49 protein-coding genes, 1 tRNA gene and 1 pseudogene (1 of these 51 running past the window's edge) are annotated in these 51441 nt (G+C 60.3%); 18 read left to right on the plus strand and 33 right to left on the minus strand.

The features are described from left to right. On the minus strand, positions 1-1324 hold the 5' portion of the coding sequence (locus Q1A44_RS15975; RefSeq protein ID WP_299627280.1) for a Hint domain-containing protein. Its footprint begins 1208 nt before the window's first position; only the first 1324 of its 2532 coding nucleotides appear in the window; the start codon lies at positions 1322-1324; the stop codon falls past the left edge of the window. A gap of 345 nt (positions 1325-1669) precedes the next feature. Between Q1A44_RS15975 and ctaD the strand changes: the two are divergent. Then, positions 1670-3340 (plus strand): annotated as a pseudogene (ctaD, locus tag Q1A44_RS15980) (cytochrome c oxidase subunit I); the annotation flags it as partial. Between the two features lie 222 nt (positions 3341-3562). Then, the gene (locus tag Q1A44_RS15985) at positions 3563-4063 is read left to right on the plus strand and encodes a DUF2244 domain-containing protein (RefSeq protein WP_299627281.1); all 501 of its coding nucleotides are present in this window, start codon (positions 3563-3565) and stop codon (positions 4061-4063) included. 286 nt (positions 4064-4349) lie between these two features. Here Q1A44_RS15985 and Q1A44_RS15990 read toward each other — a convergent pair whose 3' ends face one another. Beyond that, on the minus strand, positions 4350-4811 hold the full coding sequence (locus tag Q1A44_RS15990; RefSeq protein WP_299627282.1) for a GatB/YqeY domain-containing protein: 462 nt from the start codon (positions 4809-4811) through the stop codon (positions 4350-4352). 221 nt (positions 4812-5032) lie between these two features. Here Q1A44_RS15990 and carA point away from each other — a divergent pair, with 221 nt between their 5' ends. Further along, positions 5033-6190 carry a glutamine-hydrolyzing carbamoyl-phosphate synthase small subunit gene (gene carA / locus Q1A44_RS15995; RefSeq protein ID WP_299627283.1) on the plus strand — a complete coding sequence of 386 codons (1158 nt, stop codon included), beginning with the start codon at positions 5033-5035 and terminating at the stop codon, positions 6188-6190. A 69-nt stretch (positions 6191-6259) separates the two neighbouring features. Continuing rightward, entirely contained in the window at positions 6260-8173 is a 1914-nt protein-coding gene (locus Q1A44_RS16000; RefSeq protein ID WP_299627284.1) for a glycosyltransferase family 2 protein, read from the plus strand. Here the strand turns inward: Q1A44_RS16000 and Q1A44_RS16005 are convergent. Next, complete coding sequence (locus Q1A44_RS16005; RefSeq protein WP_299627285.1) at positions 8124-8777, minus strand: GntR family transcriptional regulator; 654 nt, start codon at positions 8775-8777, stop codon at positions 8124-8126. The two genes, Q1A44_RS16000 and Q1A44_RS16005, sit on opposite strands and share 50 nt — an antisense overlap. Positions 8778-8882: 105 nt before the next feature. Here Q1A44_RS16005 and Q1A44_RS16010 point away from each other — a divergent pair, with 105 nt between their 5' ends. Then, complete coding sequence (locus Q1A44_RS16010; RefSeq protein WP_299627288.1) at positions 8883-9530, plus strand: pyrimidine 5'-nucleotidase; 648 nt, start codon at positions 8883-8885, stop codon at positions 9528-9530. A 64-nt stretch (positions 9531-9594) separates the two neighbouring features. Then, positions 9595-10806 carry a UbiH/UbiF family hydroxylase gene (locus Q1A44_RS16015; protein ID WP_299627290.1) on the plus strand — a complete coding sequence of 404 codons (1212 nt, stop codon included), beginning with the start codon at positions 9595-9597 and terminating at the stop codon, positions 10804-10806. Positions 10807-10935: 129 nt separating this feature from the next. Here the strand turns inward: Q1A44_RS16015 and Q1A44_RS16020 are convergent, their stop codons facing one another. The 3 genes from Q1A44_RS16020 to Q1A44_RS16030 all read right to left on the minus strand — a co-directional run bounded on the left by Q1A44_RS16020 (position 10936) and on the right by Q1A44_RS16030 (position 13103). Continuing rightward, positions 10936-12063: an aminotransferase class V-fold PLP-dependent enzyme gene (locus Q1A44_RS16020; RefSeq protein WP_299627292.1), complete on the minus strand. Its 1128-nt coding sequence runs from the start codon at positions 12061-12063 to the stop codon at positions 10936-10938. A gap of 117 nt (positions 12064-12180) precedes the next feature. Continuing rightward, positions 12181-12651: an Lrp/AsnC family transcriptional regulator gene (locus Q1A44_RS16025; RefSeq protein WP_299627294.1), complete on the minus strand. Its 471-nt coding sequence runs from the start codon at positions 12649-12651 to the stop codon at positions 12181-12183. After that, positions 12648-13103 (minus strand): Lrp/AsnC family transcriptional regulator, encoded by a 456-nt coding sequence (locus tag Q1A44_RS16030; RefSeq protein WP_299627296.1) that lies wholly within the window; start codon positions 13101-13103, stop codon positions 12648-12650. Before Q1A44_RS16030 ends, Q1A44_RS16025 begins: the two co-directional genes overlap by 4 nt. A gap of 132 nt (positions 13104-13235) precedes the next feature. On the opposite strand from Q1A44_RS16030, the gene ilvC reads away from it, so the two are divergent. Then, positions 13236-14258: a ketol-acid reductoisomerase gene (gene ilvC, locus Q1A44_RS16035; protein WP_299627298.1), complete on the plus strand. Its 1023-nt coding sequence runs from the start codon at positions 13236-13238 to the stop codon at positions 14256-14258. Between the two features lie 10 nt (positions 14259-14268). Here the strand turns inward: ilvC and Q1A44_RS16040 are convergent, their stop codons facing one another. Further along, complete coding sequence (locus Q1A44_RS16040) at positions 14269-14952, minus strand: winged helix-turn-helix domain-containing protein (RefSeq protein ID WP_299627300.1); 684 nt, start codon at positions 14950-14952, stop codon at positions 14269-14271. A 71-nt stretch (positions 14953-15023) separates the two neighbouring features. On the opposite strand from Q1A44_RS16040, the gene Q1A44_RS16045 reads away from it, so the two are divergent. Genes Q1A44_RS16045 through Q1A44_RS16055 form a run of 3 tightly spaced genes read left to right on the plus strand, consistent with a single transcriptional unit; the run spans position 15024 to position 16601 of the window. Further along, on the plus strand, positions 15024-15347 hold the full coding sequence (locus tag Q1A44_RS16045; protein ID WP_299627302.1) for an NIPSNAP family protein: 324 nt from the start codon (positions 15024-15026) through the stop codon (positions 15345-15347). Further along, positions 15344-15691 carry an antibiotic biosynthesis monooxygenase gene (locus tag Q1A44_RS16050; protein ID WP_299627372.1) on the plus strand — a complete coding sequence of 116 codons (348 nt, stop codon included), beginning with the start codon at positions 15344-15346 and terminating at the stop codon, positions 15689-15691. The genes Q1A44_RS16045 and Q1A44_RS16050 overlap by 4 nt, the downstream gene beginning before the upstream one ends. Then, positions 15681-16601: a DMT family transporter gene (locus tag Q1A44_RS16055; RefSeq protein ID WP_299627304.1), complete on the plus strand. Its 921-nt coding sequence runs from the start codon at positions 15681-15683 to the stop codon at positions 16599-16601. Before Q1A44_RS16050 ends, Q1A44_RS16055 begins: the two co-directional genes overlap by 11 nt. Here Q1A44_RS16055 and glmM read toward each other — a convergent pair. From glmM to Q1A44_RS16100, 9 genes are all read right to left on the minus strand, one after another. Next, on the minus strand, positions 16598-17944 hold the full coding sequence (gene glmM / locus Q1A44_RS16060) for a phosphoglucosamine mutase (protein WP_299627306.1): 1347 nt from the start codon (positions 17942-17944) through the stop codon (positions 16598-16600). The two genes, Q1A44_RS16055 and glmM, sit on opposite strands and share 4 nt — an antisense overlap. Position 17945: 1 nt before the next feature. Continuing rightward, positions 17946-18926, minus strand: coding sequence for a dihydropteroate synthase (gene folP / locus Q1A44_RS16065; RefSeq protein WP_299627308.1), 981 nt, complete (start codon positions 18924-18926; stop codon positions 17946-17948). After that, positions 18926-19849 carry a dihydroneopterin aldolase gene (locus Q1A44_RS16070; protein ID WP_299627310.1) on the minus strand — a complete coding sequence of 308 codons (924 nt, stop codon included), beginning with the start codon at positions 19847-19849 and terminating at the stop codon, positions 18926-18928. The genes folP and Q1A44_RS16070 overlap by 1 nt, the downstream gene beginning before the upstream one ends. 109 nt (positions 19850-19958) lie before the next feature. Continuing rightward, entirely contained in the window at positions 19959-20588 is a 630-nt protein-coding gene (locus tag Q1A44_RS16075; protein WP_299627312.1) for a cell wall hydrolase, read from the minus strand. Positions 20589-20737: 149 nt separating this feature from the next. Further along, positions 20738-23272, minus strand: a complete 2535-nt coding sequence (locus Q1A44_RS16080) for a putative PEP-binding protein (protein ID WP_299627314.1) — start codon at positions 23270-23272, stop codon at positions 20738-20740. A 228-nt stretch (positions 23273-23500) separates the two neighbouring features. Continuing rightward, a complete protein-coding gene (glyS, locus tag Q1A44_RS16085; protein ID WP_299627316.1) occupies positions 23501-25780 on the minus strand; it encodes a glycine--tRNA ligase subunit beta in 2280 nt (759 codons plus the stop codon). Further along, entirely contained in the window at positions 25780-26295 is a 516-nt protein-coding gene (locus tag Q1A44_RS16090) for a DUF6446 family protein (protein ID WP_299627318.1), read from the minus strand. Before Q1A44_RS16090 ends, glyS begins: the two co-directional genes overlap by 1 nt. Then, positions 26292-26654 carry a glyoxalase superfamily protein gene (locus Q1A44_RS16095; protein ID WP_299627320.1) on the minus strand — a complete coding sequence of 121 codons (363 nt, stop codon included), beginning with the start codon at positions 26652-26654 and terminating at the stop codon, positions 26292-26294. Before Q1A44_RS16095 ends, Q1A44_RS16090 begins: the two co-directional genes overlap by 4 nt. Next, positions 26651-27592, minus strand: a complete 942-nt coding sequence (locus tag Q1A44_RS16100) for a glycine--tRNA ligase subunit alpha (RefSeq protein WP_299627322.1) — start codon at positions 27590-27592, stop codon at positions 26651-26653. Before Q1A44_RS16100 ends, Q1A44_RS16095 begins: the two co-directional genes overlap by 4 nt. Positions 27593-27752: 160 nt before the next feature. Between Q1A44_RS16100 and Q1A44_RS16105 the strand changes: the two genes are divergently transcribed. Continuing rightward, entirely contained in the window at positions 27753-29501 is a 1749-nt protein-coding gene (locus Q1A44_RS16105) for a serine protease (protein ID WP_299627324.1), read from the plus strand. Positions 29502-29618: 117 nt separating this feature from the next. Then, complete coding sequence (locus tag Q1A44_RS16110) at positions 29619-29885, plus strand: hypothetical protein (RefSeq protein WP_299627326.1); 267 nt, start codon at positions 29619-29621, stop codon at positions 29883-29885. 91 nt (positions 29886-29976) lie between these two features. On the opposite strand, the gene Q1A44_RS16115 is transcribed toward Q1A44_RS16110, so the two are convergent. The 5 genes from Q1A44_RS16115 to Q1A44_RS16135 form a co-directional block, all read right to left on the minus strand. Continuing rightward, positions 29977-31638: a thiamine pyrophosphate-binding protein gene (locus Q1A44_RS16115; protein WP_299627328.1), complete on the minus strand. Its 1662-nt coding sequence runs from the start codon at positions 31636-31638 to the stop codon at positions 29977-29979. Then, a complete protein-coding gene (locus Q1A44_RS16120) occupies positions 31638-33086 on the minus strand; it encodes a TrkH family potassium uptake protein (protein WP_299627330.1) in 1449 nt (482 codons plus the stop codon). The genes Q1A44_RS16115 and Q1A44_RS16120 overlap by 1 nt, the downstream gene beginning before the upstream one ends. Positions 33087-33178: 92 nt before the next feature. Continuing rightward, positions 33179-33406: a hypothetical protein gene (locus Q1A44_RS16125; protein ID WP_299627332.1), complete on the minus strand. Its 228-nt coding sequence runs from the start codon at positions 33404-33406 to the stop codon at positions 33179-33181. Positions 33407-33685: 279 nt separating this feature from the next. After that, positions 33686-34483 carry a crotonase/enoyl-CoA hydratase family protein gene (locus tag Q1A44_RS16130; protein WP_299627334.1) on the minus strand — a complete coding sequence of 266 codons (798 nt, stop codon included), beginning with the start codon at positions 34481-34483 and terminating at the stop codon, positions 33686-33688. 74 nt (positions 34484-34557) lie between these two features. After that, positions 34558-34725 carry a Tat pathway signal protein gene (locus Q1A44_RS16135; protein WP_299627336.1) on the minus strand — a complete coding sequence of 56 codons (168 nt, stop codon included), beginning with the start codon at positions 34723-34725 and terminating at the stop codon, positions 34558-34560. Positions 34726-34824: 99 nt separating this feature from the next. Here Q1A44_RS16135 and Q1A44_RS16140 point away from each other — a divergent pair, with 99 nt between their 5' ends. Then, the gene (locus Q1A44_RS16140) at positions 34825-35928 is read left to right on the plus strand and encodes a pyridoxal phosphate-dependent aminotransferase (RefSeq protein WP_299627338.1); all 1104 of its coding nucleotides are present in this window, start codon (positions 34825-34827) and stop codon (positions 35926-35928) included. 36 nt (positions 35929-35964) lie between these two features. Beyond that, on the plus strand, positions 35965-36204 hold the full coding sequence (locus Q1A44_RS16145) for a hypothetical protein (protein WP_299627340.1): 240 nt from the start codon (positions 35965-35967) through the stop codon (positions 36202-36204). Between the two features lie 145 nt (positions 36205-36349). Here Q1A44_RS16145 and Q1A44_RS16150 read toward each other — a convergent pair whose 3' ends face one another. Next, a complete protein-coding gene (locus tag Q1A44_RS16150; RefSeq protein WP_299627341.1) occupies positions 36350-37558 on the minus strand; it encodes an aminotransferase class V-fold PLP-dependent enzyme in 1209 nt (402 codons plus the stop codon). A 231-nt stretch (positions 37559-37789) separates the two neighbouring features. On the opposite strand from Q1A44_RS16150, the gene Q1A44_RS16155 reads away from it, so the two are divergent. Next, a complete protein-coding gene (locus Q1A44_RS16155) occupies positions 37790-39613 on the plus strand; it encodes an ABC transporter ATP-binding protein (RefSeq protein WP_299627374.1) in 1824 nt (607 codons plus the stop codon). Between the two features lie 12 nt (positions 39614-39625). Here Q1A44_RS16155 and Q1A44_RS16160 read toward each other — a convergent pair whose 3' ends face one another. Continuing rightward, positions 39626-40294, minus strand: coding sequence for a TIGR04283 family arsenosugar biosynthesis glycosyltransferase (locus Q1A44_RS16160; RefSeq protein WP_299627343.1), 669 nt, complete (start codon positions 40292-40294; stop codon positions 39626-39628). Between the two features lie 67 nt (positions 40295-40361). Here Q1A44_RS16160 and Q1A44_RS16165 point away from each other — a divergent pair, with 67 nt between their 5' ends. Next, positions 40362-41108, plus strand: a complete 747-nt coding sequence (locus Q1A44_RS16165) for a folate-binding protein (RefSeq protein ID WP_299627345.1) — start codon at positions 40362-40364, stop codon at positions 41106-41108. Positions 41109-41201: 93 nt separating this feature from the next. On the opposite strand, the gene Q1A44_RS16170 is transcribed toward Q1A44_RS16165, so the two are convergent. The 3 genes from Q1A44_RS16170 to efp form a co-directional block, all read right to left on the minus strand. Then, positions 41202-42053: a GTP-binding protein gene (locus tag Q1A44_RS16170; RefSeq protein ID WP_299627347.1), complete on the minus strand. Its 852-nt coding sequence runs from the start codon at positions 42051-42053 to the stop codon at positions 41202-41204. Next, positions 42050-43672, minus strand: a complete 1623-nt coding sequence (locus tag Q1A44_RS16175) for an amidohydrolase (protein ID WP_299627349.1) — start codon at positions 43670-43672, stop codon at positions 42050-42052. Before Q1A44_RS16175 ends, Q1A44_RS16170 begins: the two co-directional genes overlap by 4 nt. Before the next feature lie 268 nt (positions 43673-43940). Next, the gene (gene efp / locus Q1A44_RS16180) at positions 43941-44504 is read right to left on the minus strand and encodes an elongation factor P (protein ID WP_299627350.1); all 564 of its coding nucleotides are present in this window, start codon (positions 44502-44504) and stop codon (positions 43941-43943) included. A gap of 219 nt (positions 44505-44723) precedes the next feature. Here efp and Q1A44_RS16185 point away from each other — a divergent pair, with 219 nt between their 5' ends. Continuing rightward, complete coding sequence (locus Q1A44_RS16185; RefSeq protein WP_299627352.1) at positions 44724-45044, plus strand: DUF6280 family protein; 321 nt, start codon at positions 44724-44726, stop codon at positions 45042-45044. Between the two features lie 78 nt (positions 45045-45122). Here the strand turns inward: Q1A44_RS16185 and Q1A44_RS16190 are convergent, their stop codons facing one another. The 4 genes from Q1A44_RS16190 to Q1A44_RS16205 all read right to left on the minus strand — a co-directional run bounded on the left by Q1A44_RS16190 (position 45123) and on the right by Q1A44_RS16205 (position 48790). Then, a complete protein-coding gene (locus Q1A44_RS16190; RefSeq protein WP_299627354.1) occupies positions 45123-45701 on the minus strand; it encodes a cobalamin biosynthesis protein CobQ in 579 nt (192 codons plus the stop codon). Between the two features lie 87 nt (positions 45702-45788). Next, positions 45789-46580: a hypothetical protein gene (locus tag Q1A44_RS16195; protein ID WP_299627356.1), complete on the minus strand. Its 792-nt coding sequence runs from the start codon at positions 46578-46580 to the stop codon at positions 45789-45791. A gap of 78 nt (positions 46581-46658) precedes the next feature. Continuing rightward, positions 46659-48089 (minus strand): TolC family outer membrane protein, encoded by a 1431-nt coding sequence (locus Q1A44_RS16200; RefSeq protein WP_299627358.1) that lies wholly within the window; start codon positions 48087-48089, stop codon positions 46659-46661. Between the two features lie 47 nt (positions 48090-48136). Then, the gene (locus tag Q1A44_RS16205; RefSeq protein ID WP_299627360.1) at positions 48137-48790 is read right to left on the minus strand and encodes a protein-L-isoaspartate O-methyltransferase; all 654 of its coding nucleotides are present in this window, start codon (positions 48788-48790) and stop codon (positions 48137-48139) included. 154 nt (positions 48791-48944) lie between these two features. Here Q1A44_RS16205 and Q1A44_RS16210 point away from each other — a divergent pair. Further along, a tRNA-Cys gene (locus Q1A44_RS16210) sits at positions 48945-49018 on the plus strand. 89 nt (positions 49019-49107) lie between these two features. Here the strand turns inward: Q1A44_RS16210 and Q1A44_RS16215 are convergent. The 3 genes from Q1A44_RS16215 to Q1A44_RS16225 are packed head-to-tail and all read right to left on the minus strand — an operon-like array spanning position 49108 to position 50913. Then, on the minus strand, positions 49108-50115 hold the full coding sequence (locus Q1A44_RS16215; protein WP_299627362.1) for a tyrosine-type recombinase/integrase: 1008 nt from the start codon (positions 50113-50115) through the stop codon (positions 49108-49110). Further along, a complete protein-coding gene (locus Q1A44_RS16220) occupies positions 50112-50306 on the minus strand; it encodes a hypothetical protein (RefSeq protein ID WP_299627364.1) in 195 nt (64 codons plus the stop codon). The genes Q1A44_RS16215 and Q1A44_RS16220 overlap by 4 nt, the downstream gene beginning before the upstream one ends. Beyond that, positions 50299-50913 carry a hypothetical protein gene (locus Q1A44_RS16225; protein ID WP_299627366.1) on the minus strand — a complete coding sequence of 205 codons (615 nt, stop codon included), beginning with the start codon at positions 50911-50913 and terminating at the stop codon, positions 50299-50301. Before Q1A44_RS16225 ends, Q1A44_RS16220 begins: the two co-directional genes overlap by 8 nt. Positions 50914-51441: the final 528 nt, after the last annotated feature.

The raw sequence follows: 51441 nt of genomic DNA on the forward strand, positions 1-51441 counted from the left end.
TGAAGTCTTCACCATTCCAGCTGTCGAGCAGCAGCGCGTCGAAATCGACATTGATTTCATCTGCGTCAGCGCCGAGGTCAAAGGTGTTCTGGGTCGCAATCCGCCCATCGCCCGACCCGAACCGGCCCAGCGATCCGCCAAGGTTCGGATCAGTTTCCGTCAGCGGGTTGGTCCAGCCGGTCGCGCCGCTCTCGAAGTCTTCTTCATAGAGGACCGTGGTGGCAGAGCCCGCATCGCCCACGAGGATGTCATTGCCCGTTCCACCGCTCAGGTTGTCCGAGCCCAGGCCACCTTCAATGGTATCGTCGCCCGCGCCGCCTTCAATCTGGTCATCGCCGGAACCGCCGGTCAGCAGGTCTTCGCGCACGCCCCCGTCGATGGTGTCATCGCCCGAGCCGCCGTCAATTGTATCGTCAGACAGCGCGCCGCCCGTATCGGTGATGCTGTCATTTCCCGCGCCGCCGTCGATGATATCCGTGTTGGCGCCGCCATCGATGACATCGTCGCCGTCGCCGCCCAGGATCGTGTCTTCGTCCGCGCCGCCCAGCAATGTGTCATTGCCGCCGTTGCCCTCGATGTAATCGTCGCCCGCACCGCCGTCGATCACGTCATCGCCCTCAACACCCGCAGGGGTGCCGGTCACAGATGTTTCCGGCCCAGGCGCCGGGCCGATCATGTCCGTGGTCAACAGGCTTTCGGCCACACCGCCCGTATCGGGGCCACTGATCGTGCCCTGAAGTACATCAGCACCCCGGTTTTCCCAATATCGGATCTGGATCGTATAGGTCTCGTTCGGGTCAAGCTGGACATCACCAAAACGCGTCGTCGATCCTTGGTGGAAATCATTGTTCAGATAGTCCAGCGTGCCGCCGGTCTGGTTCGAAAACTGAACAGGATTGCCTTCGGAATCAAAGATCTGGATGGTGGACCCATCATCCGACGTGGTCGTCAGACGGTATGTCCCGCCCGCTGTAACGTTCAGCGTGCTGGTATAAATGACCCCGAAATCTTCGGGGTTGTTGACACCATCGTCGCGCAGGGTGCTGACCAGCCCCCCCTCGTTGAAGTCAGAGACATAGCCCGTCCCGATCAGCGTCCCGTTTTCGATGTCAAAAGCCTGGCCCGCAGCCGAGCTGAAGTCGTAATCATAGGCCTCATAGAGCCACGCGCCCTCAACCGGGCCGTCACCGCTCAGCACATCCGCGCCATCGCCCCCCGTGATGGTGTCAGACCCAAGGGCCCCGGTCAGCGTATCCGCACCGGACGTGCCGGAAATGGCCTCGTCATTTTCGGTGCCGGGGTTCGTATTGTCATTCGTCGCCATGATCTGCCGCTCGCTCAAGGGAGTGTTTTGCACACACGTTGACCTCGGACATGATGCGGGAATCGGTCTTAAGGATGAATGAAGCGTGGAGAATCTGCCGCCAAACCAAGGCCATTTTGTGAGACCGCGCCCAACCGCGAAACAGTGCCCGCAGAAATGGCCGCTTTGTCGCCCCTGACGAAACGGTTGGTACAAGGGGTGTTACAAGGGATGCGCGACAATTCATCCCGCTCAATGGGTCGATCTGTCATTGAAGCGGCGGCCCCAAATCTCTACAACCACTCAAGAATCCACGCACGGACGGGAACCCCGTGCGGGTCAAACAACAATCTCAGGAGGCACCGCATGGCAGACGCAGCCATTCACGGGCACGATCACGAGGACGAACGGGGCTTTTTCACCCGTTGGTTCATGTCCACAAACCACAAAGACATCGGTATTCTGTATCTGATCGTCTCGGCCTTTGTCGGCTTTGTTTCGGTGGCATTCACTGTTTACATGCGGCTCGAACTGATGGACCCGGGCGTCCAGTACATGTGCATGGAAGGCGCGCGCCTGACGGCCGCTGCCGCTGGCGAATGTACCCCCAACGGGCACCTTTGGAATGTTCTGATCACCGGTCACGGCATTCTGATGATGTTCTTTGTCGTTATTCCGGCCCTGTTTGGCGGGTTCGGCAACTACTTCATGCCGCTGCAAATCGGCGCGCCGGACATGGCGTTCCCGCGGATGAACAACCTGTCCTTCTGGATGTATGTCGCGGGCACCACCCTGGCGATCTGTTCGGTGCTGGCACCAGGCGGCAATGGCCAGCTTGGGTCGGGCGTGGGCTGGGTTCTGTACCCACCGCTGTCCACGAACGAAGGCGGCATGTCGATGGATCTGGCGATCTTTGCGGTCCACGTTTCGGGCGCCTCGTCCATCCTGGGCGCGATCAACATGATCACCACCTTCCTGAACATGCGGGCCCCCGGCATGACGCTGTTCAAGGTGCCGCTGTTCAGCTGGTCGATCTTTGTCACAAGCTGGTTGATCCTGCTGTCCCTGCCCGTCCTGGCCGGCGCGATCACCATGCTGCTGATGGACCGGAACTTCGGCTTCACCTTCTTTGATCCGGCCGGGGGCGGCGACCCAGTGCTTTACCAGCACATTCTGTGGTTCTTTGGCCACCCAGAGGTCTACATCATCATCCTGCCCGGCTTTGGCCTGATCAGCCATGTGATTGCCACCTTCTCGCGCAAGCCCGTCTTTGGCTACCTGCCGATGGTCTGGGCGATCATCGCGATCGGTGTGCTGGGCTTTGTCGTGTGGGCGCACCACATGTACACGGTCGGCATGTCGCTGAACCAGCAGGCCTATTTCATGCTGGCCACAATGGTCATCGCGGTCCCAACGGGGGTCAAGGTGTTCTCGTGGATCGCCACCATGTGGGGCGGCTCGGTCGAGCTGAAAACACCCATGCTCTGGGCGTTCGGCTTCCTGTTCCTCTTCACCGTGGGTGGGGTTACAGGCATCGTTCTGTCCCAGGCCGCCGTGGATCGCTACTATCACGACACCTATTACGTTGTGGCACACTTCCACTACGTGATGTCGCTGGGTGCGGTATTCACCATCTTTGCGGGGATCTACTTCTACTTCCCCAAAATGACGGGCCGCATGTATCCTGAATGGGCGGGCAAGGTGCACTTCTGGACGATGTTCATCGGGGCCAACCTGACGTTCTTCCCCCAGCACTTCCTGGGCCGTCAAGGCATGCCACGCCGCTACATCGACTACCCCGAGGCCTATGCCTACTGGAATGAATGGTCGTCGTGGGGCGCGTTCCTCAGCTTTGCCTCTTTCCTGTTCTTCTTCGGCGTGATGGCCTGGTCGCTCCTGCGCGGCGCCAAATGCACCGAGCCGAACCCATGGAACGAGTATGCGGATACGCTGGAATGGACACTGCCCAGCCCACCGCCAGAGCACACGTTCGAAATCCTGCCCAAGCAGGAAGACTGGGACAAATCTCACCGCTATCCCGATAGCATCGAGGAATGGGCCGGGAACGAACATCCACGTGATGCACAATACGAGCCCCAGAAGTAACCAGGGCTGATACGCACAAGACAAAGGGCTCCGATGGCGATCGGGGCCCTTTTTGCATAAGCGGGGCGGTCTCTGGCGCAGTTGTGAACATGCTACCCTGCCCCGCGACATCCTGCCCTTAGACAGCGCGCAATCACGGCTTATAACTGCCTCATGCCTTATCGCTGGACGACAGACCCCGACGCCCCAACGCAAGAGCTTCAGCTCTGGCCGCACAATTCGCTGCCGCAAAAGGGTATGGCCGCTTTCGTTCTGACGACCTTTACCCTGATCCTGATCCCGGCATTGCCGCTCCTGGGATCGGTGGTGCTTTGGGGGCTGTTGCCTTTCCTGCTCTTGGCGGTCTGGGCGATCTATTTTGCGCTTAGGCGCAACCGGCGCGCGCGGCAAATCATCGAGGTGCTCACCCTTGATGACGAGGACACGCATCTGACGCGCACCGACGCCAATGGCCAGGTGCAGGAATGGGACTGCAACCGCTATTGGACACAAGTGACGAAATACGAGAGCGAAGGCCCTGTGCCCCATTACGTCACGCTCAAGGGCAAAGGGCGCGAGGTCGAGATCGGATCCTTCCTGAGCGAGGAAGAACGGATTGCCCTCTATGACGACCTGCTGCGTGCGCTGCGCGGCGCGCCTGTTAACACCTCTTAACGCGGTGCAGGGGCACCCCACGCGGCTGCCGGCAAAACGTACAGTTTGCCGCCCCAACTGCGCAATTTGCAAAAATCAGCCCCAAACGAGGCAAAACCGGCCCGCAAGAAACGTACAATGCGCCCAGGAAACTGCGCATTTTCACAAGGTAATTCGCCACAAAACAACCCAATGCGCGGCGATTAACCCAAGTTAACGCCTGCAAAACGTTCCGTATTTCTCTGTCCAAATAAATCCTGCGGGACTTGGGAAGCGCAGCAGGAATCTGTTCATCCAAGAGACAAACTCACCCGCAAAGCCGATCCTTCACCATCGGCCCAACCGACCCGAAATCCATCTGTCCGGTGTATTTCGCCTTCAAAACACCCATGACTTTGCCCATGTCGCGAATGCTGTCGGCACCCACTTCGGCAATGGCGGCATCCACCGCTTTGGCCGACGCGGCCTCGTCCAATTGCTTGGGCAGAAACTCTTCGATCACCTTGATCTCTTCCAGCTCCCGCTCTGCCAGATCCAGACGCCCACCCTCTTCGTAGGTGCGCGCGCTCTCGGCGCGTTGCTTGGACATTTTACCAAGGATCCCAAGCACTTCGGCCGCGCCTACGCCCTCGTCCTGGCCTGCGGCCCGGGCGTCGATATCCTTGTCCTTGATCGCGGCATTGATCAGGCGCAGCGTCGACAGACGGGCCGCATCCTTGTCTTTCATAGCCTGCTTGAGTGCAGCAGAAATTCTGGTGCGCAATTCCATTTGATGTCCATCCCCATGGGCATTTCGTGAACTTGTGACCATAGGCCAAGGCGAAACGTGAGGCAAGCGTGAGGCTGCACGCTAAAACATTGATTTTAAACAATTCTCTAAATTACCAAACGTCCTTGACCCGGGCCGGGTCAAGGCATAGTTTCCGGCACAATTTGCCGCCCCTCATCGCCCCGCGATTGCCTCGTCACACCCCCGCGAAAGGCCCGCCCATGACCACGCACAGCCCCGCAAAACCGACCGCCTGTCTGGCCCTCGCCGATGGCACATTGTTCTATGGTACAGGCTTTGGCGCCGTGGGCGAAACCCAGGCAGAACTGTGTTTCAACACCGCCATGACCGGCTACCAGGAAATCATGACCGACCCGTCATACGCGGGCCAGATCGTGACCTTCACGTTCCCCCATGTGGGCAATGTGGGCGTGAACCCCGAAGACGATGAAACCGGCGATCCGGTGGCCGCCGGTATGGTGGTCAAATGGATGCCGACCGACCCCTCGAACTGGCGCGCGGCACAAGACCTGTCGAGCTGGCTTGCTGCCCGTGGCCGCATCGCCATTGGCGGCGTGGACACACGGCGGCTGACCCGCGCCATCCGGCAGGCGGGCGCACCCCATGTGGCACTGGCCCATGACCCTGACGGTAACTTCGACATCGAGGCGCTCCTTGCCTCAGCGCGCAGCTTTGCGGGCCTTGAGGGGATGGACCTGGCCAAGGATGTCACCTGCGCCCAGTCTTATCACTGGAATGAGATGCGGTGGGCATGGCCCGAAGGGTACAGCCCGCAAAAAGACCCGAAATTCAAGGTCGTAGCCATCGACTACGGCGCCAAGCGCAACATCCTGCGTTGCCTCGCGTCAGCCGGGTGCGACGTCACTGTCTTGCCTGCAACCGCCACGGCGGACGAGGTTATGGCCCACGCGCCCGACGGTGTGTTCCTGTCCAACGGCCCCGGCGATCCGGCGGCCACCGGGGCCTATGCCGTGCCCATGATCCGCGAGATTCTCGCCCACGATCTGCCTGTTTTCGGCATCTGCCTCGGTCACCAGATGCTGGCCCTCGCCCTGGGTGCCAAAACGGTCAAGATGAACCACGGCCACCACGGTGCAAACCACCCCGTCAAGGACCTCGACACCGGCAAAGTCGAGATCACTTCGATGAACCACGGTTTTGCCGTTGATGCCCAAACCCTGCCCGCTGGTGTTGTGGAAACACACACATCCCTCTTTGACGGCTCCAACTGCGGGATCAAGGTCGACGGCCGCCCGGTCTATTCGGTGCAGTACCACCCAGAGGCCAGCCCCGGCCCCCAGGACAGCTATTACCTGTTTGAGCGTTTTGCTCAGGCCATGCAGGAGCGCGCCGCCTAATTGGCGCAACTTTAAGGGTTCGTTAACCAAGCGCGCGCAAAGTCCGGTTGATCCACAGCCGGACAGCACATGAGCGACCCGTTACTCCGATTGCAAGACCCCCGTCCGGTTGACCGGCGGGACGCGCCCGCCGTTCCGGTGGGTCGGCAATTAGTGAATGCGGGGATGATTGACCAAACAACGCTGCTTAACGCGTTGAATTTACAGCATCATATCGACGCGCCTCTGGGCGAGATTCTGGTGGCCGAAGGCTGCGTGGATCGCTCTGATGTTCTGACGGCGCTGGCGTTGCAATACGGGGCCGAGCGGATCAGCCTGACGGTCGATCCGCCAGCCCCCATGATGGCCGCCGCCCTGTCGGCCACCCATGCGCAAGCCTTCGGGATCGTGCCCTGGCGCTGGATCGGCGGCACATTGTTGGTGGCAACGACACGCCCTGACCAGATGGACAACCTGCGCCGCGCCCTGCCCGACACAGCCCCCGACATCCTGCCCGTCATTGCCGACGCCGACCAGATCAACGCCCAGATCGGCCGTCTCTACGGCATCCAGCTGGCCCGACGGGCCATTACCAAAGTGCCCGCGCGGCTCAGTTGTCGGTCATGGTCGCCGCTTGCAGCCCTGGGCCTCCTTGGGGTGATCGCGGTCCTTGCGGTTGTGGTCCTGGCCGTGATCCACACGCCTGCCTGGCTCGCCACGATCCTGATCCTGTGCGCGCTGGTCACGCTGATCATGACCACCGGCCTCAAGATCGCAGCCCTTGTTGCGCAAGTCACCCACCGCCTGCCAACAGGCACCGAACCCTTGCACCGCCTGCCCATGCAGCGCATGCCGCGCGTGTCGGTTCTCGTCCCGCTTTTTCGCGAGGAACGCATCGCTGAGGCGCTGATCAAACACCTCTCCCGACTCACATATCCCAAGGCCTTGTTGGAGGTCGTTCTGGTGCTTGAGGCCAAGGACAGCGTGACCCGCGCCACGTTGGCGCGCACCCAATTACCCCAGTGGATTCGGGTGGTCGAAGTGCCTGATGATGGTACCATCACGACCAAACCGCGTGCGCTGAACTTCGCCCTCGACTTCTGTCACGGGGCGATCATCGGGGTGTGGGATGCTGAAGATGCACCCGAGCCCGACCAGATCGAAAAGGTGGTCGCCCGTTTTGCCGAGGCCAAGCCCGATGTGGCCTGCCTACAAGGCATTCTGGACTACTACAACAGCGGTCAGAACTGGCTATCGCGTTGTTTTACAATCGAATATGCCAGCTGGTGGCGCCTGGTTCTGCCTGGGGTCGAGCGTTTGAACATGGTGCTGCCCTTGGGCGGCACAACCTTGTTTTTTCGACGTGATATCCTTGAGGAACTGGGCGGCTGGGACGCCCACAACGTGACCGAAGATGCCGATCTGGGTATTCGTCTGGCGCGCGCGGGCTACCGCACCGAACTTATTCCCACCGTCACCTATGAAGAGGCGAACTGCCGGGCCTGGCCGTGGGTCAAACAGCGGTCTCGCTGGCTCAAGGGCTTTTTGATCACCTATTTCGTGCATATGCGCAGCCCTGGGGCTTTGTTGGCCGATCTGGGCCCGCGCCGTTTTGCGGGCATTCAAGCGATGTTTCTTGCCACTGTCCTGCAGTTCGCCGCGCTGCCCCTGCTCTGGAGTTTTTGGCTGCCCACGCTGGGTTTGCCGCATCCCATTGTCGTGACGCTGGGCACGGGCGTCATCCTGCCCATTGCCGGCCTGATCATCGTGACGGAATTGGTCAATATCCTGATCGGCGTACTCGCCGTGTCTCAGCAGGACAAACGGCACCTGATCCCTTGGGTTCTGACAATGCCGATATACTTCATGTTGGGCGCTTTGGCGAGTTACAAGGCGCTCTACGAATTGGCGATGAACCCGTTTTACTGGGACAAGACGCAGCACGGGATCGGGACTACCCCTCCTCCTTGCGCGCCTCCGCATCCTGTTTCAGACGGGTCATGAACGCGACCGAGATGTGGTCGCGCAGCGCTTGGCCCGCCGCCGCCTCATCCTTGGCCTCGATGGCCGACACGATGGCATCATGTTCGCTTTGCGCAATTTCCGTGCGGCCCACAGCGGCCAGCGATGTGGTGGCCATCAACGCCATGGTCCGGTGGACCAGATCAAGTTGTTGCACCAGATAGCGGTTGTGCGAGGCGAGGTGAATTTGCGTGTGAAACCGGCGGTTTGCACGCGCCAGGGCGGGCGGGTCACCGATCAGCGCGTTGTCTTCCTCAACCATTTCGCGCAGGATGCGAACCTCTTCGCTGGTGGCGTGTCGGGCGGCCAGCGATGCGGCCAGCCCCTCCAGTTCGCGGCGTACCACATAAAGCTCTGACATCTGGTTGTGATCCAGCGAGGCCACGATCAGGCTGCGCCCGTCCCGCGCCAAAAGCGACTGCGTCTCGAGGCGTTGCAAGGCCTCGCGCACCGGCGTGCGTGACACGCCAAAGCGGTCCGCCAACTCGCTTTCCACCAAACGGTCGCCGGGCCGATACGTCCCGATATCAATCGCCTCAAGGATCATCGAATAGGCGTCGGTCTGGTTGGGGCGCAAAGGTGGCATAGGGGCCTCAATAATCAATCAATTCGCTACACTAGGGCGCGGCACGGGCCGCACGCAACCCCAAGCCCTTGCGCCACGCGCTTGCCGCCCTTAAGCCCTGTGACCATGCCTGCAGCTGACTTTTCCCATGTGCGGTCCTGGGTTTTTGACCTCGACAACACGCTCTACCATCCTGCCGCCCGCCTTTTTGACCAGATCGAAGTGCGGATGACGGCCTATGTCATGGACAGTCTCGGCGTGTCGCGGGCCGAGGCGGACCGCCTGCGTGTCCACTATTGGAAGACCCATGGCACCACTTTGGCGGGCCTGATGCGCGAGCACCAGATTGATCCCGGCCCCTATCTGGATGATGTGCACGATATTTCGCTGGATCACCTTGACCCCGATCCAGAACTGGCCGCGCGCATCCGCGCCCTGCCCGGCCGCCGCATCGTCTATACCAATGGTTGCGCACCTTATGCCGAACGGGTGCTGGCGGCGCGCGGCTTGTCGAACCTCTTTGACGCGGTCTACGGCGTTGAACATGCCGGCTTTTTACCCAAGCCCGAGGCGCGCGCCTTTGACACGGTTTTTGGGATCGACGGGCTGGACCCAAGCGTGGGCGCGATGTTCGAGGATGATCCGCGCAATCTGGCTGCCCCCCATGCGATGGGTATGAAAACGGTGCATGTGGCCGACGATCCCCATCATGCAGATCACATTCACCACCACACTGCCGACCTCACCGATTTTCTGACCCGGGTCCAGGGGTAGGACAGGATGCCGCTTTGGCGCGCGCAACGAGTGACCTATGTTGGGGATCAAAGGGAGTGCTGGCATGGCATCGAAAACGCAATGTGACGTTCTGATTTCCGGCGGCGGTATCGCCGGGCTGACAGCGGCGGCCGCCTTTGGCACAGTCGGCTTTGACGTGATCTGTGTCGATCCAACTCCGCCGGTGACCGAGCGCGAGGCCGAAGGGGCCGACATGCGCACCACCGCCATGCTGCAACCCGCGCGCGACATGCTTGAGGCCGCAGGTCTGTGGGAGGCACTCGCCCCCCATGGCGCCCCGTTGCAAGTGATGCGGATCGTGGACGCAGGCGGCCCCGATGGCACACCCCGCGACGTCAAGGATTTCAAAGCCTCCGACGTGTCGGACCTGCCCTTTGGGTGGAACTTGCCCAACTGGCGTCTGCGCCGCGAGATGGTGGCGCGTCTCAAGGCTATGCCCAATGTTGATTTCCGCCCCGGCACGGGCACCACCACCTTGTTCACCCGTACCGCCGAAGCCCGTGTGGGCCTGAGCGATGGCGACCACCTGCGCGCCCGCCTCGTGATTGCGGCGGACGGGCGCGGCTCTCCCATGCGGCAGGCGGCGGGCATTGGGGTCCGGACCAAACGCTACGGTCAGAAGGCGCTCGCCTTTGCGGTGACCCATCCGATCCCGCACGACAACGTCTCCACTGAAATCCACCAAACCGGTGGCCCCTTTACCCTTGTGCCGCTACCCGATCATGAGGGCCTGCCCTGCTCTGCCGTGGTGTGGATGGATGATGGCCCGGCCACAGCAGCGCGCTTTGCGACAGAGGTGCCGGAGTTTGAAGCTCAGATGAGCGCGCGAAGCTGCCATCTTTTTGGCCCTCTGACTTTGGCCTCGCGCCGCACGATCTGGCCCATCATCAGCCAGCAAGCGGAGCGGTTGAACGGCGTTCGCCTCGCCTTGATCGCCGAGGCTGCCCATGTGGTGCCGCCGATAGGGGCACAGGGGCTCAACATGAGCCTCGCCGACACCCGGACCTTGCTGGATCTGGCCAGGGCACGACCCGAAGGTTTGGGTGATGCCACGATGCTCGAGGCTTATCACAAGGCGCGCATCGGCGACATTCGGATGCGGGTCACAGGCATCGACCTTTTGAACCGCACCAGCCAGGCGAAATTCCCCCTGATCCGCGACGCGCGCGCTTTTGGCCTCAAGGCGCTGCATGACATCACGCCAGTCCGCAAAACTCTGATGCAGCTTGGCCTCGGCACCCGCGACGGAGGCTGAACCTGCGGGGGCTGACACCTCCGACTTATAGGGATGATCGTAATCGTCGTTCCCTGCTTCTCTGTTCCCAAAAACCCCGGAGGAGGGCCGCATGGCCCGAGGGGCACAAGCCCCCGAACCCCTTTCGCTTCAAAGCACTTGGTCAACCACCCGGCGCAACCGTGCCACGGTGCCGTCCACGTCATAAAGCTTGTCCAGACCAAAGAGCCCGATGCGGAACGTTCGAAAATCCGCTGGCTCGTCACACTGCAACGGCACCCCGGCGGCGATCTGCATCCCCTCGGCCGCGAAACGTTTGCCTGTTTGCACATCCGGATCGGCGGTATAGCTGACCACAACGCCCGGGGCCCCGAACCCGTCCGCAGCAACCGATGTCACCCCCTTTTCCGCAAGCATGTCGCGCACCGCGTCGCCCAGGGCCCATTGCGCCTCTTTCAGCCGCTGAAATCCATAGTCGCGCGTCTCGATCATCGTGTCGCGGAAATCGCGCAAGGCGTCCGTGGGCATGGTCGCGTGATAAGCGTGCCCGCCATTCTCATAGGCCATCATGATCTGGTGCCATTTCTTGAGGTCGATGGCAAAGCTGTCAGATGTCGTCTCATCGAGCCGCGCCACAGCCCGGTCCGACATCATCACAAGGCCCGCGCAGGGTGACGCGCTCCACCCCTTTTGCGGGGCAGAGATCAGAACATCGACGCCCAGCGTGCGCATGTCAATCCAGGCACAGCCAGACGCAATGCAGTCAAGGACCATCAACGCCCCCACCTCATGGGCCGCCGTCGCCATGGACGCAACATAGGCATCCGGAAGGATCACGCCCGCGCTGGTTTCCACATGAGGGGCAAAGACCACATCCGGCTTTTGCGCATGGATCGCCGCCACAACCTCGTCGATCGGCGCAGGCGCGAAAGGTGAAGGCGACGCGTTGCCAGTCTGGCGCGCCTTGAGAACGGTTGTTGAGGCGGTTAGCCCGCCCATCTCGAAAATCTGGCTCCAGCGATAGCTGAACCACCCGTTCCGCACGACCAGAACGTCAGCGTTGCGCCCAAATTGGCGGGCCACAGCCTCCATCCCGAAGGTGCCGCCACCAGGGACGATCACGACCGCATCGGCGGCATAGACCTCCTTGAGCATGGTCGAGATGTCGTTCATCACGCCCTGAAATGCGCCGCTCATATGGTTCAGCGACCGGTCAGTGAACACGACCGAGAATTCTTCAAGCCCCTGCGGGTCAACAGTATCCAATAGTGCGGTCATGGCATGTTCCTTTGTGTCTGTTGGCACTGGACATAGCCGGACGCGACGGTTTGGGCAAAGTCTACTTGGGTACACAATCGCTGCAATGCGGCAACCCGCGACGCCTATGGGAACGGTTTATTGCGGATCGTCACCCAAGGGGCCGGGCCTGCGCTCTTCGCTCAGCAGCACGTTGGCCTCGACCTCGCCCGCGCCCGGCAGGGTCATGATCCGCCGCCGCAGGACCCGTTCAAAGTCCGGCAAGTCCCGGGCCACGACGCGCAGGCGGTAGTCATAAAGGCCCAGCACGTGTTCGACCGTCTGAACCTCGGGAATGGCACTGACTGCACGCTCAAAATCCTCAAGACTGACGCGACCCTTGGTGGCCAGTTTGACGCCCAGAAAGACGGTGACGCCGAAGCCAAGCGCTTGACTGTCCAAGCGCAGCCGTTGACCGCGGATCGCCCCGCTGTCGCGCAGCCGTTTGATCCGCCGCCAGGCCGCTGGTTGCGACAGGCCACAGGCCCGGCCCACGGCCCCTGCCCCTTGGGTTGCGTCCTCGGCCAGCAGGCGCAGGATCGCCAGATCGGTGTCATCCAGATCGGTCATAGCGGCAGCGTTTCTTCGCTCTTGATCCGGGCCACATGCATCAGCGCCTCGATGTCGGCGATATGGGGCAAGGTCAGGATACGGCTGCGATACAGGTGCTGGTAATGGGGCATGTCCCGGGCAATCACCGACAGGCGCACATCAACCCGGCCCAGAAAGGTCTGTATCTCGATCACTTCAGGCACATCGCGCGCCGCCTCGATGAACTGGTCAAAGGCGCTGCGTTGGGTCTTGTCCAAGGTTACGCGCAACGACACTTCAACGGCATAGCCCAAGGCGGCCCAGTCAATGACCGCCTGCACCCCCTGCACCACACCTGCCTCACGCAGTCGCGCCTGACGCCGTCCCAGTTGCCCAACGCTCACCCGCGCCCGTTCTGCCAGTTCCGCAGGGGCAAGATCGGGGGCGGCCTGCCATTGCCGCAGGATGCGACGGTCCGTATCATCGAGCATGATTTTTTCGAGTATTTGAAGAACAATGAATGATTACTCCTTCATTGATCCAAAAATATGCAAATAGCAACCGTGCGTCCTCGGAAATCCGTTCGTATAAGGCACCTCAGATATCAACCCGGAGGACCGAACATGCGTGTATATTACGACCGCGACTGCGACATCAACCTGATCAAGGACATGAAAGTGGCCATTCTTGGCTATGGCTCTCAGGGCCACGCCCATGCGCTGAACCTGCGCGACAGCGGTGCCAAGAATGTCGTTGTAGCCCTGCGCGAAGGATCAGCCTCAATCGCCAAAGCCGAAGGCGAAGGTCTGAAAACCATGGGCATCGTCGAAGCGGCGGCCTGGGCCGACCTGATCATGTTCACCATGCCCGACGAGTTGCAGGCCGAAACCTACAAGAAATACGTCCACGACAACATCCGTGAGGGTGCGGCCATTGCCTTCGCCCACGGCCTGAACGTGCACTTTGGCCTGATCGAGCCCAAGGCAGGCATCGACGTGGTCATGATGGCCCCCAAAGGCCCCGGTCACACCGTGCGCGGCGAATATGTCAAAGGCGGCGGCGTGCCCTGCCTTGTGGCCGTCGACAAGGATGCGTCGGGCCGTGCGTTGGAAATCGGTCTGTCCTATTGCTCCGCCATCGGTGGCGGCCGTTCCGGCATCATCGAGACCAACTTCCGCGAAGAATGCGAAACCGACCTCTTTGGCGAACAAGCCGTGCTATGCGGTGGCCTCGTCGAACTGATCCGCATGGGCTTTGAAACGTTGGTCGAGGCGGGTTATGCGCCCGAGATGGCCTATTTCGAGTGCCTGCACGAGGTCAAACTGATCGTTGACCTGATCTATGAAGGCGGCATCGCCAACATGAACTACTCGATCTCCAATACAGCCGAGTATGGCGAATACGTGTCCGGCCCCCGCATCCTGCCTTACGACGAGACCAAGGCAAAGATGAAAGCAGTTCTGACCGACATTCAGAACGGCAAGTTCGTGCGCGACTTCATGCTGGAAAATGCAGTGGGCCAGCCCTCGTTCAAAGCGACCCGTCGCATCAACGATGAGCACCAGATCGAAGCCACAGGCGAAACCCTGCGTGCCATGATGCCGTGGATTTCCGCGGGCAAGATGGTCGACAAGTCGAAGAACTAAGTCGGTTCGATCAAATCTCGGGAAAGGCCGCCGCAAAAGCGGCCTTTCCTTTTTCTGACAGGCGGATCGCGCGGCTGCCCGTGTCGCGGTGCATCCAGCCTTGATCCTCCATCCGGCTCAGAATGGCGCGCCCCAATGATCCCGCCAGATGATTGCGCCGTTCGGACCAATCCAGACATGTGCGGCACAGGCGCGTGCGGCCCTGTTCCAATTGGCTCAGGTCAATCCCAAAAGCGGTCGCAAACGCGCGCCCAGCTTCGGTCAATCTCGCATCTTCCCCGTCTTCCAGCACCAAACCACGTGCGATCAGGCTGCGATACATCTGGACGCCCATCCGCCCCGCCAGATGGTTATAGCATACCCGCGCCACCTGCATCTGCGCGTCGCGCGGCCCTGTACGAACGCGTGTAGGGCCCCGGTTCGCGGCCAACCCCATCAACGCTTCCAACACGCCTGCCACTTCGGCATCGGCCAGTTGGAAATACTTGTGTCGCCCCTGTTTGCGCGGTGTGATCAGATCAGCGCCTGCGAGCTTTGACAAATGCCCGCTGGCCGTGGGCAGCGCCACGCCTGCCTCTTCGGCCAGTTCTGACGCCGTCAGGGCCCGCCCGTCCATCAGCGCCGTCAGGATATTCGCCCGCGCCGGATCACCGATCAGCGCCGCGATGTGAGAAATGTCTGGACCTTCCTTCATAGTTTGATCTTAGCCGAAGCATTCGCGCATATCAAACTGCTAAACCCCGGCCAGCAACGAAAGGACATTCCATGCTGACCTGTATCATCCAATACCAGATCGACCCGACAAAGCGGGCGGAATTTGCCGCATATGGGGCGCGCTGGGGGCAATGCATCCCGCGCTGTGGTGCGGATCTTGTGGGATATTTTGCCCCGCATGAAGGGTCATCGACCCTTGCCTACGGCATCTATCATGTTGAAAACCTTGCCGCTTATGAAGAATACCGCGCACGCCTCGCCGCCGATCCGCTGGGCCGCGAGAATTACCTGTTTGCACAATCGCAAAAATTCATTCTCAAGGAAGACAGGACATGGTTGACGAACGTGTCCGCACCAAAGGGGGGCTGCGCATGATCGCCGTCATTTTCGAAGTCTGGCCCAAGGACGGTCACCGCGCCGCCTATATGGAGCGTGCCGCAGCCCTTAAACACCACCTCGCCGATATCCCCGGCTTCATCTCGGTTGAGCGGTTCGAAAGCTTGATGGAGCCTGGCAAGCTGCTGTCCCTTTCCTTTTGGGAGGACGAAGCCGCGTTGGAGCATTGGCGCAAGCTGCCGGATCATCGAGGGGCGCAAACTGCAGGTCGCGAGGTGCACTTTGACGACTACCGTCTGCGTGTGGCGGGCGTGATCCGCGACTATGGCATGACAGAACGCGATGAGGCGCCCGCCGACAGCAAGGCGCTGCATGACCACTAGCCCAAATATCACCTCCAAAAGCTGGCTGATGGTGGTCACGCTTGGGCTGACCTGGGGCGGCACCTTTCTGGTGACCGAACTCGCCCTTGAGGGCATCACGCCCTTTTGGCTTGCGGCGGGGCGCATCGGCTTTGCCGCCCTTCTCATGACGGCGATCTGGCAAGGGTTGGGCGGTAGGCTTTTTGCCGAACGGCCCAACACATCCGCTCTGCTGTCACTGGCGGCCATCGGCGGTTTCAGTTCGGCCATTCCCTTCATGCTCCTCGCGTGGGGGCAACAATTCGTGACCTCCGGCTTTGCGGGGGTTTCCATGGCATCGGTAGCGCTGATCGTGCTGCCCTTGGCGCATTTCTTTGTGCCGGGCGAGCGGATCACATGGCGCAAGGCGGCGGGCTTTGTCATTGGCTTTTGCGGGGTCTGCGTGCTGATCGGGGGCCAAGCGTTCGAGACAAGCGGGGCCGCGATGGAGACTGCCGGGCGCATGGCCTGCGTGTCGGCGGCGTGCTGCTATGGAATCTCTTCCGTGCTGATGCGCCGATTGCCCGCGATTGATCCCATCGGGTTGTCGACCGTGTTGCTGATCATCGCCGCCGGGATCACGATCCCCGTGGCCTGGAGTGCCGAGGGGCCACCACCCCTCCCAGATCAACGCACTCTGATCGTGATCGCCTTCCTGGGCCTCGTGCCCACCGCTGCGGCCAACATATTGCGGGTGCTGGTCATTCGCAGCGCAGGCCCTGTATTCATGTCGCTCACCAACTACCAGGTGCCTGTCTGGTCGGTGGTCATGGGGGCAGTTCTTTTGGGCGAGCCTTTGCCACCCAGTCTACTTTGGGCGATGGCATTGATCTTGTCGGGCGTAGGTCTCAGCCAATATGGCGCGCTTCGTCGCCTCTTTGGACGTGGCTAGGCCGTCACCGCCGCCTCGACCGCCTGAACAACATGATCAACGCTGGCATTCAGAATGCCTTCGTCCTCGCTTTCGGCCATAACCCGGATCAGGGGTTCGGTGCCCGATTTGCGGATCAGCAAGCGGCCATTGCCTGTCAATTGTGCCTCCGCCTCGGTAATGGCCGTTTTCACGCTTTCCATGTCGAGAGGGGTTTGCCCGGCGGCAAATCGCACGTTTTTGAGCAGCTGCGGCACCGGATCAAAGACGTGCAGCACTTCGCTGGCCTTTTTACCCGATTGTACAAGTTCGGCCAGGAATTGCAGCCCGGCCATGAGTCCGTCGCCAGTGGTGGCATAGTCCGTCATCACGATGTGCCCGGATTGTTCGCCACCAAGGTTAAAGCCGCCCTGGCGCATCCGTTCGACGACATAGCGGTCACCGACACCTGTACGTTCCAGGCTCACACCGTGGCCTTGCAGGTACCGTTCAAGCCCCAGGTTCGACATGACCGTGGCCACAAGAGACCCACCTTTGAGCCGCCCTTCGGCAGCCCAACGGGCGGCCATCAGGCCCATGAACTGGTCGCCATTGCCGACCCGTCCCCGCTCGTCCAACAAGATCACGCGATCCGCGTCACCATCAAGGCAAATTCCAACATCCGCACCATGGGCCACAACCGCCTCAGCCGCCGTTTGCGGATGGGTGGACCCGCAGCCTTTGTTGATATTGTGCCCATTAGGCGCCACGCCCACCGGGATCACCGTTGCGCCCAATTCCCACAGCGCCTCGGGGGCGACGCGGTAGGCGGCCCCATTGGCGCAATCAATGACAACCTTGAGCCCGTCCAAGCGCATCTGGCGCGGGAACGAAGACTTCACCCGCTCCACATAGCGATAGCGCCCATCGTAGACATGCTTGGCGCGCCCAATATCGGTGGCATCCACCGGATCGACGCCGGTGACCACCAATTGCTCGATTTCGGTCTCTGCCGCATCGCTCAGCTTGTAGCCATCGGGGCCAAAAAACTTGATCCCATTGTCTGTGGCCGGGTTGTGACTGGCCGAGATCATCACGCCCAGATCGGCCCGCATCGACCGCGTCAGCAACCCGACGGCAGGCGTGGGTACCGGGCCCAGCAGCAGCACATTCATCCCCGTGGAGGTCAGCCCGGCGGTCAGCGCGTTTTCAAACATATAGCCCGACAATCGCGTGTCCTTGCCGATGACAACCCGGTGGACCGACTCGCCGTCGCGCTTGAAATACCGTCCGACCGCAGCGCCGAGGCGCAAAGCCATTTCCGCAGTCATGGGGCTTGTGTTGGCGGTGCCGCGCACGCCGTCGGTGCCGAAAAGTTTGGTCATGTCAGGGATGTGCCACAGAGGCGCGCCAAAGCGCAATGGCCTGCGCGTGATCGGCCACATCATGCGCACGGATGATCTGGACCCCTTGGGCCATTGCGGCGAGAGCGACAGCGATAGAGCCAGGCGCGCGATCATTGGCATCGGGCGTGTTCCCGATTGTCCCGATGAATCGTTTGCGCGAGGCCCCTAACAGGATCGGTACGCCCAGCCCATGAAACAGGCTGATCCGGTTAAGTATGGCCAGGTTGTGATCCAACGTCTTGCCAAAACCGATGCCGGGGTCGGCGATGATGTTGTGCCTTGGAATTCCAATGGCGGTCAGAAATGCAATCCGTCCAGCCAGGAAATCATAGACGTCCAGCACCACGTTTTCATAGCTCGGGTTCTGCTGCATCGTTTGCGGATCGCCTTGGGCGTGCATCACACAGACGGGAACACCGCGCGCTGCACAAAGCGGGGCAAGGTCCGTGTCATAGGTAAATCCGCTGACGTCATTGACGATGGTGGCGCCCGCATCAAGTGCGGCCTCGGCCACCGCCGCCTTGCGCGTGTCAATCGAGATCGGCGTCTTGATCCCTGCCCCGCGCAGGGCCGCAATCACGGGGGCCGTCCGTAAGACTTCGGCGTCAATCGCAACGGTCTGCGCCCCGGGCCGGGTCGATTCGCCCCCGATGTCGAGGATTGCGGCACCTGCCCCGATCACGGCATGGCCATGGGCGACGGCTTGGGCCACTTCGGCAAATTGACCACCGTCGGAAAAACTGTCGGGCGTGGTATTGAGGATGCCCATGAGGGCCTGATCCATGCGCGCAGATGCAAAGCGGGCACGCTCGGCGTCACTCAGATCAGAAACCGGGATGATCTGTGGTGCAGCACCGCGCGATAAGACCTCCACATGCGTGAACCAGCACATGCCAAAGCGCTGCGCATCATCCGGTGCGGCGGGCCCCACCTGCATCAACGGCCGCAGATAGGGGCGCATCACAACGTGGCTTGGCTGACAGGCACGGTGCGCAGTTTCACTGGTGCATCCACAGGGCCATCATCGCCGATCACCAGCATTTCGCGGGCATCAAAGGTTGCCGCGAACCACGAGGCCAGCGCCACTGCATCAGCGCCCTTGGCCGACGGCCCATCCACCGCATCGAGCACGATCTTTGACGGCGCCCAGACGCAGATCTGTCCATTGCGCATCGCCCAATCCAGCTCGGTCCGCGTGTCCACCACCTTGCAGCGGGCATCGCGCGCGGCCAAAACCCATGCGTTTTGCTCGATGGCCAGCAGGTCGACGCGGCGCTGTGCCAGCGGATGATCGGCCTGCGGGGCGGCCACATCTGTAGGGCCTACGCAAAAGATAAGCGGACGGCCCATCGCAGCCAGCTGATCAATCCAGCCGGTCAGATGGGGCGACGCGATGGCGGCGTTGGACAGATAGACCAGTTCGGGATGCAGAGTTTCTTCTTCAGGGGCCGCAGCGGCCACTACGGTTTCGCGACTGCGCACGATCTCGACGCCCAGGGCTCCGGGCCCTCGGTCCAGCTTTTCCACCCGGACGAAGACGCGCATCGCCTGAGGCTCCAGAAGGATGCGGTCGGCCACGCGTTCGGCCACCGTTTCGAGCAGGTTCAGACGCTCATCGGCCAGTTCAAAGGCGATGGCCTCGGTCACTTTGTCATAGCTCAGGATACGGTCCACATCGTCGTCGATGGGCCCGGTCAGCGGGCGCACCTCAACCACGATGTTGAAACAGACCCGTTGAGTCACGCCCCGTTCGGCCTGAAACGCGCCAATCTCGACCTCGACCGTATGGTCGCGCACCGAAATACGATCCAGCGGGGTCGTAGTGGCCGTGGCCTCGGACCGCTCTGAGGGGTGCGAAAACGCAAGACGGATTTCAGACGCCATGGTGCACGGCCTTTTTTTAAACGTGTATCGCCGCCCTTTTAACGCCGTGCGCTAACGAAACCAGCGGCAAAGACGCCGCGCCCCGGTGCAAAAGCGTCACACACCCCAATCAGTTGGAGGCAGTTCGGAAGGTATGGCGATAAAACAGGTGCACGCCGATGGCAGCCGTTTTGGTATAGACCCGAGCCCAGCTGGGGCGCACGGCGGTGGTGTGATAATGCGTGGCGCCGTTGGTCAGGTCCGGCGCACGGCCGTCAAGAACCGCGCGGGCCACTTTGCCCACACGTTCCCAAGCGCGCGGTTCTGCGATATGTTCGGGGTTGCCGTCACAGGTATAGGTGAACTGGCACTGGTATTTGCGCCCTGTACCCTGGTTGATCACACCGCAGACACTGCTGGGAAAACGGGCGCTATCGACACGGTTCATGATGACCTCTGCCACCGCGAACTGGCCCTTGACGGTTTCGCCACGCGCCTCAAAGTACAACGCCTCTGACAGGCATTTCCAATGTGGCCCGCCCGTCGCCTTGGGTTGGCTGTCGATCCAGGAACGTGCAAACTTTACGTCACCCACTGCCTCAGGCTCGACCAACAGGTTTTGCAGCCGCGTTGCGGATAGACCGCGCAGACCGTCTTTTTCCGCTTTGATCAGCGCGTTGCCTGCCTCGTCATCCGCCGCAAAGGCGGGTGTCACGGCCAAAACGGCCACGGCGACCGCTGTCTTGAATATGCTGCGCATTGAATGCCCCAGGTTATTTCAATTCGGGGCATTTAGAGAAAAATCGCTCAAAGGTCTACCGGACCGGCGAAAAGGTCGCAGGCACCAGCCAAGTCGCGCCGACAGTTCCTGGTCGCTTAAGCCTTATGTAGGGCCATCCTCTGCGGCCCTCACTGGATTTTGTGGCCGATCGCCAATTGCGCTGCGGCAAGCCGCGCCACTGGCACTCGGAAGGGGGAGCAGGAGACATAGTCAAATCCGGCGGCCCGGCAAAACGCTATCGATTCGGGGTCGCCGCCATGTTCACCGCAGAGTGACAGTGTGATGCCTGGCCGAGACGTGCGCCCGCGTTGCGCTCCCAAGGTCAACAGTTCGCCCACCCCGTCGATATCAAGCGAATGAAACGGGTCTTCGTCAAAAACCTCCTGACGAACATAATCCGACATGAACCGGCCCGCATCATCGCGGCTGAGACCATAGGTCATCTGCGTCAGGTCATTGGTGCCAAAACTGAGAAAGCTGCAATGCTGGGCGATGTCACCAGCACGCAAGGCAGCGCGGGGCGTTTCGACCATCACGCCGAGGCGAAAGGTAAAATCGGTGCCCTTTTCGGTGCGGACAGCTGCGGCGATGGCATCAATGCGGGATTTGACCAGTTCGACCTCGCGCTTGGCACTGACGAGGGGGATCATGATCTCGGGCTCCACCGGGTCGCCATCACGGCTCGCCTCTATGGTCGCCTCAAAGATGGCGCGGGCCTGCATTTCGTAAATCTCGGGCACGGTGACCCCCAACCGAACGCCGCGCAGTCCCAGCATGGGGTTATATTCCACCATCGCTTCGACCCGCCGGATCACATCGGACAGGGGCAGCCCCAGCGCATCGGCAAGGCCATGCTGGCCATCACGGTCAGTGGGCAGAAACTCATGCAACGGCGGATCAAAGAGACGGATGCAGACCGGTTGGCCCTGCATAATTTTGAAAAGTTGCACAAAATCGGTGCGCTGCATGGGCAAGAGCCGCTCCAGCACCGCACGGCGGTCGTCGCTCGTCTCGGCAAAGATCATCTCGCGCATGACAGTCAAGCGACCCGGTTCAAAGAACATGTGCTCCGTCCGGCACAGGCCAATGCCTTGGGCCGCAAAGTTGCGCGCGGTCTGAGCATCCGCCGGGGTATCGGCATTCGCCCGGATGCCGATATCGCGTTCGGCATCGGCCCAATCCATGAGGTCCTGGAAGGCATCGTCGAGGGCGGCTTCCTGCATTTCGGGCGCGCCTAGAAGGATCACGCCATTGGTGCCGTCCACGGTCACCGTCTCGCCCGCCGGGATCACCCGGCCGTCCTTGGTCAACAACTGGCTCTTGCGGGTCTGAAAACGGATGTCGCCCACGCCCACCACGCAGGGCAGACCAATGCCGCGCCCGATCACGGCTGCGTGGCTGGTGATGCCGCCCCGTTCGGTGATGATGGCCTTGGCGGCATGCATGCCCCGGATATCTTCGGGTGAGGTTTCGCGGCGGACCAAGATGCAATCTTCGTCCCGCGCGGCGCTGGCCTGGGCTTCGGTGGCGGTGAAAACCAGTTTGCCCGTGGCGGCACCCGGGCTGGCGGCGATGCCTGTGCCCAACACGTCACGTTTGGCATGCCGGTCGACCTGACGGTGCAGAAGCTCGTTCAATGTGCCCGGCTCGATCCGCATCAACGCGTCCTGGATCGGGATCACCTTGTCGCGGGCCAGTTGCACCGCAATGCGCACGGCAGCACGCGAAGATCGGGCAACGCGCACCCCGTCCAGAATGTGCAACTCTCCGTTTTCAATGGTGAATTCGACCTGCATTTCCTCGCGCAGGCGGGTCCGCATCAGACGCGCGTGTTCCACCAATTGGGCAAAGCAATCGGGCACGCATTCCTCGAGCGAGGGGCCGCGCGGGTCGCGCGAAATAAAAAGGCTCGCATCCCCCAAAAGCGCATCACGCCCCTGGCTCTGGCGCAGATAACGGCCGGTGATCTGCGGCAGGCCGGTTTTGGAGGACACAAGTTGCAGCACGCCAGAGCCGCATTCGCCCTGCCCGACGCCGTAAGCCATCTGTTGCACCACAAGGCCCAGGCCCGCATCGGCGGGCGCGCCCTTGGCCTGACGCAGCAGCCGGGCCGATGTGCCCTCCCAGGCGCGGGCCATGGATTTCAGCACACCCGCCAATTGTTCGGCGCGGGTCGTAGGAAAGGGGATTTCCTGTTCAACTTCATAGGCTTGCAGGACTTGTTGCAACGCCCCAGGCCCCTCGCCTGTCACGTCGTCGAACATATCGGGGTCCAGCCGGTCCACGTGGATCGCATAGCTTTGGACAAAGCGGGTAAAGAGGGCAGAGGCGGCATCTGTACCAAGGGTGGCACAAAGCACTTCGTAGCGCGCGTCGTTCATGCCGATGTTCAGGATCGCAGAGGGCCCGCCCCAATCCGGATCTTCGGAGGACGGGCGCACGCATAGCAGCGCGTCCTGGGGGAATTCACCCAAAATCGCTTCGATATCAGGGAGATGGCCGTTGGCGATGTCATGCACAGCGTCAAAAGACAGCGCCACGGTGGTCGGTACAGGCAGGTCCAGGCGGGACAGTCGCTGCAAGCATTTCGCCCGCCCACCATGTGTCGTTGTGGCGATGGGGGCGATGGGCGTCACGAGCGTGGTATTTGGGTTATTCTGCACTGCAGCACCTTCCTTCGTGGCCGCAGCATAGGCTGTAAACTTTGTCTGACAAGATGGCGCGCGCCTAAAAAACGGGCTCTGTGACAGGGGGGCACCCTTTAGAGCGCCTCTGGTGCCGAATGCGCGCGTTCATTTGACCGCTTTCGCAACGGTTTGGACGCGATTTGGGGGCTCTGCATGTCGGGCTATTCGGCCATCCCCCGCGAGTTTTTTGGACCAGAGAAAGGGCTAGCCGTCTATCTTGGTCAAGTCCGCCACGCTGAGGCAGAGGGTGCGGATGCGGCTGAGCAGGTTGAGGCGGTTGCGCCGGACTGTTTGATTGTCGGTATTGATTTGGGTCGCTTCGAAGAAGGCGTCGATGGGGGTCCGTAGGCTGGCCATGGCCGCCATGGCGGTTGTGAAGTCCTGTTCGGCCATCGCGGGGGTTATTTCCGCCTCGGCTGTGTCGAGGGCTGCGAACAGCGCGCGCTCTTCCTCCGTCTCGGCGAATTTGACGTCGGCACCATAGGAATATTCGACACCGTCCTGCGTTTCGGCTTGGGTCAGGATGTTGTTGGCCCGTTTGAAGCCCTGGATCAGGTTTTCGCCGTCATCGGTTTTGAGCGTTTCGGAGAGGGCCTTGGCCCGTTTGACGAGGAGAGTGAGGTCGTCGTTTTGGGGCATAGCGATGCATGCGTCGATGATGTCGTGGCGGATGCCTTGATCGCGGAGATAGACTTTGAGGCGGTCGTGGAAGAAGGCTAGGAGGTCTTCAACGATAACCTTCGTTCTCTTCAACTCAAAAGGAACAACTTCGCCGCCACCAACAAACGCCATTTCGTCGTCGCCCAAGTAGAGGTTCCTAGGTTTCTCAAAAGTGACGTAGTGCGGTTCCACTTCGTTGCGGTCATATCCCGACATAACCAGCTGGCTATCTTTCACACCTTGTTTTCGCCCACCATCTGGAATGAATACATTGAATGAGCTCTCAAATGACTCATACACAATATGCGCTGCCTCAATGGCCATTCGTTCAAAATGCAAGCGAATGTCGTTCTCCAAGAGCAACCGAATTACCCCCAAAGCCGCCCGCCGCAGCGCGAAGGGGTCTTTGCTCCCCGTCGGCTTCTCGTCAATCGCCCAGAAGCCCGTCAGCGTGTCAAGTTTGTCCGCCAGTGCGACGGCCACCGAAACCGGTGCGGTTGGGACCTCGTCGGATGGGCCGAGCGGGGAATAGTGTTCTTGGGCTGCCGCAGCGATTGCTGCGTCGCGGCCTGAAGCTTCGGTATAATAACGCCCCATAAGCCCTTGAAGTTCCGGAAATTCATAGACCATTTCGCTGCTGAGATCGGCTTTGGCGAGGCGTGCGGCCTCTTCGGCCATGTCGGGGTCTGCACCAACCACCGGGGCAAGTTCACGCGCCAGTGCGGCGATGCGGTTGATCCGGTCGGCTTGGGAGCCTAATTTGTTATGGAACGTCACGTTTTCAAGCGCTTGCGTCCAGACATTCATATCAGACTTCGCCACGCGCAGGTCGTTTTCCCAGAAGAACTTCGCATCCGCCAAACGCGCGCTCAGCACCTTTTCATTGCCCGCCAGAATCGTAGCCCCATTGTCCGCCGTTTCGCGGTTGGCGACGGTGACGAACCGTTCGATCCGGCCCGTTTTGGGATTACGGACCGAGAAGAATTTTTGGTGTTCCTTCATCGAGGTTTGCAGAACTTCGGGCGGTAACCCGAGGAAATCATTGCCAATCTTTCCCATCAGAACCACGGGCCATTCGACCAGACCCGCGACCTCGGCCAAGAGCCCCGCATCCTCGACCACCTCAAGACCGCTCGCAAAGGCGGCATTCGTGGCATCATGCCAGATCGCCTGCGCCCGCTCCGCCGGGTCCAGCACCACAAAGGATCGCTTGAGCTTTGCCGTGTAATCCTCAAAAGACACTACAGAAAATGAGCCCGGCGCCATGAACCTGTGCCCTTGGGTCGTGTCGCCCGAAGTGATCCCGTCGACGTCCATGGGCACCAAGGTTGCCCCAGCCTCATCCGACAGAATGCAAAGGATCGAATGGAGCGGGCGCACCCATTTCAGCGCGCCGCTGCCCCAGCGCATGGACTTGGGCCAGGGGAAATTGCGGATCGTCGTCTCGAGCACCTCGGCGATGATCTCGGCCGCGGGCCGCCCCGGCTTTTCTATTACGGCAAACAAAACATTGCCCTTAGGCGTCTCGCGTGTCTCGACCTGATCGCGGGTCAGGCCCGCGCCGCGCAGGAACCCTTCGATCGCTTTTTCGGGCGCGTCGGCCTTGGGGCCTTTGCGTTCTTCGCGCGTGGTGGGCGAATTGGCGAGCAGCCCCTCAACCGTCAGCGTCAGACGGCGCGGGGTGGTGAAGGCGGCAGCGGAAGCATAGGTCAGCCCCGCCTCGACCAGACCGTTTGTGACCAGCTTTTGCAGGTCCTCGCCTGCGCGTTTCTGCATCCGCGCGGGGATTTCTTCGGAGAAGAGTTCGATCAAAAGGTCCGGCATTATTCAGTGTCCCGTCTGGGGCATTCTTCGCCCACTATCGTTCCGTCATAGGCTTTTTCGCCGCAATCGTTCAGTTCGTGCCAGACATAGCCGCGCCCGTCCTGGGTGATGGCCACGATCCGGTCGACGCCAAATTCGATGTTTTTCTGCGCGAGAAACGGCAGTGCGGTGCCTGCGTCCAGTTCCGCCGCGATGGCAGGTGCATCAAAGCAATCAAACCACCCGGGCGCGTTGCGCGGCGTGGCATCTTCCAGCCCGACATAGGTTTCGGTCAGCAGCGCAAGGCTGAGTTCGGTGGTAAAGCAGGCGCGGTAGCGGATTGGCGAACTGTCGGCGTCGATTGCCTCGAAATTGGTAAAGGGGATCGGTTCGGGCAGGTCGGTGACAACCGAGACCAATTGCACCTCTTCGGCCTGAACCGTTTCATAAAAGCCGTAGACTTGCAGGTAGTAGAGGGCGATACCGCCGATCACAGCGCTCAGCATGATGAATATCCCGATGATTTTCCCGCTCATGACGCGTCTTTTCCAAAGCATAGGACATTGCCGTCAGGGTCGGTGACTTCGATCTCGCGCATGCCGTAAAAGGTGACTTCGGGCCCTTTGTAAGGTTGGTTCAGTGCGTCCAGGTAGGCGATCATTGCATCCATATCCGGCACGTAGAAATAGGCGCGCCAGTTGTCCCAGGCCTCGCCCGCGCCGTCCCAACTGTGCAGAAAAATCTGCGCCTCGCCTGCGCGAAAGATGCCAAAGCCGATGGTCGGATCGCCCGCTTCGCTCACAACAGTGTCAAAGCGCAGCACGTCCATATAGAACGCCTTGGCCCGCTGGTAGTCAGAGACGCGCAGCACAGGTGTGGCGTTGACATAGCTCACGCCGCGTCCTCCGGTTGCCAGCCACCGGCCCGCGTTTGCACAAAGGCGTCGGCGCATTGCTTGGCCAGCGCACGCACCCGCCCGATATAGGCCTGCCGTTCGGTGACGGAGATCACGCCCCGTGCGTCGAGCAGATTAAAGATGTGGGAGGCCTTGATGCATTGGTCATAGGCGGGATGCGCCATGATGATCCGCTTGCCTGTCTTGGGATCCTCATGGGCAAGTCCAAGGATCTTTTCGCATTCGGCTTCGGCTTCTTTGAATTGGTCCAACAACACGTCGGTATTGGCCACATCAAAGTTCCAGCGTGCGTATTCTTCCTCGGTTTGTTTGAAAATGTCGCCATAGCTCAGCGGGATGGCCGTTTGCGGGTCGTTGAATGGCATGTCCATGACGTGATCGACGCCCAGGATATACATCGCCAGACGTTCCAGTCCGTAGGTCAATTCGCCAGACACCGGGTGGCAGTCGTGCCCGCCAACCTGTTGAAAATATGTGAACTGCGACACTTCCATTCCGTCGCACCACACTTCCCAGCCCAGCCCCCAAGCGCCCAGCGTTGGGCTTTCCCAATCATCCTCAACAAAGCGGATGTCATGCAGGGCCATATCGACACCAATGGCTTGCAAGGACCCAAGATAGAGCTCTTGCAGGTCGGGCGGCGACGGTTTGATGAGCACTTGGTATTGATAATAATGCTGCAAGCGATTGGGGTTTTCACCATACCGTCCGTCTGTTGGACGACGCGAGGGCTGTACATAGGCGGCGGCCCAAGGCTGCGTACCCAGACTGCGTAACGTCGTAGCAGGGTGAAACGTGCCCGCGCCCACTTCCATGTCATAGGGTTGCAGAACGGCGCAGCCTTTGGTCGCCCAATAGGTCTGAAGCCGCAGGATAATCTCCTGAAACGAGCGGGGCGTGTCTGGGGTCTGTGACATGGGTCTGCCTGCCTTTTGAATCCGGCTTCTACCTACGGCCCGGCCCGGGGATGGTCAATTGCGCGTTATGCCCCTTTTTGGGGGTATTCCCCCATTTTCAATGTGGCGGTTTCCTGCTTATCTGTCGCGCAAAGCAACAAGCGGACGGGGTTTCGGGGTAATGATCAAACAGGTGATGCTGGCATGGGCGATAACACTGGCCTTTGTCGTGACATGCGTATCCGGGGCACAGGCCCAGGAAGATGTCGTCTGGATTCAGATCGAGGCACAACCCAACCTGAATACAGCACTTGAGCGCGCCAGCGCCTATGCCGCCGAGTTGGAGGATGTGAACGGCTTTTCTCTGGGTGGCGGTTGGTATGGCATTGCCTTGGGCCCCTACACCCGCACCGATGCCGAGCAGGTGCTGCGTGTCTACCGCTCGGAGGGAGTCATTCCGCGCGACAGCTATATCGCCTTGTCCTCAAGCTTTCGCCAGCAAATTTGGCCCGTCGGGGCCAATGTGCTGAACCGGGGCGTGATTGCCCCCCCGGTCGCCGTGCCCGAAGCGCCAGAAGCCCCGGCCGTGGTGGAGGCCCCTGCTCCCGCGCCCGATGAAACCCCCGCCCAGGCGCAGCGGAGTGAACGCGCCCTGAGCCGGACCGAGCGTGAAGAATTGCAGATCGCCCTGGCTTGGGCTGGCACATATAACGGTGGCATCGACGGCGCTTTTGGCCGGGGCACCCGCAACGCGATGGCGGCCTGGCAGGAACAAAAGGGCTTTGACGTCACGGGCATTCTCACAACTTTGCAGCGCGCGGCTTTGCTGGACGACTACAACAGCGTTCTGGACGATCTGAACCTGCAATTGGTTCGCGATGAACAGGCGGGGATCGAGATGTTGATGCCAGCCGCCGCCGTGCAGTTTGAGAAATACGACTATCCCTTCGCGCATTATAACCGTTCGGGTGACATTGATGCGACCGTGCTATTGATCAGCCAGGCCGGGGATCAGGACACCCTCTTTGGCCTTTATGACATCATGCAGACGCTGGACATTGTGCCATTGGACGGTCCGCGTACCCGGCGCGACCGGTCGTTTACGCTGGTGGGCGAGAACGCCAGCCGCATTTCCGAAACGCGCGTGGCGCTGGAGGATGGGCAGATCAAAGGCTTTACACTGGTGTGGCCTGCGGGCGACGAGGAACGGCGCAGCCGTTTGATTGCCGAGATGGAGAAAAGCTTTGTCCGGCTGGAGGGCGTGATTTCACCGCAGGCAGGCAGCGAAGAGCAGGCCATTGACCTTGTGGCAGGCCTGCAAGTGCGCAAGCCACGCCTCTCGCGGTCAGGCTTTTTCGTGGATTCGCGGGGCACCGTGATGACAACCGCCGAGGCGGTCGACAGTTGTACCCGGATCACGCTGGACGGCGAAACAGAAGCTGATCTGACGCTTGTAAACGAGGAAAAGGGTGTAGCGGTGCTGCGGCCTACCGTTGCGCTCGCGCCCCTTTCAGTGGCCCGATTCAGCAATGCGCAGCCCCGATTAAATGCCGAAGTGGCAGCCTCCGGTTACAGCTTTGAAGGCGTGCTCGGGGCGCCGTCGATGACTTTCGGAAATCTCAGCGATGTAAAGGGCTTGGACGGCGAGCCGGATATGGCACGGCTCGCGTTGAACACGCTGCCCGGCGACGCGGGCGGTCCGGTTCTGGATGCGGGCGGCGGTGTCTTTGGCATGCTGTTGCCGGCACCCAGCACGGGACGCGCCCTGCCCGATGGCGTCCGCTTTGCCCTGGACCGCGAGGCGTTACAGGACGTGCTGGCCCAAGCCGGCATGGCCGGAGCCAGCACCAACAGCAGCACGGCGATCGACCCCTTTGATCTGTCGGCGGCGGCCACGGGCATGACTGTTCTGGTCAGCTGCTGGGACTGATGATTGAGTTAAATTGGCACGATTACACGGGCGCGGTTTAGCCATTTGTTAACGGCTGCCCGGTCATTTGTGAGGCACAGCGTGGGTGCGCTGTTTCATCAGTGACCGGAGTGTATCATGTTTAAAACCCTTCTGAAATCAACGGCGCTTGCCGCCGCAATCACCCTGCCAGCCCTGCCCGCTGTGGCCAGCGCCGCCAAACCGCCGCTCAGCCATCAGGGGCAATGGTGGACGCATCCTTCGGGGTGCGAATACTCTCGGGCAGGCCGTCCTGGCGAAACCGTGTGGTTCTTGATCATCAACACCGCGCGCCCCGGCTGTCCCAGCTATATCGCGACCGAGACATGGGGCGGCATCTACCGTGCCGAAGGTCCTAAAATCTGAACGGGCATGTCGCACCACAGATACGCCTAACGGCTTTGATCTATAAGGCGCGCCGGTGCCGCATCCCCGTAAGGCGGAGGTGTCCTCCGCCTCAGCCGATAATGTCGGGCGTGATATAGATCAGGGTCGGGCCATCTGCGTTGAACGCCTCTTGCACAGCCGCTTGCATTTCGTCCAATGTCTGAGGTGCTGCAGATTTGGCGCCAAAGGCTTCGGCCAACTTGCAGAAGTCGGGATTGTGCGCAATCACCGCGTTTGGCGCAATCTGTGCGCGCACCATGCTGTCTTCGATCTCGCCCAGCTTGGTATTGTCCCAAAGGACAATGGGCAGAGGCAAACCCAACTCAACCGCGACGCCCAACTCGGCCATTGTATAGTGGAACCCGTAATCCCCGATCATAGCCATCGTGGGCTTTCCCTTGCGCGCCACTGCACCGCCAATGGCCGCAGGTGTCGCATAGCCCAAGGTGCCAAAGCCGTACGGATGATGCCAATGGCCAGGGCGATCCATATCCCAGACTTCTTTGGCCGTGTAGGCCAGTTGGGTCATGTCCGAATAGATCATCGTGCCCTCGGGCACACAGTCGCGCAACGCATCACACACCAGAATGATGCCTGGCCGTTCCGCGTCAATCTCGGCGCGCCAGCGGTCGCGATATCCTGTGATAATCTCGGCTGACCAACCAGATTTTGGCTTCTTCATGTTCGGGGCGTGTTTTTCAAAGGCGGCACGCAGTTTCGTCAAGACATCTGCCGCATCATATTGAAGGCAGAAGTCAGCTGGATGCGCGGCGGCCAGAACTTCGGGATCAATGTTCACATGGGTCGCCCCCGGTCGCTGGCCTGCGGATGCGCGCCACAGATCCACCTCGGCCAGATCAGTCCCGACAAAAACAACGCAATCGCTGGCCTCAAAAATCGCCGCACTGTCAGGCCGCGCAAGAGCCGCCCCAAAGGAGAGTTCCCAATCGACAGGCACAACACCGCGACCCGCATATGAGGTGAACGTTGCCGCCTTACTCATGGCCAGAACGGATGGGATCGGCCCACCACTGTGGCTGGCCCTGCGCGCACCCCCCCCAAAGACAAAGAGCGGCCGCTCTGCCTGCAGCAGCCGGAGCGCCAACAGGTCAACCATGTCCATGGGCGCGCCTGAAGTGATCGCGCCGGGCAACCGCGTCACCACAAATTTACCTTTATGATCAGGGTCTGGATCGGGCCGCCACCGGGTGACGGCCTCGGCTTGCGCCTCGAGCTGAGCAATGGGCACCTGGATATGTTTGGGCCGCGTCCGCTTTGCGCCGAATTCGATCAGGGCGCGGTCAATAAGAGCATATGTCGCCTCTGCACTGCGTGCTTCTTCCGACCAGTCACATACGGTTTCTGCCGCCGCGCGCTGGTCTTTCATCTGGTGCAACTGCCCGCGTGTAGCGGCCACTTCATCCAGGCAAGACGAGATCACCAGCATCGGAACACTGTCCGAATAGGCCTGACCCATCGGCGTCATGATGTTACACAGCCCCGGTCCCGTGATCACATAAGCGACCCCCGGTTTGCCGCTGGCCCGCGCATAGCCGTCCGCCATGAACCCCGCGCCCTGTTCGTGGCGCGCCAGCACATGCGTGATCCCGGCTTCTTCGATACCACGGTACATTTCCTGATTGTGCACACCGGGAATGCCAAAGATCACGTCGACGCCGCGATCCTTCAACATGTGGGAAATCTGTGCACCTAGGGGGCGGGTTTGCGGCATTACGCTCTCCAGAATTGGACGGTGAGGATGACATAGACGGCCATCAGTTCCAGCCGCCCGATCAGCATCGCGGCGGCCAACAGCCATTTGGCAGTGTCGTTGAGGCCCGCAAAATTGCCTGCCGGGCCAATCTGATCGCCAAAGCCGGGCCCCACATTCGCCAGTGCCGCGGCCGCACCCGAGATCGAGGTGGTGAAATCAAGTCCGGTCATGGCCAAAGCGACTGCCAGCAGGCCCAAGGTGACCGTGAAAAAGACAAAGAAGGACATGACCGAGTTCAGCACGTCCTCGCCCACAGGGCGGCCAGCATAGCGCGGGGTAAAGATGCCATGGGGGCTGCGGGTCTTTTGCAATTGGGCGCGGATCGACGCGAACAAAAGCTGGTACCGGAAAATCTTGATAGAGCACGCTGTCGAGCCAGCGCAGCCTCCGATCAGACCTGTGAAGAACAGCACTGCAATTGCGAAACTACCCCATTGCCCATAATCGGCATTGGCAAAACCGGTGCCTGTCATCAGCGAGACCGAGTTGAAGAGCGCCGTGCGCACTGCACCCTCGTTGATCGCGTTTTGCTGCCACAAATTCCAACCCGAAATCAGCAGCACAATGACCAGCGCAGTGGCCAAAAAGGCGTGAATTTGCGTGTCTTGCAAGAGCGGCCGGGCCGTGCCCGCGCTCAGCTGAACAAAGCGCACGAAAGGCAAGGCCGCCAGCAGCATAAAGATCGTTGCCACATAGGACACCGCTGGATCGAACGCCCCGAACGAGGCGTCGTAATTGGCAAAGCCGCCTGTTGCGATGGTTGTCATGGCGTGCACGGTGGCATCAAAGGCGTTCATGCCCGCCACCAGATAGGCAAGCGCACAGATCATGGTCAGCGCCACATAGATCACCGAAATGCGGCTGGCGATTTCCGTCGCCCGGGGCAAGATTTTACCAAATGTATCAAAGGATTCGGTGCGGAATATCTGCATACCCCCGACCCGCAGTTCGGGCAGAAACACCATGGCCACAACGATGATGCCGATGCCGCCAAGCCATTGCAGGATGCCGCGCCACAGCAGCAGGCCTTTAGGCAGCTCTTCCAGCCCCGACAGCACGGTCGACCCGGTCGTGGTCAACCCGGACATCGCCTCGAAAAAAGCGTCGACAAAGCGGGCCTCAGTCGCGCCGAAAAAGAACGGCAGTGCCCCAAAAATGGGCAAGGCGAGCCAGACACCGGTGGTGAGCAGAAATGTTTGCTGGATCGTCAGCCCTTCACGCACACCATTCGCGCAACTGAGCGCAATGGCACCACCCGTAAAGACAGTGATGACGGCACATTCGGCAAAGATTGGCCAATGCTCCCGCCCCTCGGCCAGGTCAACCAGCATGGGCAGGATCATGGCCACTCCAAGCACGGCCACAAGCAGGCCGATCACGTATCCAACTGGGCGCATATCCAACATAGCGCCAGCGTTGAAGCGCCGCCTGCCTGCTGTCAAGCAGGTGACGCCTGGCGCTGTGAAAACTTGCGGTGGCGTGCTGCGCCCGTGTCAGATCAGACGTGCATCAAGTCGCGGAATACATAGGCCGTGATGTCAGTGCGGCGCAGGTTCATTGCGGCCAGTTCTTCATCTGTTTTGGCGTTCAACGCCTCAATCCGCTGCATCCGCGCGTCCATTGCGGCAGAAATGGTGAGAGCACGGCTCACGGATGTGAAAAACCCGGTGATGCCATTCCAGATCGCGGCGACAAAGCTGGGTTGGGTTTGTGTAAGATAGGCCATCGGATACCTCGTATCTATTTGATTTCGTGTCCTCCCGATGGTTTCGAAAATAAGGATGTATGGCCGAAATGACCAATGCCGATCCTGCATGGCCGGGTTGTCATGAGCGGGCGGCGGGTTGCGGTTGGTGCGCAGGTTACAGGCCGGGATGTACGCCTAGCGAGGATATGCGGCAAACGTTTGAGCCGGAAGCATCAGATGGCGGAACACTTCGCCACTGGAGTGCAGTGCCATGACGATGCCGCAATCCCGGTACGGCGGAAGTCGCCCCCGCCGTCGTCAATCGAATTTGGGTGCGCGTTTCTGGAAGGTTGCGGCAACCACCTCCATCTGGTGGGGTCTGCCGATGAGTGCTGCTTGCGCCCGGCTTTCTTCTAGCAAGACCGCATCGGCATCGTTGGTTTCGGCAAAGCCGATCAGCGCCTTGGCGGCCCGCAGCGCCGATGGCGACTTCTGCGTCAGCATTTCGGCCAGTTCCAGCGCTGCGCTCAGCGGGTCGTCTGCCAGTTCGGTGACAAGCCCCCACGTCTCGGCCTGGCGCGCGTCAATGGGCGTCGCCGTATAGGTCAGTTTCCGCAGCACATCCCCTCGCACCAAGCGAGGCAACAGGACCATGCCCCCCATGTCCGGTACGATGCCCCACTTCATTTCCATCACAGCCAGTTTGGCATCCGGGGCCGCGATCCGAATGTCAGCCCCCAGCGCCAGTTGCAGACCCGCGCCATAGCAGACCCCATGAACTGCCGCGATCACGGGCATGGGCACGCGGGTCCAGACCATTGCGACCTCTTGCCATTGGTTTGTCGTGCCGTTCCCATGGCTGCGCGGCATCAGCAGATCGTCCGGGTCCTTGCCGATCATGGCGCCAAGGCTGCCTACGTCGATCCCCGCACAGAACCCCTTGCCCTCGCCAGAGATCACGCAGACGCGCGCATCCGACTCCGCAACTTCCAGTCCAGCCGCAATGACCGCGTCGATCATGGCCTGATCCACTGCATTCATCTTGTCAGGCCGCGTCAGGCGGACATGGGCGATGTGGTTTTCATAAGTGACGGAAACGCGAGGGGTGTCGGACATGGGGGCTCCTTGTGCATAGCCCACAGACAAGCCGATCTTGTGCGCCCGCGCCAGCGAAACGTGGGGGCAGCCCCCTAGTGCACGACGCGTTCGACCGCGCGCATCATGCCCAGCGATTTGTCATAGACCAATGTCAGGATACGCCGCCCGCTGCCGGAGCGGGCCAATGTGACGGGCAAAGCCCGCACGGCCCCTGCTGCGGCGACGCTGGACAGGAAACCCCGGCGTGTAAGATGGGTCATGGGTCGCTCCTTTCAGTTGCGAACGATTCTCATATAGGTGCGCAAAGCCAATTCTCCAAACGCTTGCCCTGCCTTGCCGTGCACGCTAGGCCTGCTGACATGACTGATTTACGCCTGACACCGCTTGCCGCCAGCCTGCCCTCTACCGTGCCTTTCGTGGGCCCCGAAGCGCAGGAACGGGGGCATGGTCGCGCGTTTGACGCCCGGCTTGGCGCGAACGAAAATGTCTTTGGCCCCTCGCCTGCTGCCATCGCCGCGATGGCCGCCACAGACCAGTGGAAATACGGCGACCCCGAAAGCTTTGAGTTGCGCATTGCACTGGCCGCCCATCACGGCACGACGCCTGATCACATTATGGTCGGCGAGGGGATTGATGCGCTGCTGGGCTATCTTGTACGCTTGTTTGTGGGCCCGGGCGATCACGTGGTGACCTCGCTGGGGGCTTACCCGACCTTCAACTATCACGTGGCGGGCTTCGGCGGCACATTGCACACCGTGCCTTACGTGGATGATCACGAAGATCCCGTCAGCCTGTTTGCCAAGGCCGCCGAGGTTGCGGCCAAGCTGGTGTACCTCGCCAATCCGGACAATCCGATGGGCACCTGGCATGATGGCGCCACATTGGAGGCCGCACTTGATGACCTGCCCGAGGGCACAGTGCTGGTTCTGGATGAGGCTTATATCGACACGGCCCCCGCAGGAACTGCCCCCGACCTGGACGCAGACGATCCGCGTGTCATACGCATGCGCACCTTTTCCAAAGCCTATGGCATGGCCGGTGCAAGGGTGGGATATGCCGTCGGCGCGCCCGAGATGATCAGCGCGTTCAACAAAGTGCGCAATCACTTTGGGCTGAACCGGTCAGCGCAAGCCGGGGCCTTGGCCGCGTTGAAAGACCAGACATATCTCACAGACGTACTTGAGAAGATCGCAGCGTCCCGCGCGCGGATCATCACCATCGCAGAGGCCAATGGCCTGACTTGCCTGCCCTCGGCCACCAATTTCGTGGCAATTGACTGCGGCGCGGATGGTGTCTTTGCCAAGGCCGTCCTGGACGCGCTGATCGGGATGGGCATATTCGTTCGCATGCCCTTTGCCGCGCCGCAAAACCGTTGCATCCGCATAAGCTGTGGCACGCCCGCGGATTTGGACGTGGTGGCGGACGCCCTGCCCCGCGCACTTGATCACGCAAAAAAGGGCTGACAGGCGCGCGGCGCCACCTATAGTTTGAGGCAGAGAATGATCTGCTTTGAGGCTGTCATGGAAGATCACAGAATGGGCAGCGCGCCCAACTACACAACTGCTTGTATCGTGATGTTCGGTGTGAACGTCATGATGTTATTGATCCTGGCCTGGGTGTTTTGGGGCTTGCTCGCGGCCGTTTTTCTGGCCCTGTGCCTCAACCACCTGATGGACCGAATGTCGGTCTGGGCTGCCGCCCGCCAGGCCGCGTCGATCCGGCGCGGCAAAAGGCTCTGAGCGCGGCGAGGCTCAGCCCCTCGGGCATATGCGCGCCTCCCCCCTCCCGGGGACTATTTTAAAACTGATACACTGGAACGCCCCGCGTTAGGCCCTGACCCGCAAGGCGGAGGTATCCTCGGCCACGCGACAGTCACAAAAAGCGCTAGCCTTTTCCAATGACCTGAGCCGCCGCCTCTAGCGCGCCTGTGCCATGTGGGATGTCGAGGGCGATCAAACCCGCTTCGATCCCGCCCAAAAGCCCCATGATCATATGCCCGTTCACGTGACCCATATGCCCCAGCCGGAAAAACCCATGCCATGCCGGATCGCCTGGCGGTGCCATGCCAAGGCCAATGCCCAGGGTCAGGCCAAGGTTATGCTCGACCCAGTCGCGAAGGGCCGTGGCATGGGGGGCCTCAAGCCGCAGGGAGGTGACGGCAACGCTGCGATGGGCTGCGTCGGCGACGTTCAGCTCAAGCGGCCCGGTGCTGCCCCAGGCATCGCACGCCGCCCAGATTGCGCGGGCCAGCAAAGCATGACGTTTCCACACCGCTTCCATCCCTTCGGTGTGGATTATGTCAAGCGCGGTGCGCAGACCATAAAGGTGATGGGTCGGGGCGGTCCCGTTCCAGTACATAAAGAATTCTTCGGGATTGGCGCGCGGTGTCCAATCCCAATAGCGGCTGACGCGCGCCATATCCGCCCGCACCTGTGCGGCCTTGTCATTAAAGAACACGAACGCCATCCCCGGTGGCACCATCAGCCCCTTTTGACAGCCCGCCACCATTACATCGACGCCCCAGGCATCCATTTCAAAGTGGTCGCAGGCCAGCGACGCAATGCAATCAGCCATCAAGAGCGCGGGGTGCTCGGCGGCGTCCAGCGCCTTGCGCACCGCATGGATATCGTTGCGGATCGAAGTCGACGTATCAACATGGACGGCCAGCACGGCCTTGATCTTGTGGCTTGTGTCGGCGCGCAGGGCTGCTTCGATCTGGTCCATATCCATAGGCGCGCGCTTGCCGAAATCCATGATCTGGACCTCCGCCCCGAGCCCTTCGGCCATGTCGGCCCATCCATGGGCAAAACGCCCCGTTGCGGGCACCAGTACCGTGTCACCGGGCGCGATGGTGTTGGCCAACGCAGCTTCCCAGGCCGCATGGCCATTGCCGATATACATCGCCACGTGCCCGACCGTGCGCGCCACTCTTTTCAGATCTGGCCCCAGGGTGGCTGCCATATCCACAAGCGCACCGGCATAGATGTTTGGCGCACCACGATGCATCGCCTGCAATACAGCGTCAGGGATCACCGATGGGCCAGGAATGGCCAGATACTCGCGCCCAAATCGGGCGATGGGGGGCATGGACATAAGATTCTCCGGAAAGATCGTGTGATGCGGACCGTAGCGTGCTGGGGCGCGCCGTCAATCTGATGCGCGACGCTTGCCCCGCTGGCGGGGGCAGGCTACACCACAGGTCCTGATGTCCCTCACCGGAGTGCGGCGCTGACCGCTGATGTTCCACGCGTGACCACCCCCACCCCTTCCTCTGCCGCTGACCAGAACGCCCCCGAAGCGCCGTCGACCCCGTCGGGGCCTTTGATGCGCTGGCTTTGGGCAACTTATTTGCGCAAGCATGTAGGCACGTTGATGATTGCGGTCTGTTTCATGGCGCTTGAAGGGTCCATGCTGGGCGCGCTGAGTTACATGATGCAGCCCATGTTCGACAATGTTTTTGTCGAGGGTGATGGCAGTCTTCTGATCTGGGTGGGCCTGATCCTGATTGCGATCTTTCTGGTCCGCGCGGTGTCATCGGTGGTCCAGAAGGTCCTGCTGACCCGCATTGCACAGCGGACCGCCGCCGCGTTGCGCATTGATTTGCTGGACCGGATGATGCTGCAGGACGGCAGCTTTCATCAAAGCCATCCGCCCGGTTTTCTGATCCAGCGTGTGCAATCGGATGTGAACGCCGTAGGCGACGTGTGGCGGGCCATCATCACTGGCGCAGGTCGCGATTTCATGGGGCTGATCGTGCTCTTGGGCGTGGCGATCAGCGTCGACTGGGTCTGGGCGCTGCTCGCCTTTGTGGGTATTCCGCTGCTGGTTTTGCCTGCGGCCATGGCCCAGAACTATGTCCGCCGGAATGCACGCCGGGCCCGTGACCTCGGTGCACACCTCTCGACCCGTCTGGACGAAGTGTTTCATGGCATCGTTCAAATCAAGCTGAACGCGCTCGAAAGCTACCAGTCGCGCCAATACCGCACCCTCACCGACCGCTTTGTCGACACCGAGGTCAAAGCCGCCTTTGGCGGGGCGGCGATCCCCGCGATGATCGACATCATTTCCGGCATCGGGTTCATGGCGGTGATCCTTTACGGCGGGGCCGAGATTATCGCGGGTGACAAGACCATCGGTCAATTCATGACCTTTTTCACCGCGATGGGCTTTGCTTTTGACCCGCTGCGTCGCCTGGGTGCGATTTCCGGACTGTGGCAGCAAGCGGCCGCAGCAATCGAGCGGATCAAGGAGCTTCTGGACGCGCCGTTGACACTCGCCTCGCCCAAGACGCCCAAGGCCGCCCCCATGGGCACCCCTCAGATCACAATGGAAAACGTATCGCTGAGCTATGGCGATACACAGGTACTGCACGATTTGTCCTTCACCGCACGTCCTGGCGAGACGACCGCTTTGGTGGGCGCGTCCGGCGCGGGCAAATCCACCGTTTTCAACCTGCTGACCCGGCTGGTCGATCCGCAATCAGGCAGCGTGCGCATCGGGGATGTTGCCACTTCTGATATGGACCTTGAGGACCTGCGGGGCCTTTATTCAGTAGTGACCCAAGAGGCGCTGCTTTTTGACGAGACCTTGCGCGAAAACATTCTGCTGGGCCGCACTGATGTGACTGATGCGGACCTGAAAACCGTTCTCGACGCGGCCCATGTGACCGATTTCGTCGAAAAGCTGCCCTTGGGTCTGGACACGCCTGTGGGCCCGCGTGGCTCTGCCCTTTCGGGGGGACAGCGGCAGCGGGTGGTGATCGCGCGCGCCCTCTTGCGCGACACACCCATTTTGCTGCTGGACGAGGCCACCTCGGCCCTCGATGCGCAATCCGAACAGGTCGTGCAAAACGCCTTGGACCGTTTGTCTTCCGGGCGCACGACCTTGGTGATTGCGCACCGTCTGTCGACCATTCGGGAAGCCGACAAGATTGTGGTGATGGATCGGGGCCGTGTATTGGATGAGGGCACCCATGACGAATTGCTGGCCCGGGGTGGTATCTATGCCGACCTTTATCGCTTGCAGTTCAAGGACGGCAAAGCCGTTGTCGATATGTCGTCCTCGCGCACGCTTGAACGTCGGTTGGACGCGGCACCTGGACACCGGGCGGGGTTGATCCAGCGCTTGGCCGCGCGGCTGTTTGGATAAGGGGTTTGCACCCTATCGGCGATAGGCTCGGGCCAATGTCGCAGGATCGGTGCCAATAAAATACCGCAAAAGCGTCCAGAGATTGCGCGCCCCGCGCCGTGCCCATCCTTGTGCCCGATATTTTGCAGAACTGGTGACCGCAATCGCGTCCAATGCGACCAACTGCCCTTTGAGGGCGCGAGCCAAGGCCACATCCTCCATCAGCGGTTGGTTGGGAAAACCGCCCACGGCGTCATAGAGCCTGCGCGAGATCAGCAATCCCTGATCCCCGTATGGCAGGCCAAAGACCCGCGCTCGCAGGTTCGCCCAAGCAGCGACGAACCGCCCCCCCCGGTCAAAACGCAGCTTGAAATAGGCGGCCTTGCGTTGCGTCAAATGGGCGGCGGCCACGGCGGACCAACCTGGGTCAAGCACCGTGTCAGCATGAATTACCAACAGCCATTCACCACGCGCGCCTTCGCAGCCCCGCCGCAATTGACCACCTCTTGACGGAGCGCCTGTCACAATGTTCGCGCCCCACGCGTCGGCCAATTTGAGCGTTTCGTCCGTCGACCCACCATCAGAGATCACCAATTCGGTGATCAGCCCCGTATCCAGCCCCTCGACCAGCGCGGCAAGACAAGCCGACAGATCGGCCTGTGCGTTCAGCGTCGGAATGATGACAGATATAGGCGCAGCCATGACGGCCCCTTTTGCATTGCTTTGGGGCTGCTATATGACAAGAAACCCAGACAAAAGGAACGGGCCCATGTCAGAACGCCACATCTTTCGCCTGAAGGGCGCGGACACGCTCAGCTTTTTGCAAGGTTTGGTGACAAATGACGTGCAAAAGCTATCGGATGGGTTGGTTTATGCCGCTTTGCTGACCCCGCAGGGCAAGTATTTGGCCGACTTCTTCTTGGTGCCAGAACAAGATGCGGTGTTACTGGACGCCGACGCAAGCCAGGCCGATATGCTACGGACGCGGCTGACAATGTACCAACTGCGCGCAGACGTCGTGATTGAGGATACGGACCTCCATTTGCACCGTGGATTGGGAGATGCCCCTGATGACGGGTTTGCCGATCCCCGACATGCAGAGATGGGGTGGAGGGCCTATCGTGACGCGGCTCAGACCGAAGACGGCGTGGATTGGACCGCGCGACGCGTTGCGCATTTGATCCCCAAGACAGGCGTGGAACTGACCCCCGATACGTTTATTCTTGAGGCCCGATTTGAGGCTTTGCACGGCGTGGATTTCCGCAAGGGCTGTTACGTGGGTCAGGAAGTGACGGCCCGCATGAAGCATAAGACGACGCTGCGCAAAGGGTTGGCACATGTGTCGGTCACCGGGGATGCGTGCGCCGGGGATGCGATCACCAAGGAAGGCAAGCCTGTTGGCACCCTGCTGAGCCGTGCGGGTGATAATGCGATCGCCTATCTGCGCTTTGAACGGGCGCAAGGCGAGATGCAGGCGGGTGAGGCACAAGTGATCTGGGACCAGAGCGGAAACTGACACAGTTTCCGGCCAAAATCCGACACGGATTTTCGTAGCACCCAAAGCAGCAACCCGCACGGAAAATGTGTCATTTTCCAGCCGATCTCTGTGTCAGAGATCGCCACTGTTCCACCACGCGTCCACCTCTGGAAGGGTCACACATCCCTGCAAACCAATGCCGACAAGGCCGACCGGCCCCTTGCCCACGGATACGGTCATCTGCCTGCCCACACAGTGAACCTCCCAAACCTGACCACGTGGTGCCGCAACATATCCTTTAACCCGGAACAAACCATCTGGCCGCGCAGCGAGATGCGCCAGCAATTCCTCTTTTTCGAAAACTGTATCTGCCGCCGCCTGCCATCGCACATAATCTGCATGCGACGCGCGACGATCCGGCACCTGCCCTACCGCGATGCCACAGATCAGAGGAGCCACAAGCGCGACGGTGGCCAGGTCCAAAGCCGTCCCAGTCAGCCTTGCGGGCCATGCCCCTGCTGCCGTCTTCGACACGACAACCACATCCGCTACATCAACTTGAGCACGCAGTTGCACACCGATCTGCGGATCGTCGGCGAGACGATCAAAAGCCACCGCATCAACCACCGTAACGATCCCACCATAGGCCAGATCGGGCTCCGCCAACGCCACTTGGGCAATCGCTGCAGGATCCGCAATGCCCGAGGCTTCAACCACCAGATGATCGGGCCAGTCCGACCGGTCGAGGACATCGCCAATGGCCAGAAACAGATCTGCCCCCATCGTGCAACAGACGCAGCCATTGGTCAGCGCAATCAAATCCTCGGATGCCGCCGCAATCAGGGAGGCATCCACATTGAGTGCTCCGAAGTCATTGACCATGATCATCAGGCGCAGCCCATGATCCTCGGCCAGCAACCGATTGATCAAGGTCGTTTTCCCCGCGCCCAGATAGCCACCGATGACCGTCAGCGGTAACTTCACAACAGGTGCACCTGCCCGCCCGACACGGTGCCCAAAACCGGTACATCCCGCAACGCCATCGGATTGACTGCGGTTGGGTCCCGCCCCAGTACCGAGAAATCTGCGCGTTTACCCACAGAGATCGAGCCGATTTCGCCGTCCAGTTTCAATGTATATGCGGCCCCCATCGTAATCGCATAAAGCGCTTCATCCACCGTCAAACACTGCCTTGCCCCCAACACCGCGCCTGACATCGTGCGACGATTCACGGCGCACCAGGCGGTCAACAAGGGCCCCAAGGGCGTCACTGGCGCGTCCGAATGCAATGCATAATGAACCCCAACATCTGTTGCCGTGCGGGCCGCATCCATGCGATGCGCGCGATCTTTGCCGATGGTCAACGCCACGTGCTGGTCACCAAAGTAATAGATGTGATTGGAAAAGATGTTTGTACAGCAGCCCAGTTCGGCCGCGCGCTGAAACAGATCCCTGTCCATCATCTGACAGTGTTGCAGCACGTGACGATGGCCCGGACCGGGATGGGCGCGCAACGCGGCTTCAATCGCATCCAACGACACTTCTGCGGCCTCGTCCCCGTTCACATGAATATGCATCTGGATGCCCCGTGCCTGCATTTCGGCGCAGATGGCGTGGATCATCTCGGGCGCAGTATTCCACAATCCATTGGGTTGGCCACCTACATAGCCGGGCCAACGCATCCGGGCGGTCCAGCCCTGGATCGCACCGTCGGTCATCAGTTTCACCGCCCCCAACCGCAGTTTGTCCGTCGAACGCGCGGCCAAGGCTTGGGCCTTGTCCGCCATTGCGACGGGATCGCCCATCACCCCAAGGGCCGGCACAATGCGCAGTGGAAAATCATCGCCCATTATGTCCAGCATCACATCCACATCCGCATCCGTGATCGACGAAAAAAGGTCAGTGATCGTTGTCACGCCCACACGCTGCGCCACTTTGGCATAGGCGTTGATCGCCTCCGGCGTCTGGCTGAGGCCACGGAAATCAATGCCCAGACGGCGCATGATCGGAAACATCGCCGCCATCTCTTGCAACTCGCCCGTTGGCGTGCCGTCTGGGCCCTTGATAACCCCTTCGGCATTGGTGCCTGAGCCGTAACCCACCATGTCGAGCGCCTTCGAATTCACGCACATCAGATGAAAATTGGAAAAAAGGATCGCGATGGGACGGTCCGTGCTGATTTGATCCAGATGGGAGCGGTTGAGGCGCGCATCGCTCAGGAAGATCGGGTCAAAGCCCCAACCGATCAAAGGGGCATCCGGATTCAGGCCCTCGGCATAGTCCTTCAACCCGCCAATCACCGCATTCAGGTCGGTCGATCCGGGCCACAGCACGCCATCCGGATCAATCCGATCGTGGAAACCCGCATAGGCATAGCGCCAGACACCACCTGCCATCATATGGGCATGCCCCTCCACGAGGCCAGGCATCAAAACTGCGTCTTGCAAGCGGTCGTCATGTCGGACCGGGCCCCATTGGTTGGCGCAACCGGCATCTCCCACTGCCAGAACACGGCCATCGCGCACCGCCACATGGGTTGCCTGGGGGCAATTGTCGTCCATCGTGATGATCTTGCGCGCCGCAAACACGGTGATGTCAGACATGTCTTTCCCTTCTCGTGGCTTGCACCTGCGGACAGGCTGGCAGCAATCCAAGCAAACTGGGAGTCAAAACTCAGGACTCCGACAGACGTAAATCGGCTGCGCCCTCTACAGATTATAGCGACGTGGCGTCACTCTGATGGTGCTGCCGATCGGTGCGGACGCAAATCATTTGCATCTTTTGAATCAAAAAGGGGCCCAAACGGACCCCTTCTTGAATTTTGCATGGTTAATTTTCTGCACTTGCAGCATCACGAGGTGTGATCATAGATCACGCCCGTTCTGCGTATTCCATGGTCTCGGTGTTTACCACGATGTCCTCGTCCTGGCCCACAAAAGGCGGCACCATGACCTTGATCCCATTGTCCAGGACCGCAGGCTTGAACGAGTTGGCTGCAGTCTGGCCTTTGACCACCGGCTCGGTCTCGACGATCTTGCAGACCACCTTTTGCGGCAGAGCCGCACTAAGTGCCTCATCCTCATGAAACTCGACCTGAATGGTCATGCCGTCTTGCAGGAATGGGCGACGTTCACCCAGGATTTCCGCTGGCAATTCAATCTGTTCGTAGGTGTCGCTGTCCATGAACACCAGCATTCCGTCGTTTTCATAAAGGAACTGCTGGTCCTTTTGTTCAAGGCGTACACGCTCCACTTTGTCAGCGCTGCGAAAGCGTTCATTCAGCTTGGAGCCGTTGCGCAGGTTGCGCAATTCGACCTGAGCAAAGGCGCCGCCCTTGCCGGGTTTGACATGGTCGACTTTGACAGCCGCCCACAGCCCGTCATTGTGCTCAAGCACATTACCGGGGCGTATCTCGTTTCCGTTAATTTTAGGCATGTGGCAAAACCTGGGCAAAAGGTTGATGAAAAGTTGATGCACCCTATATCTTGCCGGTATGCGCCCCGCAAGACAACGATATGCAGTGCTGCACACGCAGCGAGATATGCGCTCAACGCAAAGGTGCCATGCAACAACGGGGTATCCGAATCGATGTGGATGGGTCATAAGGAACGCCACGCCGAAAAGACAAGAGCAAGAATAAAGGAAGGACGACGAATGAAAGATTTCGTTGACGGCACAGCCTTTAACAACGAACAAGGCAACCGTGCACGTAAACTGTTTGCAGCCGTGGTACTGGCCGCACTTGACGACGCTATTGCGGACGACAAGAAATATGGAAATGGGCCCGAGCAGATTGCTCGCTGGGCACGCTCGCGCGATGGTCGCGAGGTGCTGAGCTGCGCAGGCATCGACCCGAACGAGCGGGTCGTGAGCGGCCTGATGGAATTTGTCGGCAAAGGTGTGCGGACTTCCGTCGCGCTGAGCCGCGAAGAATCCGAGCGTCGCAATGCGGCGTTGCAGGCCGAAGCCGCCTGATTAAACTCAAAATCTGCTGTACCGAAGACGCACCCCTCTGCCGGGTGCGTTTTCAATTGAGGCAACTGTGCTGTTACATTAGCTGTCCACGAAAAAGAACAGCCACTGCCGTACGACCCAGAACTCGGCCACCAGCAGCAGCAGGGCAAAGATCATCGCCCACCAAGGCACCTGCCGTAGCCACAGCAGAACGACAGCCGCCGTTGCCAGTGCCGCTTCGATCGGCGCAATCCAAGCGGCACCTTGCCGCGTGTCCCAATAGCTAAGCGGGCTTTCGAACACCCATGCTGTGGCGGGCCAGAAATGCGGCCGCCCATCGTCGTGATGCAGCGGTATATCCAGACACAAGTGCAAAAGCGCGGCCCCTGTCAGGGCAGTCGCCCAAGGGACCCGGCGCCACAGAGCGGCTCCCAAGAGAGCGCCCCAGACCAGAAACGAATTATCGATGGCAAAGACGGTTTGCCAGGCGTCTGAAAAGTAAAGCTCGTTGAAAACCCGCTGTCCCGGGATGCCCAGCACGAAAAGCGCCGCGCCTGCCATCAGATAAAGCGACAGATCGGGCAGCAGGCTACCGACAAAGGCGGCCGCCAGAATATGCGTATGTGCAGGCCGCCCAAAGGCCGCTGCCCCAATCAACAGATGCGCAGGTGTGTTCAATATCAGCCCCCAAAGACCCAGGAGAAGTCTGGCGCAGATGCGAGCACAATGCCATTGCAATAGGTGACACGGCTTGTCGCGTTTGCGTTATTCGAGGTCTTGTGCTGCCAAGGCGCGATGGATTTCGCGGCGCACCAATTTGCGCACATTCCGCGTGATCCGTTCGCCCAAGGCCCCTTGCAGTTCCTGGCGCACGATATCGCTGACCAACTCGCGCAGCGCATCTTCGTCCAGAATGTCGTCATCGCCGGTGAAGAATGGCGTATCGTCTTCTGGTTCGGACGTCGCCGTTGCCTCAACATGAGGAACAAAGGTAGCCTCGACCACCTCTTCATCCTCCTCCTCGGCATCTTCCCACGCCATTGCCGGTGCTTCGGTGCCCGCATAAGCGTCTGCGCCTGCCTCGTCCGGCTCAAACTCATCCGAGCGTCCGGCAATCAAGGTCTCAAGCGCCGCAATCTTTTCACCCAGCGTTTCGGGGGCCGGTACGTTGGGCGAAGCGTCATGATCGTCCAGCGAAACACTTTCTTCAATGACCGCGTCATGCGCCTGGAGCAACATGGGCGCGCTGTCTTCATCGTCTTGCGCTTGGTCTTGTTCCGCCTCGGCATGGTCTCGCGCCTCATGGGCATACGTCACCTGCCCCGGCGCTGACACCTCATCTTCAGAAACATCGTCCTGCGCAAGCTCAGGCTCCGCCTCATACTCAGCCTCCGCGCTGACGTCATCGTCAAGAACGCGCAGCGATGGCGTGAGCACCAAACGATCGGATGCAGGGGCGGTCGCGCTCTCGGGCTCCTTCCGTTTTTCGTCAGAAACCAGACGGCGGATGGACGACAAAACGTCCTCCACCTCGGTGTTGGTCATCGGATCAGACATATTTTTGTTCCACTCTCACCTCAGACGGCAGGATACATGCCGAAAGAGAGTCGCACAACAGGATGCTGAAAACCCTAATCAATCCGTGACATTCAGCGCGCGCAGCACTCGGTCAAGTTGTCTGCCCTGCCGTGTATTGCGCGCAGGGGCGTTCTGAACCAGGCTGTAATAGGCGGCAGGGTCGTAAATCTGAACCGGCAGCTGCAATCGTTGCGCTGTCAAAAGGCCCATGCTTTCCAGAACCTGATAAGTTGCGATGTATTGATCCGCTTGCGCAGAAATCCGGTTTGTTTCCGCGTCCAGCAAATCCTGCTCTGCATCCAACACGTCAAGTGTGGTCCGAGCGCCCAAATTCGCCTCTTCGCGCACGCCACGGAACGCGACGCGGGCGGCCCTGATCTGCCGTTCAGAAGCCACGAGACTTGCGCGTGCGGCGACCAGGTTGGAAATGGCAATCACCACATCCTGCTGCACGCCATGGCGCACGTTGTGCAGGTTGCCACGCGACGCATCGCGCACCGCGATGGCTCGGCGCCAACTGGCGCTGAGCGATCCGCCCCGATAGATCGGGCCACCATAGTTCAGCGTAAGCGAGCCTGTCTCGGACCCATTTTCGCTGCCAAACCGTTCCTCGACCTGGATAGCGCCCTGCAATGTGACGGTGGGCGACATGTCGAGATCGGCGGCATTAACCAGCAGCTCATTGGCGGCCACTTGTCGCTGGGCCTGATCCATTTCGGGATGGTTGCGAACGGCCACGGCCTGTGCACGGGAAATATCGGTTTCGGTGTTTGGCAGACGCGGCACAGCAGCCAGGCGGCCCGGTTGGCGACCGACGACATTGGTATATTCCGCTTGTGCCTGTGTCAGGTTGCGTTGCGCATCAGCAAGGTTGCTGCGCGCTTGGGCCACCGCAGCTTCGGCCAGCGCCACGTCGGTGCGCGTTACCTCACCCACTTCAAAGCGGTCCTGGGCAGCGCGCAGTTCCTCGTTCAACAGGCGCAGGTTGTTACGGCGCAACGCCACGAATTCTTCCTGGCGACCCACGTTGAAAAAGGCGACCGCTGCCCGCAGCAGAATGCTTTGCTCTACATTCAAAAGCGAGGCGCGGGTGGCCAAAACCGTTTCCTTGGCCGCTTCGATCCGGTTTGCATCCGCCCCAAAGTCAAAAAGCTGGAGCGTCGCATTGATCCCGAGCCCAACCGTGGTTTGGCCGATATCGACAGATGCGCCGCCTGTGGCAGATGTTGCCGAACTGCCGAATGTGTGGGTGACGTTGCCCGCCCAGGTGACAATCGGTTTCAGAACAGATGCGGCGATGGCTACATCTTCGTCAGCGGCCCGCAACAAGGCCCTGTTTTGATCCAGCAAGCCGCTGTGATTATACGCCCCGACAAGTGCGTCCGCCAACGTATCGGCCTTGGCCACCGGCGCGTTCAGCACCATGGTTGCCACAGTTGCCGCGATAGCTATCCGCCAGGTGCCCTGCCAACCGGTACGTTCTGTCATTGTGCCTGCCCTCTTGCCGTTTCTTGTCCACCTGTGCGTGGCGTTTTTCAGAGTTGGAATTGGTCGTGCCGCTTAAATCCGTCCAGTACCGGCGCACCCGCATTAAAGGCCCGTCGCCAGGACATCCGCCCGTCAGATTTGTAACCGATCCTTACTTCGCCCAAAGCGCCGTCCATGAACACACAGCCCATGCGCCCACCATCCTTGAGTTGGTCAATGATGGCCTGTGGGACGTGATCGACGCCACCCTGGATCACGATGACGTCGTAAGGCCCGTGTTCTGCAGCGCCTGCCGCCAGCTCACCGCTATGCGTGATCACGTTGTCTGCGCCTGCCGCCATCAGTGTCTCTTGCGCCTCAGAAGCCATGGCATCGTCCTCTTCAAGGGCGACGACCGCCTGGGCCATATGCGCGATAACTGCGGCCGAATAGCCAAGGCCCGCCCCGATATCGAGCACAAGCTCGTCTCCATCGATGCTCAGTGCGTCCAGCAACTTCGCCAGTGTGCGCGGTTCAAGCACAACCCGGTTGCCGCCAAGATCGAGGTTACCATCCATATAGGCCGCCTCGCGTTGCGCAGCAGGTACGAAATCCTCACGCTTGACCGATAACATCGCATCAATGATGGGAAATTTGGTCACATCCGAGGGGCGCACCTGCGTATCAACCATCATTGTACGGCGGGCAGAAAAGTCTGTCATCACAGCTAAACTCGTTCGTTCAGAATCCTGAATTAAGGTGTGCCATATCGCGCGGCCCTGAGCAACGAGGGATAACGCGAAAACGTCGAACTGTGGAGTACTTGCCCTTGCACGGGCTTTGGGAATGGTCTAGCAGCGGTTCTGCACCATCGGCGGCGAGTTGGCGGAGTGGTGACGCAGCGGATTGCAAATCCGTGTACACCGGTTCGATTCCGGTACTCGCCTCCATTGTTTTCAATGACTTGCGTCATGTCATTTCTCCATTTGCTCGATTTTTGAAACAGGCGTTGAAACATTCACGTTTCCTTCCTGTTCTGTTAAAAGCGGTTTCGCGCGTCCTGCGCCCGCGTTGCCAGTTCCCGCTGGCGGATCATCCCTCCATATTTTTTCAGCATCTCGACACCAGAGTGACCCGTGACGGCCTTCACCATCTCGTCGTCACAACCTGACTGATAAAGCTCGATGGTCGCATTCTTGCGCAGCCCGTGGGTCACGTAGGTGGCCGCGTCCGGGTGCTCCATCTTGGCTTTGACCTTGCGCATTTCGTCGGCAACGGTGCGATAACGCACGGGACGGCCCGCCTTGTCGGTAATGACGGTCAGGCCCTTCTTTTCAACCGTTGCCAGATACGCTTTGAGACGATCCGTGAACGGTATCCACATGGGCTTGTCGCCTTTGCCTTGCGTGAAGTCCCATTCGCCGTCGCGGATATGGTTCCAGCGCATCTTGAGCACGTCACCGATCCGCTGGCCGGTGCCGAGGCACAGTTCATAGACAAGCCGCGCACGTGGTGTCGCCACCGTCTCAAACTCTGCCCGCACATCATCCGGCCACGGCTCCCAGCCGTCGCTTTCCTGCTTAAATAGCGGAATGCCCTTGGCCGGGTTGCCGTGCTCTTTTTTGAGGAAGCCAATCAAGCGGGCGTGGTTCATCAGAACCACCATGAGCTGCACCAGATAGTTGGCTTGCCGCCACCGATCAGCATTGGCGCGGTGCAGTTCATAAACGTGGTGCGTCTCGATCTTAGCCGGGGCTTTCGTTCCCCAGATCGCCCGGACATGGCCGATGTATTTGCGATAGTCGGCTTTCGTGCGCGGCTTCAATTTCTTGAACGCATCGCTTTCGTAATAGCTGAGAATCAGTGCCTCAAAATTGCGCTTGGCCGGGACAGGCTCACGGCCCTTGAGTAGGCGGTTGTAGTGGCCCCAAAACTCAGGCGTTCCGGGTTCCTCTTTCATCATCACCGATTGACCGCGTGACCGGCGGATGAAGCGGACGTAGCCCCGGTCGGCGTAGACGTATTTGGGCAGTTCGTTCTTGGTCATTTGCCCATCCTCAAGTCTGTATTGAGGAAGTCGTCACCGCCCTCAGCGTCGGCCATAGAGGCGTCGATAACCGTGGTGCCATCCGGCTTGAGTTCAAACCGCGCGCGCGCCCACCCGGCCTCACGCGCAGCCTGAATGAGCGCAACGGCATTCTGCCGGGCTTGGGTTTGGGGGCGCGGCTCTTTAGCCATCGGAACCCCCATCAATCGGCCAGCCATCATCGCCAATCTGCATCGGTTCGGGCGGATCAATTTCGCCACGCGCCACAAGATCGTCGTGCCAATAGTCGGCATAGATGCCGAGAACGCGGAAGATCAGATAGCCCGCGTCATAGACGCTATAGGCCATATTCATCCCGCCGCTGATTTCGGCTTTGTGCCATTTGACTGTGCGCGGAGTGCCATCGTCCTTCATGTCCGCGAATACGATCCTCGCTTCGCTGAATTGCAGATCGAAGTCGGACAAGTCGGACAGTTCATCGACGCACTTGAGCATGGTATTGCGCACCGCATCGGCGACAGGCTGAGCATATTTATACGTCCGCCCGTCACGTGTGATGTCGAAGATCACTCGCAGCATTGCCGCCGACACAAGCGAATAAAGCCGGGGGGCCGTCTTGGCCTTCCCCGACTTCACAAACGGCACATGGCCACGGTCTGACAGCGTGTTCAGCAGCTTCTTAACCTTCGGGTCGGATGCCTCCCCGATTGCCGCCAGTCGGCACACCTCCACAGGAGTCATCCAGAATCGCTCAGCCTCAGCAGCAGACAGATCAGGCGTGTAGAGCGATATCTTCATGGCCTCTGCCTACCATGCCGTAGCAAGCAAAGCAAGACCCTTACTACATCTTGGCAAGCCCTGCCCGAAAGGTTTGATGCATCGAGCGAAACTGGTGCGCGATACCGTGCCCGCAACGCTGTACAGAGTGACTTTGAAATTTTAGGATTGAGAGCGCGCTTATGAAGCCGGTAACAATCGGGGTGTAGGCAGTGCGTACTTCTAGGTTAGGCCAATAGATGCGAAACAGCGGAATAGGTGATTGGAATTGGGCCATCGCAGTCAGCAGTGCTCGCTATAATGCAGTGGTTGTAAGGGATATTGTTTCAGAATGGCCAGAAGGACGCCCCCAAGACGTTCCAATTCATGAGATCATTTTCTGCGCATCCAACTTAGCACTGGCAACCGAACTTTACTTAAAGGCGACCAACGTAGCTTGCACCGGACAATACCCCCCAAACACTCATAACCTTAGGGTCAGGACTCATAGCCAATAGATGACGATGGCGGCGAGAGCGATGGCAGAGAGGAAGACCTTGGGGCATCTGT

The sequence above is a fragment of the uncultured Tateyamaria sp. genome, assembly GCF_947503705.1.
Taxonomy (GTDB): Bacteria; Pseudomonadota; Alphaproteobacteria; order Rhodobacterales; family Rhodobacteraceae; genus Tateyamaria.

Bases quoted from the DNA above. Each gene is read 5' to 3' on its own strand.
- folP (WP_299627308.1), bottom strand. From the start codon at position 18,926: ATGCGCCCCTATCTGCGGCCGTTGATGCAGGTGGGGCCCGCCGCACCG.
- Q1A44_RS16165 (WP_299627345.1), top strand. From the start codon at position 40,362: ATGTCAGAACGCCACATCTTTCGCCTGAAGGGCGCGGACACGCTCAGC.
- Q1A44_RS16120 (WP_299627330.1), bottom strand. From the start codon at position 33,086: ATGTTGGATATGCGCCCAGTTGGATACGTGATCGGCCTGCTTGTGGCC.
- Q1A44_RS16075 (WP_299627312.1), bottom strand. From the start codon at position 20,588: ATGCGCAGCATATTCAAGACAGCGGTCGCCGTGGCCGTTTTGGCCGTG.
- Q1A44_RS16115 (WP_299627328.1), bottom strand. From the start codon at position 31,638: ATGCCGCAAACCCGCCCCCTAGGTGCACAGATTTCCCACATGTTGAAG.
- efp (WP_299627350.1), bottom strand. From the start codon at position 44,504: ATGCCTAAAATTAACGGAAACGAGATACGCCCCGGTAATGTGCTTGAG.
- Q1A44_RS16195 (WP_299627356.1), bottom strand. From the start codon at position 46,580: ATGTCTGATCCGATGACCAACACCGAGGTGGAGGACGTTTTGTCGTCC.
- Q1A44_RS16150 (WP_299627341.1), bottom strand. From the start codon at position 37,558: ATGTCCATGCCCCCCATCGCCCGATTTGGGCGCGAGTATCTGGCCATT.
- Q1A44_RS16110 (WP_299627326.1), top strand. From the start codon at position 29,619: ATGTTTAAAACCCTTCTGAAATCAACGGCGCTTGCCGCCGCAATCACC.
- Q1A44_RS16200 (WP_299627358.1), bottom strand. From the start codon at position 48,089: ATGACAGAACGTACCGGTTGGCAGGGCACCTGGCGGATAGCTATCGCG.
- Q1A44_RS16160 (WP_299627343.1), bottom strand. From the start codon at position 40,294: ATGGCTGCGCCTATATCTGTCATCATTCCGACGCTGAACGCACAGGCC.
- Q1A44_RS16055 (WP_299627304.1), top strand. From the start codon at position 15,681: ATGACCACTAGCCCAAATATCACCTCCAAAAGCTGGCTGATGGTGGTC.
- Q1A44_RS16215 (WP_299627362.1), bottom strand. From the start codon at position 50,115: ATGACCAAGAACGAACTGCCCAAATACGTCTACGCCGACCGGGGCTAC.
- Q1A44_RS16135 (WP_299627336.1), bottom strand. From the start codon at position 34,725: ATGACCCATCTTACACGCCGGGGTTTCCTGTCCAGCGTCGCCGCAGCA.
- Q1A44_RS16125 (WP_299627332.1), bottom strand. From the start codon at position 33,406: ATGGCCTATCTTACACAAACCCAACCCAGCTTTGTCGCCGCGATCTGG.
- Q1A44_RS16050 (WP_299627372.1), top strand. From the start codon at position 15,344: ATGATCGCCGTCATTTTCGAAGTCTGGCCCAAGGACGGTCACCGCGCC.
- Q1A44_RS15985 (WP_299627281.1), top strand. From the start codon at position 3,563: ATGCCTTATCGCTGGACGACAGACCCCGACGCCCCAACGCAAGAGCTT.
- Q1A44_RS16015 (WP_299627290.1), top strand. From the start codon at position 9,595: ATGGCATCGAAAACGCAATGTGACGTTCTGATTTCCGGCGGCGGTATC.
- glmM (WP_299627306.1), bottom strand. From the start codon at position 17,944: ATGACCAAACTTTTCGGCACCGACGGCGTGCGCGGCACCGCCAACACA.
- Q1A44_RS16070 (WP_299627310.1), bottom strand. From the start codon at position 19,849: ATGGCGTCTGAAATCCGTCTTGCGTTTTCGCACCCCTCAGAGCGGTCC.
- Q1A44_RS16205 (WP_299627360.1), bottom strand. From the start codon at position 48,790: ATGACAGACTTTTCTGCCCGCCGTACAATGATGGTTGATACGCAGGTG.
- Q1A44_RS16140 (WP_299627338.1), top strand. From the start codon at position 34,825: ATGACTGATTTACGCCTGACACCGCTTGCCGCCAGCCTGCCCTCTACC.
- glyS (WP_299627316.1), bottom strand. From the start codon at position 25,780: ATGCCGGACCTTTTGATCGAACTCTTCTCCGAAGAAATCCCCGCGCGG.
- Q1A44_RS16185 (WP_299627352.1), top strand. From the start codon at position 44,724: ATGAAAGATTTCGTTGACGGCACAGCCTTTAACAACGAACAAGGCAAC.
- Q1A44_RS15990 (WP_299627282.1), bottom strand. From the start codon at position 4,811: ATGGAATTGCGCACCAGAATTTCTGCTGCACTCAAGCAGGCTATGAAA.
- Q1A44_RS16030 (WP_299627296.1), bottom strand. From the start codon at position 13,103: ATGCTCGATGATACGGACCGTCGCATCCTGCGGCAATGGCAGGCCGCC.
- Q1A44_RS16010 (WP_299627288.1), top strand. From the start codon at position 8,883: ATGCCTGCAGCTGACTTTTCCCATGTGCGGTCCTGGGTTTTTGACCTC.
- Q1A44_RS16100 (WP_299627322.1), bottom strand. From the start codon at position 27,592: ATGTCACAGACCCCAGACACGCCCCGCTCGTTTCAGGAGATTATCCTG.
- carA (WP_299627283.1), top strand. From the start codon at position 5,033: ATGACCACGCACAGCCCCGCAAAACCGACCGCCTGTCTGGCCCTCGCC.
- Q1A44_RS16040 (WP_299627300.1), bottom strand. From the start codon at position 14,952: ATGAAGGAAGGTCCAGACATTTCTCACATCGCGGCGCTGATCGGTGAT.
- Q1A44_RS16155 (WP_299627374.1), top strand. From the start codon at position 37,790: ATGCGCTGGCTTTGGGCAACTTATTTGCGCAAGCATGTAGGCACGTTG.
- Q1A44_RS16220 (WP_299627364.1), bottom strand. From the start codon at position 50,306: ATGGCTAAAGAGCCGCGCCCCCAAACCCAAGCCCGGCAGAATGCCGTT.
- Q1A44_RS16020 (WP_299627292.1), bottom strand. From the start codon at position 12,063: ATGACCGCACTATTGGATACTGTTGACCCGCAGGGGCTTGAAGAATTC.
- Q1A44_RS16045 (WP_299627302.1), top strand. From the start codon at position 15,024: ATGCTGACCTGTATCATCCAATACCAGATCGACCCGACAAAGCGGGCG.
- Q1A44_RS16105 (WP_299627324.1), top strand. From the start codon at position 27,753: ATGATCAAACAGGTGATGCTGGCATGGGCGATAACACTGGCCTTTGTC.
- Q1A44_RS16025 (WP_299627294.1), bottom strand. From the start codon at position 12,651: ATGACCGATCTGGATGACACCGATCTGGCGATCCTGCGCCTGCTGGCC.
- Q1A44_RS16175 (WP_299627349.1), bottom strand. From the start codon at position 43,672: ATGTCTGACATCACCGTGTTTGCGGCGCGCAAGATCATCACGATGGAC.
- Q1A44_RS16005 (WP_299627285.1), bottom strand. From the start codon at position 8,777: ATGCCACCTTTGCGCCCCAACCAGACCGACGCCTATTCGATGATCCTT.
- Q1A44_RS16090 (WP_299627318.1), bottom strand. From the start codon at position 26,295: ATGAGCGGGAAAATCATCGGGATATTCATCATGCTGAGCGCTGTGATC.
- Q1A44_RS16130 (WP_299627334.1), bottom strand. From the start codon at position 34,483: ATGTCCGACACCCCTCGCGTTTCCGTCACTTATGAAAACCACATCGCC.
- Q1A44_RS16000 (WP_299627284.1), top strand. From the start codon at position 6,260: ATGAGCGACCCGTTACTCCGATTGCAAGACCCCCGTCCGGTTGACCGG.
- Q1A44_RS16145 (WP_299627340.1), top strand. From the start codon at position 35,965: ATGATCTGCTTTGAGGCTGTCATGGAAGATCACAGAATGGGCAGCGCG.
- ilvC (WP_299627298.1), top strand. From the start codon at position 13,236: ATGCGTGTATATTACGACCGCGACTGCGACATCAACCTGATCAAGGAC.
- Q1A44_RS16225 (WP_299627366.1), bottom strand. From the start codon at position 50,913: ATGAAGATATCGCTCTACACGCCTGATCTGTCTGCTGCTGAGGCTGAG.